The organism is Streptomyces sp. NPDC005811 (genome assembly GCF_040630405.1).
Classification (GTDB): domain Bacteria; phylum Actinomycetota; class Actinomycetes; order Streptomycetales; family Streptomycetaceae; genus Streptomyces.
In genome coordinates, this window is sequence record NZ_JBEXXK010000047.1 from 55,517 (window position 1) to 99,724 (window position 44,208).

The 44,208-nt window shown below is 71.2% G+C and carries 47 protein-coding genes and 1 pseudogene (1 of these 48 running past the window's edge); 28 read left to right on the forward strand and 20 right to left on the reverse strand.

Going from position 1 to position 44,208, the window contains the following annotated elements; genetic code table 11:
- The 5 genes from ABZ490_RS38170 to ABZ490_RS38190 all read left to right on the forward strand — a co-directional run.
- On the forward strand, positions 1-690 hold the 3' portion of the coding sequence (locus ABZ490_RS38170; protein ID WP_359001215.1) for a DUF2993 domain-containing protein. 48 nt of this gene lie to the left of the window's left edge; only the last 690 of its 738 coding nucleotides appear in the window; its start codon lies off the left edge, out of view; it ends in the stop codon at positions 688-690.
- 226 nt (positions 691-916) lie between these two features.
- Positions 917-997 (forward strand): Ms5788A family Cys-rich leader peptide, encoded by an 81-nt coding sequence (locus ABZ490_RS38175; protein ID WP_359001348.1) that lies wholly within the window; start codon positions 917-919, stop codon positions 995-997.
- A gap of 141 nt (positions 998-1,138) precedes the next feature.
- The gene (locus tag ABZ490_RS38180; RefSeq protein ID WP_359001218.1) at positions 1,139-1,978 is read left to right on the forward strand and encodes a sulfurtransferase; all 840 of its coding nucleotides are present in this window, start codon (positions 1,139-1,141) and stop codon (positions 1,976-1,978) included.
- Positions 1,979-2,046: 68 nt separating this feature from the next.
- Positions 2,047-2,334, forward strand: a complete 288-nt coding sequence (locus ABZ490_RS38185) for a DUF1416 domain-containing protein (RefSeq protein ID WP_020122955.1) — start codon at positions 2,047-2,049, stop codon at positions 2,332-2,334.
- A 112-nt stretch (positions 2,335-2,446) separates the two neighbouring features.
- Positions 2,447-2,707: a DUF3099 domain-containing protein gene (locus ABZ490_RS38190; RefSeq protein ID WP_359001222.1), complete on the forward strand. Its 261-nt coding sequence runs from the start codon at positions 2,447-2,449 to the stop codon at positions 2,705-2,707.
- Positions 2,708-2,743: 36 nt separating this feature from the next.
- On the opposite strand, the gene ABZ490_RS38195 is transcribed toward ABZ490_RS38190, so the two are convergent.
- Positions 2,744-3,106: a DsrE family protein gene (locus ABZ490_RS38195; protein WP_359001225.1), complete on the reverse strand. Its 363-nt coding sequence runs from the start codon at positions 3,104-3,106 to the stop codon at positions 2,744-2,746.
- A gap of 98 nt (positions 3,107-3,204) precedes the next feature.
- Here ABZ490_RS38195 and ABZ490_RS38200 point away from each other — a divergent pair, with 98 nt between their 5' ends.
- From ABZ490_RS38200 to ABZ490_RS38225, 6 genes are all read left to right on the forward strand, one after another.
- On the forward strand, positions 3,205-3,942 hold the full coding sequence (locus tag ABZ490_RS38200) for a hypothetical protein (protein WP_359001228.1): 738 nt from the start codon (positions 3,205-3,207) through the stop codon (positions 3,940-3,942).
- Positions 3,939-4,817, forward strand: a complete 879-nt coding sequence (locus ABZ490_RS38205) for a hypothetical protein (RefSeq protein WP_359001231.1) — start codon at positions 3,939-3,941, stop codon at positions 4,815-4,817. The genes ABZ490_RS38200 and ABZ490_RS38205 overlap by 4 nt, the downstream gene beginning before the upstream one ends.
- A gap of 314 nt (positions 4,818-5,131) precedes the next feature.
- The gene (locus tag ABZ490_RS38210) at positions 5,132-6,199 is read left to right on the forward strand and encodes a hypothetical protein (RefSeq protein ID WP_359001234.1); all 1,068 of its coding nucleotides are present in this window, start codon (positions 5,132-5,134) and stop codon (positions 6,197-6,199) included.
- A 239-nt stretch (positions 6,200-6,438) separates the two neighbouring features.
- Positions 6,439-7,014: an FABP family protein gene (locus tag ABZ490_RS38215; protein WP_359001237.1), complete on the forward strand. Its 576-nt coding sequence runs from the start codon at positions 6,439-6,441 to the stop codon at positions 7,012-7,014.
- Positions 7,015-7,029: 15 nt separating this feature from the next.
- On the forward strand, positions 7,030-7,497 hold the full coding sequence (locus ABZ490_RS38220; protein WP_359001240.1) for a transcriptional repressor: 468 nt from the start codon (positions 7,030-7,032) through the stop codon (positions 7,495-7,497).
- A 9-nt stretch (positions 7,498-7,506) separates the two neighbouring features.
- Positions 7,507-8,472: a folate-binding protein gene (locus tag ABZ490_RS38225; RefSeq protein ID WP_359001242.1), complete on the forward strand. Its 966-nt coding sequence runs from the start codon at positions 7,507-7,509 to the stop codon at positions 8,470-8,472.
- Between the two features lie 22 nt (positions 8,473-8,494).
- On the opposite strand, the gene dtd is transcribed toward ABZ490_RS38225, so the two are convergent.
- The gene (dtd, locus tag ABZ490_RS38230; protein WP_359001245.1) at positions 8,495-8,920 is read right to left on the reverse strand and encodes a D-aminoacyl-tRNA deacylase; all 426 of its coding nucleotides are present in this window, start codon (positions 8,918-8,920) and stop codon (positions 8,495-8,497) included.
- A 162-nt stretch (positions 8,921-9,082) separates the two neighbouring features.
- On the opposite strand from dtd, the gene ABZ490_RS38235 reads away from it, so the two are divergent.
- The 3 genes from ABZ490_RS38235 (at position 9,083) to ABZ490_RS38245 (ending at position 12,207) form a co-directional block, all read left to right on the forward strand.
- Positions 9,083-9,649, forward strand: a complete 567-nt coding sequence (locus tag ABZ490_RS38235) for an aerial mycelium formation protein (protein WP_359001247.1) — start codon at positions 9,083-9,085, stop codon at positions 9,647-9,649.
- A gap of 89 nt (positions 9,650-9,738) precedes the next feature.
- Positions 9,739-10,980: a GNAT family N-acetyltransferase gene (locus tag ABZ490_RS38240; protein ID WP_359001250.1), complete on the forward strand. Its 1,242-nt coding sequence runs from the start codon at positions 9,739-9,741 to the stop codon at positions 10,978-10,980.
- 318 nt (positions 10,981-11,298) lie between these two features.
- Complete coding sequence (locus ABZ490_RS38245) at positions 11,299-12,207, forward strand: winged helix-turn-helix domain-containing protein (RefSeq protein ID WP_359001253.1); 909 nt, start codon at positions 11,299-11,301, stop codon at positions 12,205-12,207.
- Here ABZ490_RS38245 and ABZ490_RS38250 read toward each other — a convergent pair.
- The gene (locus ABZ490_RS38250; RefSeq protein ID WP_359001256.1) at positions 12,197-12,391 is read right to left on the reverse strand and encodes a hypothetical protein; all 195 of its coding nucleotides are present in this window, start codon (positions 12,389-12,391) and stop codon (positions 12,197-12,199) included. The genes ABZ490_RS38245 and ABZ490_RS38250 overlap by 11 nt on opposite strands.
- Before the next feature lie 127 nt (positions 12,392-12,518).
- On the opposite strand from ABZ490_RS38250, the gene ABZ490_RS38255 reads away from it, so the two are divergent.
- From ABZ490_RS38255 to ABZ490_RS38280, 6 genes are all read left to right on the forward strand, one after another.
- Positions 12,519-13,406 carry a winged helix-turn-helix domain-containing protein gene (locus tag ABZ490_RS38255; protein ID WP_359001259.1) on the forward strand — a complete coding sequence of 296 codons (888 nt, stop codon included), beginning with the start codon at positions 12,519-12,521 and terminating at the stop codon, positions 13,404-13,406.
- Positions 13,407-13,435: 29 nt separating this feature from the next.
- Positions 13,436-14,167, forward strand: a complete 732-nt coding sequence (locus ABZ490_RS38260; protein ID WP_359001261.1) for an HAD-IA family hydrolase — start codon at positions 13,436-13,438, stop codon at positions 14,165-14,167.
- A gap of 301 nt (positions 14,168-14,468) precedes the next feature.
- Complete coding sequence (locus ABZ490_RS38265; RefSeq protein WP_359001265.1) at positions 14,469-16,649, forward strand: aminoglycoside phosphotransferase family protein; 2,181 nt, start codon at positions 14,469-14,471, stop codon at positions 16,647-16,649.
- 145 nt (positions 16,650-16,794) lie between these two features.
- Positions 16,795-17,430 (forward strand): TetR family transcriptional regulator, encoded by a 636-nt coding sequence (locus ABZ490_RS38270; protein WP_359001351.1) that lies wholly within the window; start codon positions 16,795-16,797, stop codon positions 17,428-17,430.
- A gap of 39 nt (positions 17,431-17,469) precedes the next feature.
- Positions 17,470-19,530, forward strand: coding sequence for an AAA family ATPase (locus ABZ490_RS38275; protein ID WP_359001268.1), 2,061 nt, complete (start codon positions 17,470-17,472; stop codon positions 19,528-19,530).
- A 10-nt stretch (positions 19,531-19,540) separates the two neighbouring features.
- Positions 19,541-20,086, forward strand: coding sequence for a hypothetical protein (locus tag ABZ490_RS38280; protein ID WP_359001272.1), 546 nt, complete (start codon positions 19,541-19,543; stop codon positions 20,084-20,086).
- Here ABZ490_RS38280 and ABZ490_RS38285 read toward each other — a convergent pair.
- The 6 genes from ABZ490_RS38285 to ABZ490_RS38310 form a co-directional block, all read right to left on the reverse strand.
- Positions 20,019-20,849, reverse strand: a complete 831-nt coding sequence (locus ABZ490_RS38285) for a patatin-like phospholipase family protein (RefSeq protein WP_359001275.1) — start codon at positions 20,847-20,849, stop codon at positions 20,019-20,021. The genes ABZ490_RS38280 and ABZ490_RS38285 overlap by 68 nt on opposite strands.
- Positions 20,850-20,868: 19 nt before the next feature.
- On the reverse strand, positions 20,869-22,131 hold the full coding sequence (locus ABZ490_RS38290; RefSeq protein ID WP_359001278.1) for an ABC transporter permease: 1,263 nt from the start codon (positions 22,129-22,131) through the stop codon (positions 20,869-20,871).
- Positions 22,128-22,859, reverse strand: coding sequence for an ABC transporter ATP-binding protein (locus ABZ490_RS38295; RefSeq protein ID WP_359001281.1), 732 nt, complete (start codon positions 22,857-22,859; stop codon positions 22,128-22,130). The genes ABZ490_RS38290 and ABZ490_RS38295 overlap by 4 nt, the downstream gene beginning before the upstream one ends.
- The gene (locus tag ABZ490_RS38300) at positions 22,856-24,331 is read right to left on the reverse strand and encodes a peptidoglycan-binding protein (protein WP_359001284.1); all 1,476 of its coding nucleotides are present in this window, start codon (positions 24,329-24,331) and stop codon (positions 22,856-22,858) included. Before ABZ490_RS38300 ends, ABZ490_RS38295 begins: the two co-directional genes overlap by 4 nt.
- 92 nt (positions 24,332-24,423) lie before the next feature.
- Positions 24,424-25,416 (reverse strand): hypothetical protein, encoded by a 993-nt coding sequence (locus ABZ490_RS38305; RefSeq protein WP_359001287.1) that lies wholly within the window; start codon positions 25,414-25,416, stop codon positions 24,424-24,426.
- Between the two features lie 117 nt (positions 25,417-25,533).
- Positions 25,534-26,451 (reverse strand): DUF3152 domain-containing protein, encoded by a 918-nt coding sequence (locus tag ABZ490_RS38310; protein WP_359001290.1) that lies wholly within the window; start codon positions 26,449-26,451, stop codon positions 25,534-25,536.
- Positions 26,452-26,613: 162 nt separating this feature from the next.
- Here ABZ490_RS38310 and ABZ490_RS38315 point away from each other — a divergent pair, with 162 nt between their 5' ends.
- From ABZ490_RS38315 to ABZ490_RS38325, 3 genes are all read left to right on the forward strand, one after another.
- Positions 26,614-27,027, forward strand: coding sequence for a helix-turn-helix transcriptional regulator (locus ABZ490_RS38315; protein WP_359001293.1), 414 nt, complete (start codon positions 26,614-26,616; stop codon positions 27,025-27,027).
- Between the two features lie 96 nt (positions 27,028-27,123).
- Entirely contained in the window at positions 27,124-27,804 is a 681-nt protein-coding gene (locus tag ABZ490_RS38320; RefSeq protein WP_359001296.1) for a hypothetical protein, read from the forward strand.
- 161 nt (positions 27,805-27,965) lie between these two features.
- Complete coding sequence (locus ABZ490_RS38325) at positions 27,966-28,304, forward strand: DUF2516 family protein (RefSeq protein WP_359001299.1); 339 nt, start codon at positions 27,966-27,968, stop codon at positions 28,302-28,304.
- Between the two features lie 105 nt (positions 28,305-28,409).
- Here ABZ490_RS38325 and ABZ490_RS38330 read toward each other — a convergent pair whose 3' ends face one another.
- The 3 genes from ABZ490_RS38330 to ABZ490_RS38340 all read right to left on the reverse strand — a co-directional run bounded on the left by ABZ490_RS38330 (position 28,410) and on the right by ABZ490_RS38340 (position 32,265).
- Positions 28,410-29,777: a fused response regulator/phosphatase gene (locus ABZ490_RS38330; protein WP_359001302.1), complete on the reverse strand. Its 1,368-nt coding sequence runs from the start codon at positions 29,775-29,777 to the stop codon at positions 28,410-28,412.
- Between the two features lie 288 nt (positions 29,778-30,065).
- Positions 30,066-31,154: an NlpC/P60 family protein gene (locus tag ABZ490_RS38335; RefSeq protein WP_359001305.1), complete on the reverse strand. Its 1,089-nt coding sequence runs from the start codon at positions 31,152-31,154 to the stop codon at positions 30,066-30,068.
- A 298-nt stretch (positions 31,155-31,452) separates the two neighbouring features.
- Entirely contained in the window at positions 31,453-32,265 is an 813-nt protein-coding gene (locus ABZ490_RS38340) for a class I SAM-dependent methyltransferase (RefSeq protein ID WP_359001308.1), read from the reverse strand.
- Between the two features lie 215 nt (positions 32,266-32,480).
- Between ABZ490_RS38340 and mshA the strand changes: the two genes are divergently transcribed.
- Both mshA and ABZ490_RS38350 read left to right on the forward strand, forming a co-directional pair.
- Complete coding sequence (gene mshA / locus ABZ490_RS38345; protein WP_359001311.1) at positions 32,481-33,818, forward strand: D-inositol-3-phosphate glycosyltransferase; 1,338 nt, start codon at positions 32,481-32,483, stop codon at positions 33,816-33,818.
- Positions 33,811-34,311 carry a YbjN domain-containing protein gene (locus tag ABZ490_RS38350; protein WP_359001314.1) on the forward strand — a complete coding sequence of 167 codons (501 nt, stop codon included), beginning with the start codon at positions 33,811-33,813 and terminating at the stop codon, positions 34,309-34,311. Before mshA ends, ABZ490_RS38350 begins: the two co-directional genes overlap by 8 nt.
- On the opposite strand, the gene ABZ490_RS38355 is transcribed toward ABZ490_RS38350, so the two are convergent.
- Positions 34,308-34,790, reverse strand: coding sequence for a hypothetical protein (locus tag ABZ490_RS38355; protein ID WP_359001318.1), 483 nt, complete (start codon positions 34,788-34,790; stop codon positions 34,308-34,310). The two genes, ABZ490_RS38350 and ABZ490_RS38355, sit on opposite strands and share 4 nt — an antisense overlap.
- Before the next feature lie 24 nt (positions 34,791-34,814).
- Entirely contained in the window at positions 34,815-35,621 is an 807-nt protein-coding gene (locus tag ABZ490_RS38360) for an AraC family transcriptional regulator (protein WP_359001321.1), read from the reverse strand.
- Positions 35,622-35,670: 49 nt separating this feature from the next.
- Between ABZ490_RS38360 and ABZ490_RS38365 the strand changes: the two genes are divergently transcribed.
- Positions 35,671-36,108 carry a DUF2000 domain-containing protein gene (locus ABZ490_RS38365; RefSeq protein WP_359001324.1) on the forward strand — a complete coding sequence of 146 codons (438 nt, stop codon included), beginning with the start codon at positions 35,671-35,673 and terminating at the stop codon, positions 36,106-36,108.
- A 79-nt stretch (positions 36,109-36,187) separates the two neighbouring features.
- Here ABZ490_RS38365 and ABZ490_RS38370 read toward each other — a convergent pair whose 3' ends face one another.
- Entirely contained in the window at positions 36,188-37,471 is a 1,284-nt protein-coding gene (locus ABZ490_RS38370; RefSeq protein ID WP_359001327.1) for an MFS transporter, read from the reverse strand.
- Between the two features lie 151 nt (positions 37,472-37,622).
- Here ABZ490_RS38370 and ABZ490_RS38375 point away from each other — a divergent pair, with 151 nt between their 5' ends.
- Together ABZ490_RS38375 and ABZ490_RS38380 are read left to right on the forward strand one after the other, a co-directional pair.
- Positions 37,623-38,384 carry a phosphoglyceromutase gene (locus tag ABZ490_RS38375; RefSeq protein ID WP_359001330.1) on the forward strand — a complete coding sequence of 254 codons (762 nt, stop codon included), beginning with the start codon at positions 37,623-37,625 and terminating at the stop codon, positions 38,382-38,384.
- Between the two features lie 262 nt (positions 38,385-38,646).
- Positions 38,647-39,639, forward strand: coding sequence for a DUF4365 domain-containing protein (locus ABZ490_RS38380; RefSeq protein ID WP_359001333.1), 993 nt, complete (start codon positions 38,647-38,649; stop codon positions 39,637-39,639).
- 103 nt (positions 39,640-39,742) lie between these two features.
- Here ABZ490_RS38380 and ABZ490_RS38385 read toward each other — a convergent pair whose 3' ends face one another.
- The 5 genes and pseudogenes from ABZ490_RS38385 to ABZ490_RS38405 all read right to left on the reverse strand — a co-directional run.
- A complete protein-coding gene (locus tag ABZ490_RS38385) occupies positions 39,743-40,978 on the reverse strand; it encodes a tyrosine-type recombinase/integrase (protein ID WP_359001336.1) in 1,236 nt (411 codons plus the stop codon).
- A 76-nt stretch (positions 40,979-41,054) separates the two neighbouring features.
- Entirely contained in the window at positions 41,055-41,300 is a 246-nt protein-coding gene (locus tag ABZ490_RS38390; protein WP_359001339.1) for a helix-turn-helix domain-containing protein, read from the reverse strand.
- A 459-nt stretch (positions 41,301-41,759) separates the two neighbouring features.
- Complete coding sequence (locus ABZ490_RS38395) at positions 41,760-43,235, reverse strand: ATP-binding protein (RefSeq protein ID WP_359001342.1); 1,476 nt, start codon at positions 43,233-43,235, stop codon at positions 41,760-41,762.
- Position 43,236: 1 nt separating this feature from the next.
- Positions 43,237-44,085: a bifunctional DNA primase/polymerase gene (locus ABZ490_RS38400; protein WP_359001345.1), complete on the reverse strand. Its 849-nt coding sequence runs from the start codon at positions 44,083-44,085 to the stop codon at positions 43,237-43,239.
- Positions 44,082-44,208: pseudogene (locus ABZ490_RS38405) on the reverse strand (DNA cytosine methyltransferase); the annotation flags it as partial. The pseudogene ABZ490_RS38405 and the gene ABZ490_RS38400, both read right to left, overlap by 4 nt.

Genomic DNA, 44,208 nt, shown 5'->3' on the forward strand with positions numbered 1-44,208 from the left:
CTCTTCGTCCTCGTGGACCGCGTCGCCGTCCACTTCGCCCAGGGCGAGGTCGCGGACAAGCTGAGGACCACCGAGGGCCTCGCCACCACCCCCGACGTGTCCATCAAGGGCTTCCCCTTCCTCACCCAGCTGGCCGGCGGTTCGCTGGACGACGTCGAGGTCGGTATCGAGGACTACGAGGCGGACACCGGCGTCAACGGGCAGACCCTCCGCATCGGCGACCTCCGGGCCGACATGAAGGGCGTCGCGTTCTCCGGCGACTACAGCTCCGCCACCGCCACCACGGCCTCCGGTACGGCGACCGTCGCCTACGACGAGCTGCTGAAGACCGCCAAGTCCGAGAAGACCCGGGTCGCGCCCGGACTCACCGCCGAGGTCGTCGGCCTCTCCGACGGCGGCAACGGCAAGATCAAGGTCACCGTCGAGGCGACCGTCCTCGGCGTGAAGCTGAAGGACCCGGTCTCGGTGCTCAGCACGGTCAGCGTGAAGGGCGACATCGTCCGGGTGCACGCCGACTCGCTGCCCGACTTCCGCGGGGTGACGGCCGCCGAGAACGAGGTCCGCTCCGTCACCGACTTCCAGCAGAAGATCGAGGGGCTGCCCGGCGGCATCAGCCTCGACTCGGTGCAGGCGGGGAAGAACGGTGTGGAGATCACGGTGAAGGGTTCGAACGTCCGGCTCGCCGGGTAGGACCCCTGGCGCCGGACTCGGCGACATCCAGGACATTCGGGCGGTCGGCGTCCGACAGGCGAGACACCGCCGTCCGAACCGTAGAAGTGACGACGGATACATGCGCCCGGATCCCCCGCGGGGACAGCCCGGGCGCATTCTTCGTCCCGGCATGTGGACGATCGCATCTCATCATCCGGCCAGCTGATGACACGCCCGCCTGTCCGTCCCTACGATCGACCGCATGATGCAGCGACAGGCGGATCTCACGAAGCGGCGGGCAGTAGACCTGTGCCGCGTCGCCGCCATGCTCTGTCGCCCTGTCTGACAGCGGAAGCGCCGCCGGCCTTCCGCGCCTCCCGGCGCCCTCGATCCGAGGGCATCCGTGCGCCGGCCGCCGGCGAGACCCGGCCGCGCACCCCCTCTTTCTTGCACACCCCCGCCGCACCTGCCCCGGAGGAGAACGAGCATGAGCCGCAACGACGTCCTGGTCGACGCCGACTGGGTCGAGGCCAACCTCGACAACGCCGACATCGCCATCGTCGAGGTCGACGAGGACACGTCGGCCTACGAGAAGAACCACATCCGCAACGCCATCCGGATCGACTGGACCCAGGACCTCCAGGACCCGGTCCGCCGTGACTTCATCGACCAGGAGGGCTTCGAGAAGCTCCTGTCGGCGAAGGGCATCGGCAACGACACCCTGGTGATCCTCTACGGCGGCAACAACAACTGGTTCGCGTCGTACGCGTACTGGTACTTCAAGCTGTACGGCCACGAGAACGTCAAGCTTCTCGACGGCGGCCGCAAGAAGTGGGAGCTGGACGCCCGCGAGCTGGTCGAGGAGGTCCCGGCGCGCGCCGAGGCCACCTACACCGCGAAGCCGCAGAACACCGCCATCCGCGCGTTCCGTGACGACGTCGTCGCCGCGATCGGCGCGCAGAACCTGGTCGACGTCCGGTCGCCCGACGAGTTCTCCGGCAAGCTGCTCGCCCCGGCCCACCTGCCGCAGGAGCAGTCCCAGCGCCCGGGCCACGTCCCGACCGCCCGCAACATCCCGTGGTCGAAGAACGCCAACGACGACGGCACCTTCAAGTCGGACGACGAGCTCAAGGAGCTCTACGCCGCCGAGCAGGTGGACCTCGCCAAGGACACCATCGCCTACTGCCGCATCGGCGAGCGCTCGGCCCTGACCTGGTTCGTCCTGCACGAGCTGCTCGGTGTCGAGAACGTCAAGAACTACGACGGCTCCTGGACCGAGTACGGCTCCCTGGTCGGCGTGCCGATCGAGCTCGGCGCCAACAAGTAACCCTCCCAGCCCGCAAACCCGACCGACCGGCCTTCCTTCCGTCCGGTCAGACCCCGATGGAGAAAGACATGTGTGGAGCGAAGGCCGGCGGCCCGGACGCCTCGACGATCAAGCCCGGTGAGACCACGATCCAGGGCCAGGTGACCCGCGACGGCGAGCCCGTGGTCGGCTACGTCCGGCTGCTGGACTCGACCGGCGAGTTCACCGCGGAGGTCCCCACCTCCGCCACGGGACAGTTCCGCTTCTACGCGGCCGAGGGCACCTGGACCGTCCGCGCCCTCGTCCCCGGCGCCACCGCCGACCGCACGGTCGTCGCCCAGCAGGGCGGACTCGCGGAGGTCGCGATCGCGGTCTGAGAACCGCGGGGCTCGGGCGGTCTGTGACGGACGCCGACAGGTTCCGACGACGGAAGGGCCGTATCCCTCGCGGGGTACGGCCCTTCCGGCTGCCCGGACCTACGCTGGAGGCATGTATGCGCGCCGGCGCCACCTCTACTTCGCCATGATGGGCACCTGCATCGGCCTGTTCGTCCTGGCCTGGGCCGTCGTGCGCATCTGGTCGGTGCCGGTGGCGGTCGGCATGTGCGTGGTCGCCATGGTCATCCCGCCGCTCGCGGCGATGGTCGCCAACCGGCGCGGCCCGGAGGACCGCTGGTGGGACGACCCGTCCGGCGACCCGGAGTCCGACGAGTGGTGGGACGAACTGGACGGCAAGAAGCGCCGCCAGTAGACCTCGCCGCCGGCGGACCTCAGCCGTCGGCGGACCTCAGTAGACGAGCGCCTGGGTGTCGTCGGCCAGCGCCTCCTGGACGAACACCTGCGCACCCGCGATCCGTACGCCGTCGATGACGTCCTTCTCCGTGATGTCCCGCCGGGCCGCGCACTGCGTGCAGAGCGTGAGCCGCCCACCGGCCACGACCGACTCCAGCAGATCGGGCAGCGGGGCGGCGTGCGGCAGCTCGAACTCGGCCGCCCGGCCCGGCAGCGCGAACCACGCGGACTCCCCGGTCAGCCACAGCGACACCTCGACCCCGCTGGCCACGGCCACCGCCGCGACCGTGAACGCCTGCGAGCACCGCTCGGGGGCGTCGGCCCCGGCGGTCACCTTGATCACGAGCTTCTTCGCCATGCCCGAATCGTAATCAACTCCCTTACAACTCACGGTGTTGATCATGGGTCTCCTGTGCAGCGCGCGACACGGAGGGGGACAGTGTGCTGGAAGTGGAAGTGGAAGAGGAAGTGGAACCGGAACGGGACAAACGGCGCAGGGGCCGTACGGCCGGCTTGATCGCCGGTGCCGTGGTGCTCGGCCTGGTGGCCGGGACCTGCGCCGGCTATCTGGTCCAGGCCGACCGGGAGCCGACGAAGCTGCCCTCGCTCTCGCAGCCGACGGTGCCGCAGGCGAAGGGACCCGCCCCCGAGCCGCTGTCGGCGGCGCGGGACCGTCAGGTGAAGACCGACGGCGATCTGCGCAAGCTGCTGCTGGCGAAGCCGAAGGGCACCAAGGACGCCTCCTGGCTGGAGGGCCAGGACGGCTGGCTGGACCTGGCCGCCTACGCGGACTCCTACGAGAAGCCGGAGGAGATCTTCGGCGATCTGGTCGGCAACGAGTTCCGCAGGGTCGCCGTCACCGGCTGGGAGGCGGGCAGCGCGTACACCGTGGAGCTGCGGCTGGTGCAGTTCCGGCAGGAGGAGACGGTCGCGGCCGCCGACTACTGCGACAACAACCAGTACTGGGCGGAGAAGGAGGACTCCACCGACAGCTGGCCGATCGCCGGTACCGGCACGGGGACGGCGTACGTCCACCACAAGCCGAAGACGGAGGCGGGGTACCTGCCGCTCTACAGCGCCGAGGCGCACGCCTGGCGCGGTGACATCGCCATGGAGCTCTGGATCTACGGGTCCAGGGCGATCAGCAAGAAGACTGTCATGGACCTGGCCGAGCGGCAGATGGAGCGGCTGTGAGCGAGCAGGAGCACGAGGCCGGGGGAGCCGGGGCGGCCGGCTCGGTGGGCCCGGTGGAGCCGGTGGGCCCCGAACTGGTCGTGTCCCCGGCCGGACCCGCCGACCCCGCGGAGCGGCGCAGGCGCCGGAATCGGGCCGTGGCCGTCGCGGGGTGCCTGGTGCTGGCCGGGGCCCTGGTCGCGGGGGTCGGCTTCACGGTGGTCACCGTGCGGGACGCCGACCGGGACGCCGGGGCGCCCGTCTGGAAGTTCCCGAAGGAGACGCCGGCGTCCGAGCAGCCGGAGCGGCCCGGGGCCGGTGGTACCGGCCTGGCCGCGATGCTCGTCCCGTACGGCACGGAGGGGTTCACCCGGGGGCCGGACATCGGTGAGTTCGGCGCCGACGCGCAGCTCAGCGGGGAGCGGGCGGCCGCGCTGCGCAAGGAGGCGCTGAAGGATCTGCCGCGGTCGCAGCGCAAGCGGCTGGAGCAGCGGATCGACAAGCAGCGGATCAAGGGCATGGCGATGCGCAGCTACCTCAGCGAGGAGACCAGCGCCCTCGATGTGAACGAGGGGGTGTACTCCGTCAGCATCACGCTGTCCCAGATGGACAACAAGGCGGCGGTGCGGGACATCGCGACCTTCCAGGGCGAGTTCCTCGACGCGCTGGACATCTTCCGCAAGGGGCCGGAGATCAAGGGCCACAAGAACGCGAAGTGCTTCCTGCCGCCCAAGGACGCCGACTCCGACCTGGAGGGCATGTTCTGCTCCGCGTACGTGGGCGAGGTCCTGGTCAGCCTGAACGCCGAGGCCGTCAAGCCACTCGACACCAAGGGAGTCGCCTTGCTCCTGCGCGAACAACTCGACCGCATCGCGGAACCGGGGGAGTCGGTATGACCGAGAAACAGCCTTCGACACCGACCACTCCGGAGACAGCACCTTCTGCGACACCACCCAAAGCCGCGGTCGGCGACGGCGGGGGCGTGGCTTCGGGGCGGCCCGTGGCGGACGGTGGGCCTGCGGTCACCGGTGGCGGGGGCGTGGTTTCGGGGCGGCCCGTGGCGGACGGTGGGCCTGCGGTCACCGGTGGCGGGGGCGTGGTTTCGGGGCGGCCCGTGGCCGACGGCGGGCCTGCGGTCACCGGTGGCGAGGGCGTGGCTTCGGAGCCGCCCGCAGCCGACGACGGAGCCGCGGTCGGCGACGGTGAAGGCGTGGCTTCGGCGTCACCCGCGGCCGACGGCGGCGGGGGCGTGGTTTCGGGGCCGCCCGCAGCCGACGACGGAGCCTCGGTCGGCGACGGTGAGGGCGTGGCGTCGGGGCAGCCTGCAGCCGACGGCGGAGCCTCGGTCGGCGACGGCGGGGGCGTGGTTTCGGGGCTGCCCGTGGCGGACGGCGGGCCCGCAGTCACCGACGGCGGAGACGTGGTCGGCGGCGGTGGGGACGCGGTACCAGGGTCACCCGCACTCGACGACGAAAGCCGCACGGGTGGTGCGGGGGGCGATGGCGGAGCCGAGGCGGTGAGGGGGGCCCGGTTGCGCGCGGCGCTCCGCTGGGCAGCCGCCGTGACCGTCTTCGCGCTGGTCGGCGCGTCCACCGCGTACGGCATCACGAGGCTGGACCGCACGGACGTTCCGGGTCTGGAGACACGGTCCGACGGCCGGTGGGCGTACCCCACGCTCACCAAGCCGCCCCTTCCCTCGGGCAGCCCCGCCCCCTTCACCCGGTCCAACCCCTCCGGCGCCCACTACGCCGACCTGCGCGCCCTCGTGCTGCCCGCCCCCGAGGGCGCGACGCAGGACAAAGCGCTGGCCGGCTCCGACGGCTGGTCGGCGACGAAGGACTTCCTGAAGGAGTTCGAGGAGACCCGCCGGGACGACATCCAGGACAAGCTCACGGACGCCGGCCTGCGGCACATCGCGGCCCGCGGCTGGACCACGCCCGACGGCGTCACCACCCGGGTCTACCTGCTGCGTTTCGGCTCGGTCGCCGTCACCGAGCAGGTCCTCGGCGACGACCTGACGAGCTACGACGCCCCGGTCTACCCGGTCCGCGGCGCCGACGCCTTCGAGCGGGACGAGGACTTCCCGCTGGCCCCCCAGTCCAAGAACGTCGCCCTGACGCCGTACGCGGAGACGAAGCCGTACGGCAGTGAGCAGGTCCGTCTCGCGTTCCTGAGCGCCGGCGACGTCCTGGCGATGATCGTGCAGGCCGGGAAGGGCGGCATGCCGGTGATCCCGTTCCAGCAGACGGTGGTCCTCCAGAGCGAGCTGCTGGAGTGATCCCGCGGCGCCCGTGAGGGCCCACCTCACACGGAGGGCCGGTCCCCGGCCGCGTAAGCTGGGGGCCGGCCCTGTGTACGTACGGAACCAACCACGCTCATCCGAGGAGCACCCCGTGGAGATCTTCTTCGAAACCCTGCTGGTCCTGGTCTGCGTCGGTGTCCTCGCCTTCGCCGCCCTGACCGTGAAGAAGCTGTACCAGGGCCAGCGCTGACCCACCGATCCAGGAACTGCCAACCATGATCGAGATTCCGTCCGACCTCCACAAGGACCTCGTCCCCCTCGCCTTCCTGCTGGGCACGTGGGCGGGCGCCGGGGTGCACGACTTCCCCGGTGCGGAGAAGTGCAACTTCGGGCAGGAGGTCACCTTCAGCCACGACGGCCGTGACTTCCTGGAGTACCGGTCCCACACCTGGGTCCTGGACAGCGACGGCAACAAGGTCCGTCCCCTGGAGTCCGAGTCCGGCTTCTGGCGGATCGACGGCTCCCGCAAGGTCGAGGTGACGATGACCCGCGACGACGGCGTCATCGAGATCTGGTACGGCGAGATGGCCGACAAGAAGCCGCAGATCGACCTGCTCACGGACGCCGTCGCCCGCACGGCCGCCTCCCGCCCCTACACCGGCGGCAAGCGGCTCTACGGCTACGTCAAGAGCGACCTGATGTGGGTCGGCGAGAAGCAGACCCCCGAGGTCGAGCTGCGCCCCTACATGTCGGCCCACCTGAAGAAGGTCGTCACGCCCGAGGACGTCGAGCGCTGGGCCAAGGCCCTGCCCGACGACATGCCGGACGACGGCATCGCGTTCTTCAAGTAGTTCTAGACTTCCAGTGTGGTGAGCACCGACTGGAAGAGCGACCTCAGGCAGCGCGGCTACCGGCTGACGCCGCAGCGGCAACTCGTGCTGGAAGCCGTGGACACCCTTGAGCACGCGACCCCCGACGACATCCTCACGGAAGTGAAGAGGACGGCGTCGGGGGTCAACATTTCCACCGTCTACCGGACCCTGGAGCTCCTGGAGGAGCTGGGTCTGGTCAGCCATGCCCATCTGGGGCACGGCGCGCCGACGTACCATCTCGCCGACCGGCACCATCACCTCCATCTGGTCTGCCGGGACTGCGAGAACGTCATCGAGGCGGATGTGCAGGTGGCCGCCGAGTTCACGGCCAAGCTCCGGGAGACCTTCGGCTTCGAGACGGACATGAAGCACTTCGCGATCTTCGGCCGCTGCCGGGACTGCACGTCGAAGGCCATGGCGGACGGACGTTCGACCGCCAAGAGTTCCCTTACCGAGTCGTAGGCTTGGCGCATGAAGAGCCCTCTGCTGTCCCTGCCCGGCGCCGTCCCCGCCGAGGGCGTGGACGAAGGCGTCGCCGCCCACTACGGCGACCTGTTCCGTGAGCAGCGCGCCCTCGCCGACGGCACCGGTTTCGTCGACCTCTCGCACCGCGGAGTCGTCACCGTCACCGGCGAGGACCGTCTGAGCTGGCTGCACCTCCTGCTCACCCAGCACGTCAGCGACCTCCCGGCCGGCCAGGCCGCCGAGGCCCTGATCCTCTCCGCGCACGGCCACATCGAGCACGCGCTCTACCTCGTCGACGACGGCACCACGGTCTGGGCCCATGTCGAACCCGGCACCCAGGAGGCGCTCCTCGCCTACCTGGAGTCGATGAAGTTCTTCTACCGGGTCGAGGTCGCCGACCGCACCGCCGACACCGCCGTGGTCCACCTGCCCGCCGGCTCCATCGCCGAGGTGCCGGACGGCGTCGTCGTCCGCGAGACCCCGTACGGCCGCGATCTCTTCCTGCCGCGCGCGGACCTGGAGTCGTACGCCGACAAGACGGGCCCCGCGGCCGGGATCCTCGCCCACGAGGCCCTGCGCGTCGAGCAGCACCGCCCCCGCGTCGGCTTCGAGACCGACCACCGCACCATCCCGCACGAGCTGGGCTGGATCGGCACCGCGGTCCACCTCCAGAAGGGCTGCTACCGCGGCCAGGAGACGGTCGCCCGCGTCCAGAACCTGGGCAAGCCGCCCCGCCGCCTGGTCTTCCTGCACCTCGACGGCAGCGAGGTCCACCTCCCGCCCCAGGGCACCGAGCTGCGGGTCGCCGACGAGGCCCCCGACGGCCGCACGATCGGCTTCATCACGACCTCGGTACGCCACCACGAACTGGGCCCGGTGGCCCTGGCCCTGGTGAAGCGGAACGTCCCCGTGGACGCCCCGCTGATGGCCGGCACGACGGCGGCGGCCCAGGAGACGGTGGTCGAGCCGTAGTTCCCCGGCGGCCGTCCGGGTTCTAGATCTCGATCAGCACGGTGAAGGGGCCGTCGTTCGTCAGGGACACCCGCATCCGCGCCCCGAACCTGCCGGTCGCGACGGTGGCCCCCAGCGCCCGCAGCTGCGCCACGACCTCCTCGACCAGGGGCTCGGCGACGGGCCCGGGGGCGGCGGCGTTCCAGGTGGGACGCCGCCCCTTGCGGGCGTCCCCGTACAGGGTGAACTGGCTGATCACCAGCAGCGGGGCGTCGATGTCACTGCACGACCTCTCCTCGTGCAGCATCCGCACCGACCACAGCTTGCGGGCGAGCTGGGCCGCCTTCTCCTTCGTGTCCTCGTGGGTCACCCCCACCAGCACGCACAGCCCCTCGCCGGTGATCTCCCCGACCGTCTCCCCGTCGACGACCACACTCGCGCCGTCCACCCTCTGCACCACAGCTCGCATGCGGACCATCATGCCGGGTGCCCCGCACGGACCCGCGAAGGGCCCATTTTTGATCCTTTAGGCCCTGTCTGGGGCCGTTCGGGGGGACTCGGTCACCTCGCGGCGACTTGGGGTGGCACGATGCTTTCCACCACACGCCGGTCGAGGGGACGGTAGAGGGACATGAGCACACCGAGTACCGAGCGGCCGGCGACCCACCGGCCGCCCGCCCAGCGCGGCGAGAGTTCCGGGCCGCCCGCGGATCCTCCGGGGCACGAGCTGGCCCGGCTCGGCCTGCCCGAGCTGCGCACCCTGCGCCAGGGCGCCCAGCGCGACGAGGCGGACCTGAGCTACGTACGACGCCTGTTGCAGGGCCGGATCGACATCCTGCGCGCGGAGCTGGCCCGCCGCTCCCCGTCGGGCGCCGCGTCGGTCGTCGAACGCCTTCCCGAGATCCTCACCGACGCCCCGGCCCGCCACCGCTCCTCGGCGCGCCACGTCACCCTGGGCACCCCGCACAGCGAGGAGTACGGCCGCCTCGCCGCCGACATGCTCGCCGACGTCGAACTCTCCGACCTCGACGCCCGCACCGACCCGGAGCTGCACGCGGCGATGGCCCGGCTGGTCGGCTACGAACAGCAGGTCTCCCGCCGCCGCCAGCACCTCCAGCGCACGGCCGACGACTGCGGAGCGGAGATCACGCGCCGCTACCGGGAGGGGGAGGCCCAGGTGGACGACCTGCTGGTGTGACCCCGTGGGCGGGTCCTCCGATGGGGCCGGTGCGGGGGCGGGGGAGAAAACCCGGCGACACCCGCCCCCGCCCTGCCTACCGTGGCCCCATGGACGTCCGCCCCCTCACCGACCATGAACTCCCCGCCTGGATGCGCGCCCTGAACACGGGCTTCCTGCGCCCCCCGGCCGTCACCGAAGAGTCCGTCGCCGCCCGCCGGGCCACCCTCGGCGACTCCCGGCTGACCGGCGCCTTCGACGCCGACACCTGTGTGGCCACCTTCCGCTCCTTCCCGCAGGAACTCACGGTCCCGGGCGGCACCTCCGTCCCGGCCGACGGCATCTCCAACGTCGCCGTCCTGCCCACCCACCGCCGCCGGGGCCTCCTCACCCGTCTGATGGCCGACGACCTGACGGCCGCGAAGGACCGCGGGGACGTCGTGGCGACCCTGATCGCCGCCGAGTACCGCATCTACGGCCGGTACGGCTTCGGCCCCGCCACCACGATGACCGAGTGGACGGTCGACGTACCGAGGGCGGGCTTCGACCCCCGCCACCCGGTCCCGCTGGCCGGCGGCCGTATCGACCTGGTCGACGGCGCCGAGGTCCGCAAGCTCGGCCCCGTCCTGCACGAGCGCCTGCGCCGCGGCCAGCCGGGCGCCGTCAGCCGCCACGAGCACTGGTGGGACATGAACACCGGGGTGATCCACCTGCACGGCGAGGCGAGCTGGACCGAGCCGTTCTACGCGGTGTACCGCTCGGCGGGCGGCGAGGTCGAGGGGCTGGTCTCCTACCAGGCGGACGACCACTGGACCGACGCCAAGCAGCCGCGGAACACGGCCTCGGTGAACTGGCTGCTCTCGGTGACCCCGGCCGCCGCCCGCGCCCTGTGGCACTACCTGTGCTCGATCGACTGGATCACCCGGGTGAAGTCGGGCTGGCGCTCCCCGGACGACGTGCTCCCGCTCCTGCTGCCCGACCCGAGGGCGGCGAGCATCACCACCCAGGCGGACTGGCTGTGGGTGCGGCTCCTGGACGTCGTACGGGCCCTGGAGGCGCGGTCGTACGACACGGCGGGCGCCCTGGTCCTGGAGGTGGTCGACGGGGCCGGCCTGGCCGGGGGCCGCTTCCTGCTGGACGCGGCCCCCGACGGCGCCTCCTGTACGCCGACGACCCGCGACGCCGATCTCACGCTGGACGTGGCGGAGCTGGCGTCCCTGTGGCTCGGTGACGAGTCGGCGGTGCGGCTCGCGGCGCTGGGCCGGCTCCGGGAAGAACGAGCGGGCGCCGCCCGGGGGGCCGACGCCCTGCTGCGTACGCCCGGGCGACCGTGGTGCCCGGACCTGTTCTGACCCTCCTTTCGGCATCCGGCGGCGGGGAAGGTGGTGGTGCCTGGTGATGGTGCATCCGTAGCTGTTCAGTTGTGGCTGTGCGCGCGATGTTCGGTTGTGGCTGTGCGGCGATCTGCAGTTGTGGCTGTGCTCAGGTGTCGGCTTCTCGGGCTCCCGGCTCCCCTCCGGAAGGGAGTCCGACCGGCCAACCGTCCGGAAGTTTGACCATGTTGTTGAAGTTGGCTGCCAACTTCACTGTACTTATGTCCGCTTGGAAGCGTCCTATAACCATCTCTCTGAGAACTGCCACAAGATGGCGGGAAGTTGTACTGTTCCCCCGTGGAGCCGGAACATGCCCCCGTCAACGGACGGGGGAGAGCGGGGCGGCCCCAGCCCTCGCACCGCGAGGTGGCCGACGAGCTGCGTACCCGGATCAGGACCGGAGTGCTGCGGCCGGGCGAACGCATGCCCACGCAGGCCAGGTTGGCGGACGAGTTCGGGGTGGAGCGGGGGGCCGTACGCCAGGCGCTGCGCATTCTCCAGTCGGAGCACCTGCTCACCAACGTCTCCAAGGGAAGCCCGGCCACGGTCGCCCCGCCGCCGGGCGCGGCCGGCCCGCCGACGGGTCCACAGGCGGCCCCGCAGCCGTCCATGGTGGGCCTCCCCCCGCGGATGACCGAGGCCTTCGCGGCCCCGCATGTCCAGGTCGACGCCCTCTGCCTCACGGCGGTCTCACTGACGGCGGCGATCGGGGAGCCGCTGCGCCGGATCCACGCCGGACAGCTGAAACCGGCCAAGATCGACGTCAGGGTCCTGTTGCCCTCCCGGAACATCGACCTGGCCTTCCCCGCGGCGGTGGACACCTCGGCCACCGAGCGGCTCCAGCGCCACTGGCTGGCCCACCGCAACGCGCAGGGGCAGGTGCTGCGCCACAATCTGCTCAGCCTGCGCTCCACGCACGGCATCGATGTCAGCGTCACCTTCCGCGCGCTGCCGTTCACCCCGCCGGTGAAGCTGTATCTGCTCAACGGCACGGACGCGCTGTTCGCGTACTACACGGTGCGGCTGCGCGAGGAGACGATCGACCAGGAGAACCTGGAGATGTACGACGCCGAGGGCACGCGGTCGGTGCTGTTCGCCTTCGAACAGGGGGCCGGTCCGCGCGACTCGGCGTTCGTGGAACAGTCCCAGCTGTGGTTCGACGCACTCTGGGAGACGATCAGCTCGGAGCTGCTGCTCACGAGCTGACGGCGGGTCCGGTGGCCACGAGGGCGAGGACCACGGCGCCGACCGAGCTGAGGGCCGGGCTCTTGGCCTTGATGCCGATACTGAGCAGCAGCAGTCCGACGGCTCCGGTGGTGCCGTACTTCCACTGGATGGCCTGCTCGACGCCGACGACGATGGCGGCACAGGCGAGGGTGAGGACAGGCATGGTATTCCCCCCTTCTTTACCAACTCGATCAAGTTGGCAACCAACTCTGATTAGGTTGTCCCCACTTGGCACCAACCCTCAAACAACTTTCAAGCAACTCCCCATAGATGGATCTAAGTTGTAGCGTTTGGTCGTGACCCAGGAGAACGTGGCGGAGAACGTGGCAGTGAACGGCAGCAGAAGGTCGCCCCAGGAGATCGCCGACGTCCTGCGGCAGCGCATCCGGGCCGGTGACCTCAAGGCCGGCGACCGCCTGCCCACCCAGGCCGAGCTCGCCGACGAGTTCGGGGTGGAACGCGGAGCCGTCCGCCAGGCCCTGCGCGAACTCCAGCTCGACGGACTCCTCACCCACGTCAGCAAGGGCAGCCCGCCGCGCATCGCCGAACCGCCCGCGCCCGGTCACGACGAGCCCCAGCCCACCATGGTCGGCCTCGCCCCCCGTCTCACCGCGGCGTTCTCCGCCCCGCACGTCCGTATCGACGCGGCCTGCCTCACCGCCGAGAGCCTGATCCCCGCCCTGGGCGAGCCGCTGCGCCTCATCCACGCGGGCGTGCTCCACCCCCAGAAGATCGACGTCCGGATCCTCCTGCCCTCCCGCCGTATCAATCTGGCCTTTCCCGTCCCGGTCGAGGGCCGCGGCGACGACGACCCGGTCCACCAGCGCTGGCTGGCCATGCGCAACGCCCAGGGCCATGTCCTGCGCCACAACCTCCAGACCCTGCGCTCCCACGGCATCGACGTCGACATCACGTTCCGTGCGCTGCCGTTCACCCCGCCCGTGAAGCTGTACCTGTTCAACGGCTCCGAGGCGCTGATGGCGTACTACATGGTCGAGCGGCGCGAGGAGGCGACGGACGCCGGACCGCTCGACATGTACGACGTCCTGGGCACGGAGTCGCTCCTGTTCTCGTTCCAGTCCTCCGCCGGTCCGCGCGACGCCGCGTTCGTCGAGGAATCGCAGAAGTGGTTCAACGCCCTCTGGGAAACCATCACGACGGACCTGACACTCTCCTAGTGACTTCTGATACGACGCAGACTGAACAGGTGGCAGCCGACACCGACAACACCCAGGGAAACGGAACCGCGGATCTGCGGGAGCTGATCGCGCGTACGAGGGTCGTCCTGTGGGACTTCGACGGCCCCATCTGCCGGCTCTTCGCCGGCCATTCGGCGGAGGACGTGGCCGACGGACTGGTGGAGTGGCTCGAAGGGCGGGGCCTGCACCATCTGCTGACGGAGTCCGAGCGGGAGTCGCTGGACCCGCACGTCGTCCTGAGCGCCGTGGACCGCCTGCGCCCCGGCAGCGACCTGGTCGCGGAGCTGGAGGAACGTCTCACCCAGGAAGAGCTGCGGGCCGCCTCCTCGGCGATGCCCACGGCCTGGGCGGACCCCCTGATCCGTACCTGGACCGCCCTCGGCCTCCGCCTGGCCATCACCACCAACAACTCCCCCCGCGTGGTCGCCAAGTACCTCAACGGCAGGGGTATCGCCGCCTGCTTCACCCCCCACGTCTACGGCCGTACGCAGGAACTCCACCTGCTCAAGCCCCATCCCCACTGCCTCCGCCGCGCCCTGAGCGCGACGGGCTCCGCCCCCGACACCGCCCTGATGATCGGCGACACCCCCTCCGACTTCCTCGCCGCCCGGGAGGCCGGCGTCCCCTTCCTGGGCTACGCGCGTAACGAACGCAAGGAGAAGCTGCTGCGGGGGGCGGGGGCGACCACGGTGGTGAACTCGCTGGAGACGGTCCTGAGGCTGGTCAGGGACCGACCCTGAGCATCAACGCCACCATGGGACCGACGGCGGTACGGTCGCCGTGTGGACGCGCAGCAGGGCGGTGACGTCGGCGGCCGGGAGTTCCAGCGGGTCGCCGACGACAGTCTGAAGGTCTACGAATCATCTCGCCGAATAGCTCAGGCGTGTGCGCTAGTATCCCCGGCATCGCGCGCGAGTAATCCTCTTCTGTTGTACGTATTGATTCCTGTGCCACCTCACCTCACCGGCCACCCCGGTCGTGCGGGCGCACCACACGGCACGTGTGCCGTACCCATCCCCGCGCAACCCACCGGAGCGGCCAGTGGTCGACCACTTTGTTCCCCCTCGGAACCTCGGGGAACGAGCCGCTGAGGACGCGGTCCTGCGCGCCTTCGTCGAAGCCGCGGAATCGACGCAGGAGTCCACCAGCGGGTACCACAACCGCAATTACGTCCTCCCGCTGACGGAGGAAGTGGCCCGACTGCTCGGTCGGGAGGCCGGCACGTCGGTGACCGTGCGCGTCAGGCGGGCCGACGCACTGCCCGTGGTGATCAGGACCTGGCAGGACGAGGCGGCGATTCTCGGCGCCGTACGCGGAGTCCTGCCCCACGCGCCCGAATGCCTGGCCAAGGTCGACGGGCACTCCGTCCACAGCTTCGTGGAAGGTGTTCCGCTCTCCGCCATCTGCGGAAACGGTAAGCCCGTCGACACCCTGCTCATCAAGGCGCTGGCCCGTCTGCTGGCCCGGATGACCCAGGTGCGCCGGGGTTCGCTGCCGGGACTGCCCGACTCCTGGCCTGCTCACCACAGCGACAGCCAGGGCTTTCTGAGGACGCTGGCCCAGCTGGCCGACCGTCAGATCCGCCGGCCGAACTGGCCCGAGTTCGGCGGCTTGTTCAAGGCTCTGGGCATCGCCGACGACGCCCTGCTGCGGCTGGCCGAGCGGGTCCCCCCGATGGCCAGGCGGCCGTACAGCCTGCTCCACGCGGACCTGCACCGGGACAACCTGATCGTCTCGTACGACGGCTCCCCACCGCTCATCTGCGTCGACTGGGAACTCGCGACCTACGGGGATCCCCTGCATGATCTCGCCACCCATCTGGTCCGTATGCGGTACCCGGACGACCAGTGGCCCGAGGTGATCGAGGCCTGGACCGACGCCATGCGGGAGTTCCGGCCCGGCGCGGTCAACGGCATGACCAGGGATCTGCGTCATTACGTCGACTTCGAGCGGGCGCAGTCGGTCTACCCGGACGTGATGCGGGCCGCGCGATCGCTGAAGGTGTCGTTCACCCAGAAGAGCCTGGACGGGGCGACGCTGGAGGTGCACCGGGCGCTGAAGGCGGCGGAGGAGCCGCTGAGGCTCGGGACCCTGCCCACCGAGGACGAGATCGAGCGGGCTCTCTTCCGGTGGCTGGCCTCGCGCGGTGACATCGGCAGCCACGACTGGCTCGCCAAGGCGTACGACTGGGAGCCGGACCCGCGCATGCCCGAGCACCCGGGGTTCCCGCGGTCCTCCGTGCAGGAGGCCCTGCTGGCGGAGGGGGCCGCCCCGGCCAACTGGGTGTTCAAGGGGACCGCCCACCTCAACTCGGTGGTCCAGGTGCGCGGCAGGTCCGAACCGGTGGTGGTGCGCCGCAGACTCCGCAACGTCTCGCGCAGGGAGCCGAGCTATCTGAGCGAGCACACCGTTCTGCACGCGATCGAGACGTCGGCCGTCCGGGTGGCGGCGCCGCGAGTCCTCGCGCTCGGCAAGAGCCATCCGAGTGACCTCTTCGCCGTGCACACCTACGTCGGCACGGAGACGGGCGGCCCGCCCGACCATCCGGTGAACGGCCTGCTCCCGCACGAGGCGGACGCTCTCGTCGACCAGTTGTGCGAACTCACGCGGGTGGACCACACGGTGGTCGCCCCGGTCGCCGAGGAGACCGACTTCTACGAGTGGCTCAAGGAGCAGCTCGTGGGTCTGGTGCGGAGCCTGCCCAAGGAGTCGCTTCAGCTCGCCCGTACGCTCGGGCTGCCCGACGACTGGCGGCTTCGGGAGATCCTTTCCCGTCACACGGTGAGCCACCGGACGCATGTCCTGCTGCACGGCGACCTCAACCCGTGGAACCTGGTCCGCAGGGACGACGAACTGGCCCTGACGATCATCGACTGGGAGATGGCCCTCGTCGGAGACCCCTTGTACGACCTGGTGCGGCACATGCACCTGACCCCGACCCGGCCGGAGATCCGGGCCCGTATGTTCCGGCGCTGGGAGAAGCAGCTGCCGAAGCACCACACGAAGAACTGGAGCCGCGACAGTCACGTCTACCGCTGGATCGAACTCGTCCGCTCCGCCTACATCGACCTGGACCGCCTGGTCACCGGGTCCAGCCTCGATGCCCCCAACGTCCGTCGCGCCGTGAATTCCTACGCGGCCACCCTCACGGCCGCCACGGCCTCCCTCGGTCTCCCCATCCCGGCCACCGCGAACCCGTACCTTGCCCGAGCTCTGGCCTGAGGAGGCCATGCTCCTCGGGATCTTCGCCACCGGCCTGACGGCGCGGTTCGTCAAACCGGTCGGCGACGCCCTGGCGGCTCCGGAGCCCGGCCGCGGCCCCGCCCTGGCGGGCGCCCGCGTCCTGAGGGGGCCGTACGCTCGCCCCATGAGCGACCCCGGGCTGCGTGAGCGGAAGAAGCAGCGGATGTATCAGGCCGTGTCGGACATCGCCGTGCGGATGTTCCTGGAGCGGGGCTTCGACGCCGTGTCCGTCGCCGAGGTCGCGGCCGCGGCGGAGATCTCCAAGCCGACCCTGTTCCGGTACTTCCCGGCCAAGGAGGACCTCGTCCTGTACCGGATCGCCGACCATGAGCGGGAGGCCGCGCGGGTGGTGGAGGCCGGCCGGGCCGAGGGGGTCGCGCCGCTCGTCGCCCTGCGCCGGCACTTCCTGGCGGGGATCGCCGACCGCGACCCGATCACCGGGCTCAACGACCACCCCGCCGTCCGCGCCTTCTACGACCTCCTCTACGGCACCCCGTCCCTGGTCGGCCGGCTCCACGCCCACCTGGAGCGTTCCGAGGCCGCCCTCGCCGAGGCCCTCGGGGGTGACCTCGCGGCCAGACTGGCCGCCGGGCAGATCATCGCCGTACGGCGGATCCTCGCCGAGGAGAACTGGCGGCGGATCTCGGCGGGGGAGCGGGTGGCGGACGTACGCGAGGACGCGGTCGGGGAGGCCGAGCGCGCGTTCGCGACGCTGGAGGCGGGGCTGGCGTATCTCGCCGACCCTGGCATTACTCGGTAAAATATTTAACTCGGTTGCGTTATTCGCTATCCTGGGCGCATGACGTCTGTTGAGCCTGCCGCAAAGGGAATCGATCACGATCTCGACGCCGCCCTCCGCCACGAGCGCGCCCACCACGACACCTGCCGCGCCGCCCTCGCCGCCATGGTCGACGGCGCCGACCTCCAGGTCGTCATCGGCGAGGACGTCTCCGCGTCCGGCGCCGACGCCGAAGTCCTCGGCTACGGGCTGCGCAGCCGCGCCAAGGCCCTGCACGAGCTTCCCGAGGGCCCGCTGTTCTTCGGCCGCATCGACCTCGTACAGGGAGGCGGGCACCACATCGGGCGGCTGCGGATCAGCGAGCACCCCGCCGCCCCGCCCCTCGTCGTCGACTGGCGCGCCCCCGTCTCCCGCGCCTTCTACCAGGCCGGCGCCCGCGATCCGCAGGGCGTGACGGTACGGCGGCGGTTCGGATGGGCCCCCGGCAGCCGCGGTGACTCCGCCGACCTGACCGGCCTGGAGGACGAGCATCTGAGGGGCGGTGAACCGGCGGCGACGGGCCCCGGAGGTCTCCTCCTGCGGGAGCTCGAACGGCCCCGCGTCGGGCCCATGCGGGACATCGCCGCCACCATCCAGCCCGAACAGGACGACCTCGTCCGCGGCGGCCTCGCCGACTCGGTCTGTGTGCAGGGCGCCCCCGGCACCGGCAAGACCGCCGTCGGCCTGCACCGGGCCGCGTACCTGCTCTACACCCACCCGCAGCGCATCAAGCGCGGCGGGCTGCTGATCCTCGGCCCCAACCGCACGTTCCTCTCCTACATCGCCGAGGTGCTGCCCTCCCTCGGCGAGACCGGCGTACGGCAGTCGACCCTCGAGGACGAGATCGCCCGGCACCCGGTCACCGGGACCGACACCGACCGGGCCGCCGCCCTCAAGCACGACCCCCGGATGGCCGAGGTGCTGCGCCGGGCGGTGTACGGGCGGGTGACGGCCGGTCACGCCGAGGACCTGGCCGTGCCCGACGGGACGTACCGCTGGCGGATCGCGGGCCACGCGCTCGCGGAGATCGTGAGCGCGGTGCTCGCCGAGGAGCCGCCCTACGAGGTCGGACGCGAACGGGTCCGCAGCCGGATCGTGCGCCGGATCCTCACCCAGGCCGAACGGCGCGGCGGGCCGCCCCCGGCCGCCTGGCTGCGGCGGATCGAACGGGCGCGGGCGGTGAGCGCGTGGGTGGAGGCGCTCTGGCCCCGGCTGCGGCCGGAGGAGGTGCTGGCCGGGCTGCTGGGCGACGCCGGGACGCTGGCCGGGGCGGCCGACGGGCTGCTGGACCGGGCCGAGCAGGAGACCCTGCTCTGGGCCCGGCCGCCGCGGTCACCGAAGTCCGCGCGCTGGTCGGCCGCCGACCTCGTCCTGCTCGACGAGATCGCCGGGCTCCTCGAACACCCCCAGGGCTACGGCCATGTCGTCGTCGACGAGGCCCAGGACCTCTCCCCGATGGAGTGCCGGGCCATCGCCCGCCGGGTCCCCTTCGGCTCCCTCACCGTCCTCGGCGACCTCGCCCAGGGCACCACCCCGTGGGCGGCACGCTCCTGGCGGGTCCAGCTCACCCACCTGGGCAAGCCCGACGCGACGGTCGTCCCGCTCACCACCGGCTTCCGTGTCCCCGGCGCGGTCCTCGCCCTCGCCAACCGGCTCCTCGCCCGCCTCGACACGGACGTACCGCCGGCCCGTTCCCTGCGCCACGACGGCGCCCTGCGCGTCCGCCGCGCCCCGCACGGCGGCCTCGTCGCCACGGTCGTCGCCGCCGTGCGCGACGCCCTCACCCACGAGGGCTCGATCGGCGTCATCACCCCGGACACCGAGACCGCCCGCGTCCGGGAGGCCCTCACCGCCGCCGGCCTCGCCCCGGTGGACGGCCGGATGACCGTCATCGGCGCCACCCTCGTCAAGGGCCTCGAATACGACCATGTCGTCGCCGTCGAACCGACCGCCATCGCCGAGTCCGAGCACCGCGGCCTCCACCGCCTGTACGTCGTCCTGACCCGCGCGGTGTCCCGCCTGGACGTGGTGCACGAGCGGCCGGAGCTGCCGTGGGGTGGGGAGGAGAGCGCCGAGGACTGATGCTGGGGGCATGCCGCCGCTGCTCTTCCTCGACGTCGACGGGACCCTGATCCCCTTCGGGGGACCGGGTCCCCATCGGGAGTACGGGACCTCGTCCCACCCTCTGCTGCCCCGCCTGGACCCGGCCCTGGGGCCCCGGCTGCTCGCGCTGGGCTGCGTCCCGGTCTGGGCGACGACCTGGCTGGACGACGCGAACGAACTCCTCTGCCCCTGGCTGGGGCTGCCCCCGCTGCCCGTGGTCGAGTGGCCGGAGGACGAGGAGCCGCCGCCCGGCGCCGGTCTGCACTGGAAGACGCGGTCGTTGGTCACCTGGGCCGCGGGCCGGCCGTTCGTCTGGCTCGACGACGAGATCACCGAGGTCGATCGGGCCTGGGTGGGCGCACATCATCCGGGACCCGCGCTGCTGCGTCGCATCGACCACCGATACGGGCTCGGGGACGAGGACTTCGCGGCCGTGGAGGCGTGGGCCGGGGGAGTGGGGGCAGGCGTCAGTCCGTCGGCTCCGTGGACCAGGCCTCCAATGCCTCCCGTGTCGCCTCGTACCCCCTTTCTATGAGAGCCGGGACGCCCGCGGGGGACCAGGAGGAGTGGCCGGTGGTGTCGATGGTGATGGAGAGGTCGGGGAGGCTGCCCTGGGCGGGGTGCGTCGGGCGGGACTCGAACCAGCGGCGCCAGCGGGTGGTGCCGCGGCCGAAACCGACGGCGATGACCCGGCCCGCGCCGAGCCGGTGCGCCGCCCACACCGGCAGCGGTGAGACCACGGCCCCGTCCACGCACAGCGCCCCGCCCTCCTCCAGCCGCACCGGAGGGAACAGCCCGGGGACCGCGCTGCTCGCGCACAGCGCGGCCGTGAAGGAGCCCGAGGTCACCAACCGGGGGGTGGCGGAGCCCAGTTCGGTGACCACCGCGCCGAACCGGGTCGGCAGGTTCTCGATCAGCAGGTCGCCGACCAGGTTCTCGATGTTCCGGGCCAGCGGGGAGGTGTCCAGCAGGCCGAGGCGCGGACTGATCGCGGCCGTGCCGAAGTCCGCCCACTGGGCCCGCAGCAGCCGCCGGGTGAGACGTTCGCTGTCCACCCCGGCCGCCCAGGCCCCGCCGATCAGCGCTCCCGCGCTCGCCCCGGCCACCGCCGTCACCGCGATCCCCGCCTCCTCCACCGCCCGCAGCACCCCCGCGTGCGCGGCCCCGAGAGCCGCCCCACTGGACAGGACCAGCCCCACGGAGGACGGCGGGGAAGGAGACGTCGACGGGGTCACCTGGGCATGCTCCTTCCGGGCGTTCCCCCGCACGGCCGGGTCGGAACGGCTGAGGCTGAGCATGACAGGTATCGGACACGACCTAGGAGCGCAGGGCGTCGACCGGCTCCATACGGGAGGCCCGGAGCGACGGGTAGAGACCCGCCAGGAGTCCGACGAGCGCCCCGACGACCGGTGCCCCGAAGGCGAGACGGACGTCCAGGACGGGAGTCCAGTCCCTGACGGCCGACACGGCGACCACGACGACCATGCCGAGCGCGGCGCCGATGACCCCGCCGAGCAGTCCGATGGTCGTCGACTCCACCAGGAACTGGCCGGCGATCTGCCGCCGGGAGGCGCCGAGGGCGCGGCGCAGTCCGATCTCCCCGATCCGTTCCATGACCGTCACCAGCGTCACGTTGGCGATTCCGATGGCTCCGACCACCAGCGACACCAGTCCGAGGACCAGGAACAGGCCGTTGACGTCGCCCTGCACTCCACTGCGCGCCTTCACCGGGTCGGACGGTGCCGTGACGGCGAGCGCGCTCTCGGCACCGGGCGCCAGCGCGATCGGCGCCTGGTGGGCCACCTGCTTCGCCGCCCCGAGCGCGGTGTTGATCAGCACCCGGGTCACCTCGCCCAGGCCGAGCCGGTCCTCGGCCGTGGTGGGCGGCAGGATCACCGAGGTGGAGAGCTGCTGCTCCCGCTCGGCCTCGCCGAGGATCCCGATCACGGTGTACGACTGGCCCTTCAGGAAGACCGCGGGGGAGCCCTGCACCGAGTCGATGCCGAGGAGCCGTGCGGCCTGGTCGCCGAGCACCGCCACCTGGTCGTGCCGGGCGATGTTGCCGCCGTCGAAGAAGCGCCCGGCGGTCATCCTGCCGCGCACCGCGGCGGGCAGCGCGGGGGACGCGGCGAACACGGCCATGGTCTGGCCGCTGACGTCCCCCGGGGCCACCACGTCGTTCGCCCGTACCTGGACGCTCGCCGTGTCGGTGGAGGAGGCGAGCGCCGCCACCGATTCCACACCGGCCAGCCGCCGGACCGCGTCGACGCCCGACCAGCCGACGAGCGGGACCGCGTCGGCCGACGGGGGGACCACCACCGTGACCGAGGTGGCGGTGAGCGCGTCGAACCGGCCGACGATCTGATTGCCCGCCGTGGCCGACACCCCGATGGTGATGACCAGGGTGGTGATGCCGAGAACCGTGCCCAGCGTGGTCAGGGCGGAGCGCATCGGACGGGCGAGGACCCCCGCCAGCGCCTCGGTCCACAGATCCCGGACATCCATCCATGGACGCTCGGTGGCCCCGGTGGCCCCGGTGGCCCCGGTGGCGCCGGTGGCGCCGCGGCGGCGGGGCCTCACCGGCGCTCCTCGGTGAGCCGTCCGTCGCTGATCCGCACCCGCCGGTCGGCCCGTCTGCTGACCGTCTCCTCATGGGTGATCACGACGAGGGTCATGCCCTGCTCGGACAGCTCGTCGAAGAGGTCCAGCACCGACTCGGTGTTCTCACTGTCGAGGTTGCCGGTGGGCTCGTCGCAGAGCAGCAGAGCGGGTTCGCTCATCAGCGCCCGGGCGATGGCCGCCCGCTGTCTCTCCCCACCGGAGAGCCGGTCCGGACGGAAGCCGGACCGGTGGGCCAGGCCCACCCGTTCCAGCGCCTCCCCGGCCCTGTCCCGGCGGCTCGCCCGGCCGCGCCCGGCGCGTGGCCGGCGGTAGGCCTCGGCCAGCATCACGTTCTCGTCCACCGTGCGGTACGGCAGCAGATGGAAGGACTGGAAGACGAAGCCGATCCGGCTGCCGCGCAGCGCAGTGCGTTCCAGGTCGCCGAGCGTGTTGGTCTCCACCCCGTCGAGCCAGTAGGCGCCCGAGGTGGGGCGGTCCAGCAGCCCCAGGGTGTTGAGGAGCGTCGACTTGCCGGAACCCGACGGGCCGACGATCGACAGGTGCTCGCCGCGCCGGACGGCCAGGTTCACGTCCCGCAGCGCATGCACCGGCGGTTCGGAGTCGAAGGTCCGGTCGACGGACACCAGCCGGATGACCGTGTCCCCCTCGGTGTCCGTGTCCGTGTCCGTTCCGAGCAGGACGGTCATTGCCCGATCACCACCTGGTCGCCCGCCTTCAGGGCGCCACCGGAGGGCGTGACCTCCACCTGCCCCTCCGCGGAGAGGCCCGCCTTGACGGAGACGTCCACCACCGAGCCGTCCCGCCGGACCTGCACGGTGGCCTGCCCGTCGGCCGCTGTGTGGAGCGCGGCGATCGGTACCGTCAACGCCTCACCGGCCGACGACCCCACCTTGATGGTCACCTTCGCGGAACCGCCCGCGTTCTTGGTCAGCTTCCCCGAGGGGAGGGAGATCTGCACCGGCACGGGAGCCGACGCGTCGTCACTTCCGCCGGCCGATGTCCCCTGCGCGGTCGTGCCGTCCGCCGCACCCGTCTTCGGCACGTCGTCGCCGAGTGCCACCAGTTCCCCCTCCACCTTCTTGCCGTCGGCGGTCTCCACCTCCGCCGTCATGCCCTTGTGGAGCAGCTTGGCGTCGCTGCCCTGCACCACGGCCTGCACGACGACCTTGGAGCTGGTCACCGTGCCGATCGATCCGGACGGGGTGTCACCGACCTTCACCGTCACCTTGTCCAACCGGGCCGGCAGATCCGGCAGGAAGACCACCTCACCCGCGGGGATCTTCGTTCCGTAGCCGGCCTGGAAGGCGGAGAGCGCGGTGTTGGCCGCGTCCAACTGCTGTTGTGCCGCCTTGAGCTGGAGTTTCTCCGCCTGGCTGGTGGTGCCGGAGCCCGTGCTGCTGGTGTCCGTGCCGCTGGTGCCACCCTTGCCGTTGGTCTCGGTGCCGCTGGTCGCCGTACTGCTGCTCTCCGTACCGCTGCCGCTGCCGCTGCCCGTGGAGCCGCTCGGGTTCTGGGCCGTGAGGAGGCCCTGCTGGGCGGCGGTCACCGCCGCTTCGAGCGTTCCCAGCTGCTGCTTGTCCGCGATGCTGGGCTCCTGCGCCTGGAAACCCTTGCTCTTGTACCAGCGGCTCACCGCCGTGGCGACGCCTTGCCCGTATTGCCCGGTGGCCGCACCGGAGTTGAAGCCGAGCCGGGCCAGGGCCCGCTGGAGCTGCCGGACATCGTCGCCGGACGTGCCGGGACCCAGGGTGCGGTACATCGGGACGGATCCGCGCAGCACCAGCACCGGCCGGCCGCTCAGCTGCATCAGCACATCGCCCTCCTTCACCTCCGACCCGGCGACCGGCGCCTTGGTGACGCGCTGGGCGACGGGGTCGGCGGACCCGGAATCCGGGGTGCCCACGGGCCCGGCGAGGGCCAGGCTCTGCGGTGAGTCGAACTCCACCGAGCCCTGGGCCACCACGCTCGCGGTCAGCGACCGCCGCTCGACCGCGGCGGTGACCGGCCCGGCCTTCGGCGGCTTGCGTGCGGCGGCCGCGTCCGCCGGCGACTGCATCCGCGATCCGGCGAACCATCCGCCCGCTCCCACCAGCGCCACCGCGGTGACGATGATCGCCAACTGCCTGGGACGGCTGCTCTCACCTTTTCGGCGCTGCATGCTCTTCCTCGGATCGCGAGAGGGGTCGGTCGAGAGGGACGGTCGAGAGGGGACGGCCGAGAGGGCGGTGTCCGGTCGGTGCGGGCGCCGGCTCACCCGGCACCGGTGGATCCCGGGGCCTTGAAGAACTTGGGGAAGTAGGCGGCCCGGAAGTCCTTGCCGCACGCCAGGTCCTTCATCGCCAGCTCGATCTCCTTGGTGAGCAGCGGCAGCGCCTCGTCCTTGCTCATGGTTTCCGTGGAGAGATGGCCCTCCGGCTTCTCCCCGTTCGCCCCGGCCTCCACCGACGCGGCGCCGCCGGCACCCGCGGGAGCGGACGAGGCCGCCTGGAGCTTCACCATCTCCCCGATGCTGGTCGGCTGCGTGGTCGTGACGGCGATGCCGTCCTTCTTCAGACAGGAGGCGTACGACTGCGCCAGGCCGACCAGTTCCTGGTCACCGTTGAGTGCCTGCGCGTTGGCCTGGTTCTCGGAGGCGGACGCGGCGCTGCGGTCCTCGACCGACTCACCGCCGTAGACCTCCTTGTCGGCCGTTCCCATGCAGCCGGTCCAGTCCTTCTGGCCGACCTTCGGGTCCGGGGGGCCGCCCAGCGCCTTCTCGTAGGCGGTCTTCTGCGCGGGGGTGAGCGTGGCCATGTACTTCGCGTTGGCCGAGGGCTCGTTCGCCGCCTTGCGCGACACCTGCGGGTCGTCGGGGTAGACCGCGACCGCGGTGTAGCCGAAGCCGTACTTCTGCCGGAACTTCTTGGTGAGTCCGTAGTCCGCCCCGTCGGTGGCCCAGCTGGTCCTGAAGTCCTCGGGGGGATCGGGGGTGTAGGTGAACCCCTGCTTCTTCATGCAGACCGCGATCGCGTTCTCCACGAGGTACTGCTTCTTCAGTTCGGCGCTGGCGTCCGCGGGGATGTCGAGCTGCCCGGACGACCCGGACCCGGCCGAGGACTTCGCGCCGCTCGTGGAGGCGCTTCCGTCGCCCGCCGAGGACGACGAGGCCGACTCACCGCCGCCGCAGGCCGCCAGCAGCGGCAACAGGCTCACGGCGACGGCCAGTTTCCGGACCGTGCGGGATCCGGGCATGTATCCAGACATGTATCCATCCGATCGAATCGAGAGGAGTTCCACGTGAGGTCCACCGTGGTGTGCGCAGTTGATGACCATGGGCGCGGATCATGACCAAGCTGTAACTGCGGGCCGACCGCGGGCCCGCTACGCGGGCGGCCCGGAGACGAGGTCGCCGTTCTTGTCGTAGGGCCAGGCGTTGGCGACGCAGCCGTGCAGGCCCTTGATCTGCTGCATCATCACGGGGGCGAGCTGCCCGGGCCCCGCACAGGTCTGGTGCGTGTAGTCCAGGAAATGGCCCATCTCGTGGTTCACGATCAGCGCCCGGTACTCGTGGATCGGACCGTCGAACGTGGGCGAGCCCTTCACCCAGCGCTTGAGGTTCACCACCACCCCGTCGGGGATCTCGCAGTTGTACTCGCCGTGCGTGTCCTGGCGGATGCCCGCCCAGCACAGGGCGTCCGCCGTTCCCGGAGTCGCGATCTTCACCTTGAGGTCATAGGGCTGCCCCGCGCTCACCAGCTGGAACGAGGAGACCCCGTTCCGGGTCCAGCCCCGGGGCGCGGCGAGGATGTCCTCGATCTCGTTCGCCGCCTGGTCCGGCGAGACGTCGAGCCCGCTCTCGACCTGCACCACATAGCGGAGCAGACGCGCCCCCCGGCCGACCTTCGCGCCACCGGCCCGCGCGGTGACGAAGGTGCCGGGCCCCGTCGCGGGAACGTCGATCTCGGTGGAGGTCGGGGCCGGGGACGAGGCCGGCGGCGTCGGAGTCGGCGTCGGCGTCGAGGAGGGGCTCCCGGCCGGCGTCGGGGTGGCGGTGGGCGTGGGCTCGGGCGCCGGGGCGCTGGTGCGCACCGTGCCGCGCGGGCGCGGCGCGGAGGCCGTCGTCTCTCCTCGCCCGCCGTCCACCAGGAGGAACACCGCGGAGCCCAGCAGACCGGCCGTCACCAGCGCGGCGACCAGCTGGGTCCGGCCCCGGCGGCGCGGACGTTCCCGGCGGTGGGAGGACCGGTGGCGGCCGCCGGTGGGCGGCGGTGCGGACTCCCGCTCTCGTACCGATTGCATGGCAGCTCAAGCTGGTCATCTCACGTGATCGCGCCGAGCTCAAACTGTCACGAGACGGTAACGACGGATCTTCCGGTGGCCCTCCGGCCCGCCCCTGTGGCGCGACACACTATTGCAAGCAGGTGCTTGCAATAGTTAGCGCGGCTGGTGCACAGTGGAGACATGGCATCGCTCAACGTCGGCAATCTCGGTGACTACCTGCGCGAGCAGCGGCGCAACGCCAAGCTCTCGCTCCGGCAGCTCGCCGACGCCGCCGGGGTGTCCAATCCCTATCTGAGCCAGATCGAGCGCGGGCTGCGCAAGCCGAGCGCGGAGGTGCTGCAGCAGGTCGCCAAGGCCCTGCGGATCTCCGCCGAGACGCTGTACGTGCGCGCCGGCATCCTCGACGCGGAGCGGGACCGGGACGAGGTCGAGACCCGTGCGGTCATCCTCGCCGATCCCACCCTGACGGAGGCGCAGAAGCAGGCACTGCTGCAGATCTACGAGTCCTTCCGCAAGGAGAACGGATTCGAGAGCGGTCAGGAGAGCCGGCCCGGGGACGAGGGCGACGCCGACCCGCAGCAGACGGCCGGTTGACCGGACCAGGGGACCGGCCGCCGACTGCGGACTCGTACGACCCTCAGCCGAAGACGACGAACGACGACGAACGTGAATCCGGGAGGACCTACCACCATGGCCATCACCGACGACCTGCGCAAGACCTTCAGCGACCCGACCCCGCTCTACTTCGCCGCGGGCACCGCCGACCTGGCCCTCCAGCAGGCGAAGAAGGTGCCGGCCCTCGTGGAGCAGCTGCGCGCCGAGGCCCCGGCCCGTATCGAGGCCGTGCGCGGCACCGACCCCAAGGCCGTGCAGGAGAAGGCCGCCGCCCGCGCCAAGGAGGCCGGGGTCAAGGCCAAGGAGGCGCAGGAGACCTTCCAGACGAAGGTCAACGACTTCATCTCCACGCTCGACGGCGACATCAAGAAGCTCGGCACCACGCTCGACGCCGACCTGAAGAAGCTCGGCGAGTCCGCCCAGGACCTCGCGCTGCGCGGTGTCGGCGTCGCCGCCGAGTACGCCGTCAAGGCCCGGGAGACCTACGAGAAGGTCGCCGAGCACGGCGAGCAGGCCGTGAAGACCTGGCGTGGCGAGGCCGCGGAGGAGATCGAGGAGCTGGCGATCGCGGTCGAGGGCAAGGACGCGCCCGCCCCCGCGCCCGCCGCCGAGCCGAAGTCGGAGCCCAAGCCCGCCCCGGCCGCCGAGGCCAAGACCGAGCCGGCCCCGGCGCCCGCGAAGAAGACGGCCGCCAAGAAGGCCCCGGCCGCCCGCAAGACCACCACCGCGAAGAAGACGACGCCGCCCGCCAAGTGAGACGGAGCGCCGGCCTCGACGCCGACACGGACATACGGTCACGGGCCGGGCACGGAAACGGTGCCCGGCCCGTTGTACGGGTGACGAGAGCGCGGTTGCGGGTACGGTGACCGCGTAAGGACGAACCGGTCGTGCCTAGTCGGGTGGTGGACGTAGTGCTGATGCAGGGATTCGCAGGGTTCATGTCGCTGCTGAGCCTGGCCCTGATCGTGTTCAGCGGCTTCGCTCTGATCGACGCGGCCATCCGCCGCGAGGACGGCTTCCGCGCCGCCGACAAGCAGACCAAGCCCTTCTGGCTGATCATCCTCGGGATCGCCTTCGTGGTGGACCTGATCTTCCCGATCCTGGCGTTCCTGCCCGTCATCGGCCTGGTCGCGACGATCGTCTACATGGTCGACGTCCGCCCCGCCCTGCGCGCCCTCCCCGGCGGCGGCCGCAGCCACCGAGGCGGCGGCTCCAGCAGCGACGGCCCTTACGGCCCCTACAACGGCGGACGATAAGGGCGATCCCCTAGGGGCGCGGGGCTGTATCGCTGTGCGGCTCCGCCGCGTGGGCGCGACCAGCCACAACGCACCCGCACTCGACAACGGCCCCCGGCGAAGCCCCTACGGCACCCGGTCCAGCAGCACCACGGCGACATCGTCCGTCAGCTCGCCCCCATTGAGCTCCCGCACCTCACCCACCGCGGCCCGCAGCAACTCCTCCCCGCTCAACCCCTCGGAGAACTGCCGCCGGATCATCTCCACCATCCCGTCCTGCCCGAGCCGCTCCTTGCGCCCCGCGCCGACCCGCCCCTCGATCAGCCCGTCGGTGTAGAGCATCAGGCTCCACTCCGCCCCCAGCTCCACCTGCATACGGGGCCAGCGGGCCCCCGGCAGCAGCCCGAGCGCGGGCCCGTTGTTCTCCTGCGGCAGCAGCCGCGCCGGCCGGCCGGGAGCGGCGATCAGCGGCGCCGGGTGCCCGGCCAGGCACAGCCCGGCCCGCCGCCCGTCCGGCGCGATGTCCACCGTGCACAGCGTCGCGAAGATCTCGTCGTCGTCCCGCTCGTGCTCCAGCACCTGCTGCAACGTCCCGAGCAGTTCGTCGCCGCACAGCCCCGCCAGGGTCAGCGCCCGCCAGGCGATGCGCAGCTCCACGCCGAGCGCCGCCTCGTCCGGGCCGTGCCCGCAGACGTCGCCGATCATCGCGTGGACCGTGCCGTCGGGCGTGCGGACGGTGTCGTAGAAGTCGCCCCCGAGCAGCGCGCGCGAGCGGCCGGGCCGGTAGCGCGCGGCGAAGCGCAGCGGGGAGCCCTCCAGGAGCGGGGTGGGCAGCAGTCCGCGCTCCAGCCGGGCGTTCTCCTGGGCGCGCAGCTTGCCCTCGGCGAGCCTGCGCTCGGCCGTGTCGGAACGTTTCCTCTCAACGGCGTAGCGGATCGCACGGCTCAGCAGCCGGCCGTCGAGCTCGTCCCGGAAGAGATAGTCCTGGGCGCCGACGCGCACGGCCTCGGCGCCGCGCTCGGCGTCGCCGGAGGCGGTCAGCGCGAGCACGGCGTGCCGGGGCGCGAGCCGCAGCACATGCCGCAGCACGGCGAGTTCCTCGTCGGTCTCACCGGCTTTCGCGGCCCGGCCCGGCGCGGGCAGCGCCAGGTCGAGCAGGATGCAGTGCACGTCGTCGGTGAGCAGCCGCCCGGCCTCGGTGAGGTTGCGGGCGGTGCGGACGCGGATCGGCTTGCCGTCGGAGTCGAGCAGATCGGGCACGATCGGCGCGGCCGTGGGGTCGTCCTCGATCAGCAGCAGGGTGAGCGTGGGGTGCGCGGTGTCGCTGTCGGCCGTGGCGGCGTCGCGCACGGTCTCGTCGGTGCGGGCGGCGTCCCGGCGGGGCGGGTGCGCGTCGCCGGAGGGGCCGGAGGGGCCGCCTGCTGCGGGCACGGCCTGCGCCTGACCACACTCCGCGGCCGGGATCGCTCTCTGCCGCGGTACGGGTGCGGGCATGTGTCGGGTTCCTTCCCTCCCCCCGAGGGCACGGCGGGGACGAGGGACCTCGACCCACCGACGGGGACCATAGCGGCAGAAGGCGCCACAGCGGAATGGTGTGCGGCACCCTGCTTGATCTCAGGCCACTGTCATATGCCGCGTTCCGTACCGCAGTTGGGCAGGCCGGTACGGGGGGCGGATGACGAAGGTCACGTCCGTACGGGGTTTGGGACGCCCGGCCGGGTGCCGTGCGTCACGTGTCCGGGGTCACGAGGGCGGCGATTGGGGCGATTTGGGGCTTTCGCCTTATGCGTCCGGGCGCACCACGGCGAGGATCGGCATGGTGCCGGCCCCGGCGAGGGTGACGGTACGGCCCGGGCGCGGGGCGTGGATGATCGCGCCGTCGCCGACGTAGAGCGCGACATGGCTCGCGTCGCCGAAGTAGATGATCAGGTCGCCCGGGCGCATGTCCTCGACGGCGACGTGCGGGAGCTGCTTCCACTGCTCCTGCGAGGTGCGCGGGATCGTCCGGCCGGCGCTCTTCCAGGCCTCCGAGGTCAGCCCGGAGCAGTCGAAGGAGTCCGGCCCCTCGGCGCCCCACACGTACGGCTTCCCTATCTGCGCGGTCGCGTAGGCGATGGCCTTCTTGCCGGCCGCGCTCGCCTTGCCGTCGATCTCGTCGAGGATGCCGGTGTTCAGCCAGGCGGTCTGGGCCTTCTGGTCGGCCTGTTCCTGGAGTTGGGCGAGGCGTTCCTTCTCCGCCTTCTCCAGCTGGGACTCCAGCTTCTCGGCCGCCGAGATCTGCTTCTCGATCTTCTTCTGGGCCGTCGCCTTGGCCTTGCGGTTGGCCTCCAGCTTGGTCCACTGGGCGGAGGCGTCCGCGGAGTACTGCTCCAAGTCCTCCTGGGTGCGGGTCACTTCCGCGATCAGGCCCTTGGTCGCGCGCTGGCCCTGGAGCACCCGGCCGGCGCCGTCGAGGAAGTCGCCCGGGTCGTCGCTCAGCATCAGCTGGGCCTCGTCGGGCAGCCCGCCCGTGCGGTACTGGGAGCGGGCGGCGGCTCCGGCCCGGTCCTTCAGCTTCGCGAGCCGCTCCTGGCCCTCGACGATCTTCTGGGCGAGGGCGACGATCTCCGCGGACTGCTTCTTCGCCGCCTCCTCGGCCGCGTTGTACGCGTCGGTGGCGACCGCGGCCGCGTGGTACAGCGTCTCCAGCTTCTCGCGGACCTCTTCCAGGTCCTTGCCGGGCGGGAGGGTGAGGTCGGGGGCGGTCGTGGCCGTCGGGGACGGCGTGGGGTTGTCGGGGGCGGCGAACGCCGCGCCGGGTGCCCCCAGGACGGTCACCGCGCAGACGACCGCCACCGCGACCGCGAACAGGCCGCGCTTGCCCGGACCCATACCTCGTCCCCCAAACTGATTTCCCGTCAGTAACTTACGGTGCTCGGGGGATCGTGCCACGTCACGGCCGAAAGTGACAGAGTCAGGCCCGGAACCGACAGGTACCGAACAGCTGAGCCCTTCCCTCCGTGCCCCCCGGCACGCCCCGGAATGATGATCGCCCCGCCAATGTGACGAACGACTCAAGGAGATCGTTCCCATGTCCCACCAAAGGGTGAACGATCGGTGAAACGGCAGCTTCGCGGGCCTCCTTCACCCCCGAGACGCCGACGCCTTCACCCCCGAGACGCCGACGCCTTCACCTCCGAGGCGCCAACGCCCCCCACCGCACCGTCACTTCCCCTTGCCGCCACCGCGCCGGCCCGTCCGTCACCGGCCAGTCCGCGGTGAGGTCGCGCACCGCGCGGATCCAGCGCTGCCGGGCACCGTACGAGGCGTAGGGCGCCGCGGCGGCCCACGCACGGTCGAAGTCGCGCAGGAACGCGTGCACCGGCTCGCCCGGCACATTGCGGTGGATCAGCGCCTTGGGCAGCCGCTCCGCCAGGTCCGACGGCCGCTCCAGGGAAGCCAGCCGGGCAGCGAAGGTGACCGTGCGCGGCCCCTCGGGACCGAGCGCGACCCAGACGTGCCGACGCCCGATCTCGTCGCAGGTCCCCTCCACGAGCAGCCCGCCCGCCGAGGCCCCGCCGACCGGCGCGAGCCGCGCGCACAGCCGCTCCCAGACCCCGGCGACCTGCTCCTCGTCGTACTGCCGCAGCACATTGGCGGCGCGCACCAGCTGCGGCCGCTGGGGGAGGGGCAGTTCGAACCCGCCGTGCCGGAAGGCCAGCCCCTCGCGCTCGTACGGCTTCGCTGCGGCGACCCGCGCGGGCTCGATCTCGACGCCCACCACACGCGCGCGTGGCGCGACGGACCGGAGCCGGCCGAGCAGCTCGACGGCCGTCCAGGGCGCCGCCCCGTACCCGAGGTCGACGGCCACGGGGTCGGCGGCGCGCCGCAGCTCGGCGCCGTGCGTCGCGGCGATCCAGCGGTCCATGCGGCGCAGCCGGTTGGGATTGGTGGTCCCGCGCGTGACGGTGCCCACGATGCGGTGGGGCGCGCGGGAGGTCATGGCATACGAGGGTAGGCGGTGCGCCGGACGGGCGGTGACGCGTCCGGCGGACGCCCGCGAGGCTCGAACGGTTGAGCGATCCGGGTAACGCTCAGGCAAAAATCACCCTCCCGGCGACCCTGCCCGGAATGGGAACGCCTCCCTCCGGTGTTGCAGCCCCCTGGGAGGCTTTCGCCCCCTCCGTCCGGCATGCCCGCAGCAAGGAGGAACGCCACGTGAGCCACCACGCCAGCCGGCTCGGGCGTCGCTCTCCGGCGGTACCCCCGCGGCTCAGGCTCCACCGCCGCCCCCGCCGAGTCGCGATGCTCTCCGTGCACACCTCACCGCTCCACCAGCCCGGCACCGGCGACGCCGGCGGTATGAACGTCTACATCGTGGAGCTCGCCCAGCGCCTCGCCGCGATCAACATCGAGGTGGAGATCTTCACGCGCGCGACCGCCGCCGCCCTCCCCCCGAAGGTGGAGATGGCCCCCGGCGTCCTCGTCCGCCACATCGACGCCGGCCCCTACGAGGGACTCAACAAGGAGGACCTCCCCGCCCAGCTGTGCGCCTTCACCCACGGCGTGATGCAGGCCTGGGCCGGCCACCGCCCCGGCTACTACGACCTGGTCCACTCCCACTACTGGCTCTCCGGCCACGTCGGCTGGCTCGCCGCCCAGCGCTGGGGCGCCCCCCTGGTGCACGCGATGCACACCATGGCCAAGGTCAAGAACGCCAACCTCGCCGACGGCGACTCCCCGGAACCGGCCGCCCGGGTCATCGGCGAGACCCAGATCGTCGACGCCGCCGACCGGCTCATCGCCAACACGGCGGAGGAGGCCGACGAGCTCGTCCGGCACTACGGCGCCGACCCCGGCAAGGTCGCGATCGTCCACCCGGGCGTCAACCTCGACCGCTTCTCCCCGGCCGACGGCCGCGCCGCGGCCCGGGCCCGCCTCGGCCTCCCGCAGGACGCCCTGATCCCCCTCTTCGCGGGCCGCATCCAGCCCCTCAAGGCGCCGGACGTGCTCCTGCGCGCCGTCGCCGCCCTGCTCGACGTACGCCCCGAACTCCGCACCCGGCTCGTCGTACCGGTCGTCGGCGGCCCCAGCGGCAGCGGTCTCGCCAAACCGGAGGGCCTGCAGAAGCTCGCCGCCCGACTCGGCGTCGCGGACGTCGTACGGTTCCGCCCGCCCGTCGGCCAGGACCAGCTCGCGGACTGGTTCCGCGCCGCCTCCGTCCTCGTCGTGCCCTCCTACAGCGAGTCCTTCGGCCTGGTCGCCATAGAGGCCCAGGCGGCCGGCACCCCGGTGCTCGCGGCGGCGGTCGGCGGCCTCCCGGTGGCCGTGCGCGACGGCGAGACGGGCTTCCTGGTCCAGGGCCACGACCCGACCGCCTACGCGCGCGTGCTCGAACGTTTCGCCGACACCCCGGAGCTGCCCGCCCGGATGGGCACGGTCGCCGCCGCCCACGCCCAGTCCTTCGGCTGGGACACCGCGGCCGCCCGCACCGCCGACGTCTACACGGCCGCGACCCAGGCCCACCGCCGTCCCGTACGCTCCCAGCATGGGTGAGGCGGAGAAGAGCGCGGCGCGGATCATCGAGGCGTACCTCGCGGGCGCGGAGCTGGAGTGGGAGACACCCCGCCCCGGCTCCTACGTCGTCCAGCTCCCCGGCACCGCCAAGCTGAAGACGACCGTCTCCCTCCTGGTCGGCCGCCACTCCCTCTCCCTCAACGCCTTCGTCATCCGCCACCCCGACGAGAACGAGCCCGGCGTCCACCGCTGGCTGCTGGAGCGCAACCTCAGGCTGTACGGCGTGAGTTACGCCGTCGACCAGCTCGGTGACGTGTACGTCGCCGCCCGGCTGCCCCTGTCGTCGGTGACGCCGGACGAGGTGGACCGCCTCCTCGGCCAGGTCCTGGAGGCGGCCGACGGCGCCTTCAACACCCTGCTGGAGCTGGGCTTCGCCTCCGCGATCCGCAGGGAGTACGCCTGGCGGGTCTCCCGGGGCGAGCCCACGCGCAACCTGGACGCCTTCGCCCACCTCACCCAGCAGGAGGACTAAGGGTCGAGCTGATCGGCGAACGCGCGCAGGGCGTCGGCCAGCTCCTTCTTGGTCGGCAACCGGTCGACCTTGGCGTCCAGTTCGCTGATACGCCGGTCCAGCTCCGCCAGATCCACCGGGGAGCCGGTGCTGGGCTGCGGCTCGACGGGGCTCTCGGTGGGCACGGGACCGGTGCCGCCGTCGGTGCCGCCCGTGCCGCCGTCGGCGCCTTCGCTGAGGCCGACGGATCCGCCGTCGCCGCCGTCCGTGCCGCCCCCGCTGTCGGCCGGCTGGGTGCTCACGCCCACCGTCGGCAGAGGGGTGGCGCTGTCGTCCGTTCCGGCCGCGAGGGCGGCGCCGACGCTCAGCGCGACCAGGGCCGCCGCCCCCGCGACGGCGGCCGTGAGACGTCCGGTGCGACGGGTGCGCGGGCCGGACGGGGTGAGGGAGGTGGAGGAGTCGTCGCCGTGTTCTCTCTGTGCGTTCTGTGTCTCGTCCATGCCGGGGACGCTAGCCGGGGGCGATCACCGGACGGAGGACTTCCGCGCATACCGCCCCGGTGTGACCCCCACCGACCTCCGGAAGTGCCGGGTGAGATGGGACTGGTCGAAGAACCCGGCCGCCACGGCCACCTCACCGGCCGGCACCCCGTCGAGCAGCAGCCGCCGGGCGCGCTCCACCCGGCGTGCCGTGAGGTACTGGTGCGGCGCGATGCCGTACGCGCCGCTGAACGCCCGGACGAGATGCGCGGGATGGGCCCCGACGACCCGCGCCGCCTCCTCGAGCCCGATGCCCCGGACGACGGACGCGTCGAGGAGTTCCCGCAGCCGCCGGGCGAGCACCGGATCGCTCCGCGACCGCCCGGGACCGGCCGCAGCGGGCCGCAGATGCGCACGCAGCCGCTCGCCGATGAACGTCAGCCTGCTCTCGGCCTCCAGCTCGTCCCCGCCGTGCGCGAGCGCGGTGTGCAGCCGCCCGACCCGGTCCCTCAGCACGGGATCGCGCAGCTCGGGCCGGTCGACGGCGGCCCCGACGAGATCCTCGCCGAGCCGGGTGCCGTCGAGATACAGCACCCGCTTGCGGAACCCGTCCGGGGTGGCGGCCGAGCCGTTGTGCGGCACATGCGGCGGCAGCAGGGTGACCGAGTCGTGCGGGGTGCCGTGCCGGTGCCGGTCGAGGTCGTACCGTACGGCCCCGTCGTCGACGATGAGCAGCGTCCACACGTCGTGCACATGCATCGGATACGCGTACGCGGTGAAGCGGGCGTGGAAGACCTCCACGACACCGGGGACAGCCGGGCGCCAGGCGGAGACTTCCTGCCGCGGGGCCATGCAAAGAACGTACAAGACGGGGCCGTACGACGGTCGGCAGTCTCGGAGCATGAACGACGACGCACCCCTGCCCCCGGTCCGCTTCGACACCAGGATCGCCGTCCTGCTCCGCGAGGACCTGGAGTCCTGGCAGCGCCTCAATGTCACCGCCTTCCTGGTCAGCGGCCTGGGCACCCGGCTCCCCGAGGTGATCGGGGAGCCGTACGAGGACGGGGACGGCGTGCCCTACCTGCCGATGTTCCGCCAGCCGGTGCTGGTCTTCGAGGGCACGAAGGAGACGCTGGCCGCGGCCCACGCGCGCGTGCTCTCCCGGTCCCTCCCGCGCGCGGTGTTCACCGGCGAGCTCTTCGCCACCGGCAACGACCGCGACAACCGGGCGGCGGTACGGGCCGTACGGACGGCGGAGCTGGACCTGGTGGGGCTCGCGGTGTACGGGCCCCGGAACGCGGTGGACAAGGTGTTGAAGGGGGCGCGGATGCATCCGTGAGGGGGGAGAGGGGGGAGAACGGGGTGTGAGGCGGTGGGCGCCCCCCACCGCCTCACACCCAGCGGGCGCCTCTACCGCCTCACGCCCCGGCGCCCGACCCGCTCGCCACCGCGGCCGTACGCCCCTCGTCCGTGTTCTCTTCTCTCCCGTCGGCGACGGGCTCCTCGCCCCCCAGGCGCCGCATCAGCACGGCGTACCCGGCCCCGGCGAGCGTCCCCACGACCGCGCACATCCCCCACAGCCACGCGGCCCCGAACCGGTCGATGACGAACCCGGACATCACCGGCGCGACCAGCGAGGCGACGGCCCAGGCCAAGGTGTACATGCCCTGGTAGCGCCCGCGGCCGTGGGCGGGGGAGAGGGCCACGACGAGCCCGGTCTGGGTCGGCGCGTTGACGATCTCGGCGAGGGTCCACACGCAGACGGTGAGAGCGAAGACGCCGACCGACCCGGCGAAGGCGGTGAGCCCGAAGCCGTACCCGGCGAGGACGGAGGAGACCACCAGCAGCCGGCGCGGATCCCGGTGCTCGATGAAGCGGGTGACCGGAATCTGGAGCACGACGATCAGCACACCGTTGACCGCGATGGCGAGGCCGTAGTCGGCGGGCGTGAACCCGGCGGCGCCCATGGCCACCGGCAGTCCGACGGACCCCTGCTGGAAGACGAGCGCGACCAGGAACGACAGTCCGACGACGCTCATGAACCGCAGATCGCGCACCACGGTCCCGAGCCCGACCGGCTCCTCCCGCACCGCCTTGCTCTCCCGCTCCGGCCGGGACTCCGGCAGCTTGAGGAAGATGACGACGGCGCACACGAACGTCATCCCGGCCTCGAGCAGGAACCCGGCGCGGTAGCTGACCTCGGCGATGAACCCGGCGGCCATGGAGGAGACGGCGAACCCGAGGTTGATCGCCCAGTAGTTGAGGGAGAAGGCCCGCACCCGGTCCTCGGGCCGCACGATGTCGGCCATCATCGCCTGCACCGCGGGCCGCGAGGCGTTCGACGCGGCACCGACGACGAACGCGACCCCGGCGATCGCGACGGGATCGGTGACGAACCCGAGGACGGCGACGGAAGCGGCCGTGGCGATCTGCGACAGCAGCAGCGTGGGCCGCCGCCCGATCCGGTCCGCCATCACCCCGCCGCCCAGCGAGGAGACGACCCCGCCCAGCCCGTGCAGCGAGGCGACGAGCCCGGCGTAGGAGGCGGAGTACCCGCGGTCGAGCGTCAGATACAGCGCCATGAAGGTGGCGACGAACCCGCCCAGCCGGTTGACGAGCGTGCTCGTCCAGAGCCACCAGAACTCACGGGGCAGCCCGGAGAGGGTCTCGCGGGCGGCACGTCTGAGTGCGGTGACGGACATGGCGGAGCCCCCCGTAGGTAAGTGTCGTAGGCAGTGCCCACAACTTACGAAGCGGGAGCCGCCGGAAGCGACCCGATTAACAGAACCAGTCAACCGTCCGAGGAACGAGCAGGGGCGCACCGCATCAGGACGGTGGATTACGCTCATAGCCATGGCCGACGCACCGTACAAGCTGATCCTCCTCCGCCACGGCGAGAGCGAATGGAACGCGAAGAACCTGTTCACCGGCTGGGTGGACGTCAACCTCAACGAGAAGGGCGAGAAGGAGGCGGTCCGCGGTGGCGAACTCCTGAAGGACGCCGATCTCCTCCCCGACGTGGTCCACACGTCCCTCCAGAAGCGCGCCATCCGCACCGCGCAGCTCGCCCTCGAGTCGGCGGACCGCCACTGGATCCCGGTCCACCGCTCCTGGCGTCTGAACGAGCGCCACTACGGCGCCCTCCAGGGCAAGGACAAGGCGCAGACGTTGGCCGAGTTCGGCGAGGAGCAGTTCATGCTCTGGCGCCGCTCCTACGACACGCCCCCGCCGCCGCTCGCGGACGACTCGGAGTTCTCCCAGTCCGGGGACCCCCGCTACGCCTCCATCCCCCCGGAGCTGCGCCCGCGCACGGAGTGCCTGAAGGACGTCGTCGTCCGGATGCTCCCCTACTGGTACGACGGCATCGTCCCCGACCTCCTGGCCGGCCGCACGGTCCTGGTCGCGGCCCACGGCAACAGCCTCCGCGCCCTGGTCAAGCACCTCGACGGCATCTCGGACGCGGACATCGCGGGCCTGAACATCCCGACGGGCATCCCCCTGTCCTACGAACTGGACGCCGACTTCAACCCCGTGACCCCGGGCGGCACGTACCTCGACCCCGAGGCGGCGGCAGCGGCGATCGAGGCGGTCAAGAACCAGGGCAAGAAGAAGTAGAGATCGTGATCATGCCCCTGACCTGTGCACACAGCGCAGATCAGGGGCTGTCGTTTGCTCTGGGCCCGCTGTGGGCCCAGAGCGAGGGGATCGTTTGACGGCAGAGCCGCGCCGAAGCCCTCCGGGCGCGGTGACTTGCTCGGCATGAGGTGGGTGTGCCCCCTAAGCGTCAGCCCCGGGGCGGTGCGCCCTGATGGGATCACCAGATCCAAGCTCTGTACGCCAGACCGCCGCTATCGTGAGATGGCTTTGGGGAGGGGACATGGCGCGCATCAGGCCCAACCGTCACATTGAGCGAGCTGGCGTGAACGCTGTGCGGACACTCCTGGACAATCATCACATCGTTCAGGAGATCGAGGGGGGAAACGATCACGGAGAGGACCTGCATGTCCTATTGACGCGAGATGGGTACCGTACGGGGCACGTTTTAGCCATTCAGGTGAAAAGCGGGCGCAAATATAAGCGCGCAAATGGCTATTCGATTCCGATCGAGGATCATTATGATGACTGGAAGGAAAGTCGGATCCCGGTCGTGGGTGTCGTCTATGACCTTGAATCACAAAAGCTTTACTGGGTAAATCTCACCGAAAAACTCCGGAGCACTAAGAGCCCAGTCAGGCATGTTAAAGTCTCCAGCGCTTCAGTGCTAACTTCGGAAACTATTGACGATTTCACTTCCTCGATCGAAGAGTACATCGACTCGGCGGGAATGAGAATTCGAGACTTCACGCTTGAGGAAGCATTCGAAGCGATTTCGCGCGCACTTGACGGTCTTGACCCTAATCGCGTCCCGAACCCTCTGTTTGAAGGGTGGGCCGAGCTTCTCCTTCGTAACGAGGAGCGGGCGAGGGGGATTGCAAGATTGGCTGCACAGATGGCCCCCCTCGTACTGCTAGCCACTTTGTTGGTTTTCGAGTGGCCCTATCAGGTTCGTTTCGTCACTAATTACACAGAGTTGAATCCGGTTCTTTGTGTCGGCAGCCTATATATCTTCATCTCCTGGATGGCGCTCACGATTTTCTTTGAGTTGAAAGCGGGGCGACTTCCACGGGAGACGGGTAATTGGCTGATTTGCATCGGCAGTACCTACCTCTGGATTCCGCTGGTCGATGGCGGCCGGTCCCCAGGGTGGCTAGGTGAATTTCTGGTGGGGGCCGGGGTGCTGATATCGCACTTTGGCCTCGTTGCCCTGCTGGCGTTCTTCATTAAGCGTGAAGTGGAAAGAAAGAGGCGCCGGTCAAGGCGGCAAGAATGATCATTTCGCGGAACGGGATTTTATCTAGTCAAGCGTCAGGGTGACCCGGACGGATTGTCCGGGTCACCCTTCGATGTCTCACGCCAGCCGTCGCATTGAGTCCTTAGCGCGGCAGATTGTCCGGCCGCAGAGCTTGGCTGAGAGCCTTCCGCGCGCGGTCACGGCTGCTAGGCATCAGGTGGGCATACACCTTCAACGTGAGTCCCGGATCGGAGTGCCCTAGGTACTCGCTGACGGCCTTGATGCTCTCCCCGGCGTCCAGCAGCACGGACGCGTAGAAGTGCCTCAGCGCGTGCATGCCGTGCTCGCGCGCGGCGGTGTGCTCCCGGCTCTTGGCTTTCGGAATGACGCCCACGGACGCCAGAGCGGGCTTCCAGTGGTCCTCGTTCAGCGAGGTACGCCAGACGTGCCCACCGTTGGGCCCGGTGAAGATCAGGCGCTTGGTCACGGGCTGGCCGTTCGCCCGCATCCACGGCAGCGTGATCTCGACGGGCGGGAAGCGCTTGATGTGCTCCTTGAGTGCTTCGGCCACGGGATCGGGCAGCGGGACGTCACGGAGCTTGCCGCCCTTCGGGGGCGCGAACACGGCCTTGCTCAGGCTGAGCTTGAGCTGCTGCACCACGTGCAGGGTGCCGCTGTCGAAGTCCAGCTCATCCACGGACAGCCCGAGGATCTCGCCTTGCCGTAGCCCACAGCCGGCGCCCATGTCCACCATGGGCCGGAAGCGTTCGACCATGGCGGCCCGCATGGAGAAGACACGTTCTGGCTGCCAGGGGACGACCCGACGCATGCCCATTTCGGGGAGCGTCACCGTGCGCGAGTTGCACGGGTTCCGGCGGAGGTAGCCATCCTCTACGGCGGCGGATAGCACAGCCCGCACGTTGGAGAAGATCACACGGGCGTAGGCGCCGGACATGCCGGACGCTTCGAGCTGTGTCACGAACTCGCGGATGTGGCTGGGCTGGAAGGACCCCAGGGGCCGCGACCCGATGCGCGGGAAGGCGTGCAGCCTGAGCTGAGACTGCATCGACGCGCGGGTGTTCGGGTCTCCGCTCTGGCTTGCGAGCCAGCCTTCCGCGAACTCCTGGAACGACGTCCGGGACGCGTTCGGGTCGATGTAGTCGCCCCGGGCCACGTCCGCCGTGACCTTGCTCAGCCACTGCTCGGCGAGCCGCTTCTGTCCGTCGGGGAACGACTTGCCCTTGCGCTTCCCGTCGGGGGCGAAGTAGCGGGCCCGGTAGCGCAGGCCGGTCCCGTAGCGCTCGGTCTTGACGCGGACGGTCTTGCCGTTGGCGTCAGTCTCGGTCTTGTACCAGCGGTCTTGGATGCTGCCTGCCATCGGAGGCGGGGTCCCTTCTCGGCATGGATCAGGGGTGGCCGTTCAACGGCCACCCCTGGCGGTGTGCGAGGTTGCGTCAGGCCGCGACGCGGTCGACGTTCTTGAGCTGAGCGACGTAGGCCCCCACTTCGGCGGGGTCGTAGCGCACGTGCTTGCCGACACGGAAGCCGGGAGGACCGGTGCGCTTCCTGCGCCACTGGTAGACGGTTTCGAGGGGGACGCCGAAGATCTCGGCGATGTCGTCGGGGGTGAGGTACCGGTCGGGCAGACCGTTGCGGAGGGTGGCGCGGGGGTCGGGCTGAGCGGGACCAGGTCGGCTCATGGAGTCCTCAGAGGTCGAGTCGCGTTGGCTTTGGGGGTCTCGGACTCCGTGTGTGTCCGAGGTGGGGATTTCTGCGTCACAGCGTCACCTGCGTCACTCAGGCTTCTGACCTGCGGGTTTTGTGTGACGCAGCGGGGTGGGGGTGCGTCACGCGTGACGCAGGCTGTTCGTCACGCGTGACGCAGGTGACGCGGCGTGACGCAGCCGGGAGGGTCTGCGTCACACCCCGTATGCGCAGGTCACCCGTCGTTTTCAGGGGGCCGTGTGACGCTGTGACGCAGCGTTCCCCTACTTAGGAAAAAAAGAGGGGTGTCTGTGGTGGTGCGGTGCCGCTCAGGGCGTGAAGAAGGGGCCGCTTCGCGGCGCGTCCATCGCAGGGCGGCGCCGCCGCCGAACAGCAAGAGGAGCACGCCTGGCCGGTGGTGCTCCTCTTGCTCGTACAGGGGCGGCGGCGCCCGGTCAGAACGTCTGTTGCTCGTGCGGGGGCGGGGCGGCCGGTGAGCGGGTCATCAGGATGAAGCGGCCCTCGCGGGTGCGGCCGGAGTCGATGAGGACGCCGCGGGCGGCGAGGGTCGGCTGTAGCCGCTTGAGGCGGTCGGAGAGCACCTTGCCGGTGGTCGGCCAGCCCTTGGGCAGGGGACGGAAGTCCTCGCCGGTGTAGACGCGGCTGAGGCAGTGCAGCCACTCCGTGGACGTCATCCGCTGCTCCGCTCCCGCGTCCAGGCCGGCGGCGTGCGCGAGGACGGTCTGCGCCAGCAGGTCGCCCTCGATCACGTCGTCGTTGAGGTCGTCCAGACTGGCCCGGTAGGCGGCGAGCGCTCCGAGACCGGTGGCCGCGTCGAGCTGCGCGCACAGGTGCGCGAAGTCCGCCATCCGCAGATCGGTCGGGGTCTCCGCCTCCACCGCGCGCACCTTCACCGTGAGGTCCAGGAGCGAGCCGAGGACGACGGGCAGCACCTCCGCGTACTCCCTCCACAGCTCATCCTCGGTGCGCCGGACCCGGGGCCGCTCAAGCCGCAGCGGCAGGAGCCGTTCGGCGAGGTCGGGGCGGATGACGCCCACGTCGATTCCGGTCAGGAGCAGGGGGCGGCGGTAGCCGACGCGGAAGACGTCCCCGTCGGTGAACAGGGCGCGCTTGACGTTCTCGGCGCCGGTGACGATGCAGCACATCGCGTCGGACAGGTCCGGGCTCATGTGGGAGAGGTTGTCCAGGGCCGTGACCCACCCGGCGGCCACGGCCGCCAGCAGGTTCTCCTCATCCTTCGGCGCGCGGCGCAGGTCACCGGTCATGCCCTCGATGATCCGGACGAGCATCCGGCCGCCGGTGGACTTGCCGGCGCCCTGCGGCCCGGTGAGGAATGGCGCGGGGACGGGCACGGACGGACCGAGACAGCCGACCAGCCACGCGATGGCCAGGCACTCGGTCTCGGCCGTGGCGAAGTTGCACAGCCTCAGCAGCAGATCGATGCCCTTGCCGTCCGTGTTCTTGACCGGCAGCGGCAGTTCCCCGGTGAGCTGGGTCCGGCGCCAGCACACCTCACGCGGGTCCGGGATGAGCACGTCCCAGCCGGTGGGGTGGATGCGGACGGACTGTCCGTCGGCGCGGCCCAGGTCCAGCCACGTGGCCCCGTCGTATCCAGGGGCGACGCGGATGTGAACGGGCTGCACGTCCTCGGTGAGCGCGAGCGCTTCGATCAGGTCCAACGCCTCCTTGAGCGCGGTCCCGTTGAACACGCCCAGCCCGTCTTTGAACAGGCCGACCATGAGTTCCTGTCGGTGGCTGCCCGTCGTGCCCTGCGAGCGGATCGGGCGGGCCACGGGGTGTCCGTTGCGCTGCGCGTACACGGTGCCGTCGGCGGTGCGGAAGTACCGGAAGTGCGCCTGCGCGTAGTCGGTGATGACCTTGCGGGCGGGATTGGTCTCGTCGTCGGCCATGTCACAGTCCCAACGTGGTCAGGGCGTTGGTCCACGCGTCCGTGCAGTGCCGTGGGGTCTCGCCCTTGGCCTGCGCGGCGGTGAACAGCCGGTTGACGTGGGTGTCGGTGAGGCAGCCGCAACGGCCGTGCGTGGACAGCACGGCGAGGAACGTGCGGTACACGGTCGCGTGCACGCCGCTGCGCGCCCCCGTGATCCGCTGCTCGGCCATGGCGATCCCCCGGTCCAGATAGGCGGGTGTGCGGTGCCTGCACTCGCCCCCATGGCCCCTCAGAGGCGCTGTGAGGCTCTGTGGCGCCCTGCGCGCTGCGGACGGGTCCTTTACCGCCAGCGCGCGCACAGCGTCCGGGAGGGGGGCCGTGGCGCCGGTGCCGTTTCCGAGCCAACGGGCGTATGCCATAAGGGACTTGATGTCGATGCCGGGGCGTACGGCGTTCACGGACCGCATGGCGCCCCGGTAGATCCAGTGCTCCCCCCGCGTCGTCGGCACGGTGAGCGTGGCGGGCAGGGTGGCGCGGGCCCAGTCGACGGCCGCCGCGTCGTCCAGGTCTACGACGGTCACGCCGGCGCCGCCGGGGTGATAGGCCACGGCGGCGGCCCGGCGCCACGCGGTCGCCCATGGCGCGGAGGTGAGGATGTGCGGGTCGGTGGTGGCGGCGGCCCAGGCGTGGCAGACGCCGGGGCATCGGCAGGGGCCGGGGGTCTTCATGTTCGGCCGTCCGCCGCAGGCGTTGCCGTTGCAGGTGGGGCAGTTGCCGAACGGGACCTTTCCCGCCCGCAGAGGCAGGGGTGGGATGCCGTGCGTGGCGAGCATGAGGGCGGTGTCCAGCAGGGGCGGGTGGGCGGTCATGCGGCGGTCCTCCCTTCGAGGGCGAGGTACTGGGCGGCGATCCATTGGCTGTAGGCGGGGGGTACGGCTTTGCGGGCTTCGAGGCTGGTCATCCAGGTGCAGCCCATGGCGTCGGCGTAGGCG

What these genes read in the sequence shown, in the direction of transcription:
- ABZ490_RS38175 (WP_359001348.1), top strand. Translation starts at nt 917, where the DNA reads ATGCAGCGACAGGCGGATCTCACGAAGCGGCGGGCAGTAGACCTGTGC.
- ABZ490_RS38180 (WP_359001218.1), top strand. Translation starts at nt 1,139, where the DNA reads ATGAGCCGCAACGACGTCCTGGTCGACGCCGACTGGGTCGAGGCCAAC.
- ABZ490_RS38185 (WP_020122955.1), top strand. Translation starts at nt 2,047, where the DNA reads ATGTGTGGAGCGAAGGCCGGCGGCCCGGACGCCTCGACGATCAAGCCC.
- ABZ490_RS38190 (WP_359001222.1), top strand. Translation starts at nt 2,447, where the DNA reads ATGTATGCGCGCCGGCGCCACCTCTACTTCGCCATGATGGGCACCTGC.
- ABZ490_RS38195 (WP_359001225.1), bottom strand. Translation starts at nt 3,106, where the DNA reads ATGGCGAAGAAGCTCGTGATCAAGGTGACCGCCGGGGCCGACGCCCCC.
- ABZ490_RS38215 (WP_359001237.1), top strand. Translation starts at nt 6,439, where the DNA reads ATGATCGAGATTCCGTCCGACCTCCACAAGGACCTCGTCCCCCTCGCC.
- ABZ490_RS38225 (WP_359001242.1), top strand. Translation starts at nt 7,507, where the DNA reads ATGAAGAGCCCTCTGCTGTCCCTGCCCGGCGCCGTCCCCGCCGAGGGC.
- dtd (WP_359001245.1), bottom strand. Translation starts at nt 8,920, where the DNA reads ATGCGAGCTGTGGTGCAGAGGGTGGACGGCGCGAGTGTGGTCGTCGAC.
- ABZ490_RS38235 (WP_359001247.1), top strand. Translation starts at nt 9,083, where the DNA reads ATGAGCACACCGAGTACCGAGCGGCCGGCGACCCACCGGCCGCCCGCC.
- ABZ490_RS38240 (WP_359001250.1), top strand. Translation starts at nt 9,739, where the DNA reads ATGGACGTCCGCCCCCTCACCGACCATGAACTCCCCGCCTGGATGCGC.
- ABZ490_RS38250 (WP_359001256.1), bottom strand. Translation starts at nt 12,391, where the DNA reads ATGCCTGTCCTCACCCTCGCCTGTGCCGCCATCGTCGTCGGCGTCGAG.
- ABZ490_RS38270 (WP_359001351.1), top strand. Translation starts at nt 16,795, where the DNA reads ATGAGCGACCCCGGGCTGCGTGAGCGGAAGAAGCAGCGGATGTATCAG.
- ABZ490_RS38275 (WP_359001268.1), top strand. Translation starts at nt 17,470, where the DNA reads ATGACGTCTGTTGAGCCTGCCGCAAAGGGAATCGATCACGATCTCGAC.
- ABZ490_RS38280 (WP_359001272.1), top strand. Translation starts at nt 19,541, where the DNA reads ATGCCGCCGCTGCTCTTCCTCGACGTCGACGGGACCCTGATCCCCTTC.
- ABZ490_RS38285 (WP_359001275.1), bottom strand. Translation starts at nt 20,849, where the DNA reads ATGCTCAGCCTCAGCCGTTCCGACCCGGCCGTGCGGGGGAACGCCCGG.
- ABZ490_RS38295 (WP_359001281.1), bottom strand. Translation starts at nt 22,859, where the DNA reads ATGACCGTCCTGCTCGGAACGGACACGGACACGGACACCGAGGGGGAC.
- ABZ490_RS38300 (WP_359001284.1), bottom strand. Translation starts at nt 24,331, where the DNA reads ATGCAGCGCCGAAAAGGTGAGAGCAGCCGTCCCAGGCAGTTGGCGATC.
- ABZ490_RS38305 (WP_359001287.1), bottom strand. Translation starts at nt 25,416, where the DNA reads ATGTCTGGATACATGCCCGGATCCCGCACGGTCCGGAAACTGGCCGTC.
- ABZ490_RS38310 (WP_359001290.1), bottom strand. Translation starts at nt 26,451, where the DNA reads ATGCAATCGGTACGAGAGCGGGAGTCCGCACCGCCGCCCACCGGCGGC.
- ABZ490_RS38315 (WP_359001293.1), top strand. Translation starts at nt 26,614, where the DNA reads ATGGCATCGCTCAACGTCGGCAATCTCGGTGACTACCTGCGCGAGCAG.
- ABZ490_RS38320 (WP_359001296.1), top strand. Translation starts at nt 27,124, where the DNA reads ATGGCCATCACCGACGACCTGCGCAAGACCTTCAGCGACCCGACCCCG.
- ABZ490_RS38325 (WP_359001299.1), top strand. Translation starts at nt 27,966, where the DNA reads ATGCAGGGATTCGCAGGGTTCATGTCGCTGCTGAGCCTGGCCCTGATC.
- ABZ490_RS38330 (WP_359001302.1), bottom strand. Translation starts at nt 29,777, where the DNA reads ATGCCCGCACCCGTACCGCGGCAGAGAGCGATCCCGGCCGCGGAGTGT.
- ABZ490_RS38335 (WP_359001305.1), bottom strand. Translation starts at nt 31,154, where the DNA reads ATGGGTCCGGGCAAGCGCGGCCTGTTCGCGGTCGCGGTGGCGGTCGTC.
- ABZ490_RS38340 (WP_359001308.1), bottom strand. Translation starts at nt 32,265, where the DNA reads ATGACCTCCCGCGCGCCCCACCGCATCGTGGGCACCGTCACGCGCGGG.
- ABZ490_RS38350 (WP_359001314.1), top strand. Translation starts at nt 33,811, where the DNA reads ATGGGTGAGGCGGAGAAGAGCGCGGCGCGGATCATCGAGGCGTACCTC.
- ABZ490_RS38355 (WP_359001318.1), bottom strand. Translation starts at nt 34,790, where the DNA reads ATGGACGAGACACAGAACGCACAGAGAGAACACGGCGACGACTCCTCC.
- ABZ490_RS38360 (WP_359001321.1), bottom strand. Translation starts at nt 35,621, where the DNA reads ATGGCCCCGCGGCAGGAAGTCTCCGCCTGGCGCCCGGCTGTCCCCGGT.
- ABZ490_RS38365 (WP_359001324.1), top strand. Translation starts at nt 35,671, where the DNA reads ATGAACGACGACGCACCCCTGCCCCCGGTCCGCTTCGACACCAGGATC.
- ABZ490_RS38370 (WP_359001327.1), bottom strand. Translation starts at nt 37,471, where the DNA reads ATGTCCGTCACCGCACTCAGACGTGCCGCCCGCGAGACCCTCTCCGGG.
- ABZ490_RS38375 (WP_359001330.1), top strand. Translation starts at nt 37,623, where the DNA reads ATGGCCGACGCACCGTACAAGCTGATCCTCCTCCGCCACGGCGAGAGC.
- ABZ490_RS38380 (WP_359001333.1), top strand. Translation starts at nt 38,647, where the DNA reads ATGGCGCGCATCAGGCCCAACCGTCACATTGAGCGAGCTGGCGTGAAC.
- ABZ490_RS38385 (WP_359001336.1), bottom strand. Translation starts at nt 40,978, where the DNA reads ATGGCAGGCAGCATCCAAGACCGCTGGTACAAGACCGAGACTGACGCC.
- ABZ490_RS38390 (WP_359001339.1), bottom strand. Translation starts at nt 41,300, where the DNA reads ATGAGCCGACCTGGTCCCGCTCAGCCCGACCCCCGCGCCACCCTCCGC.
- ABZ490_RS38395 (WP_359001342.1), bottom strand. Translation starts at nt 43,235, where the DNA reads ATGGCCGACGACGAGACCAATCCCGCCCGCAAGGTCATCACCGACTAC.
- ABZ490_RS38400 (WP_359001345.1), bottom strand. Translation starts at nt 44,085, where the DNA reads ATGACCGCCCACCCGCCCCTGCTGGACACCGCCCTCATGCTCGCCACG.